This is a genomic window from Streptomyces sp. NPDC042346 (assembly GCF_055581845.1).
Window position 1 is genome coordinate 170146 of record NZ_JBVJEH010000009.1, and the last position, 56643, is coordinate 226788.

48 protein-coding genes, 1 tRNA gene and 1 pseudogene (2 of these 50 cut by a window edge) are annotated in these 56643 nt (G+C 72.6%); 27 read left to right on the top strand and 23 right to left on the bottom strand.

Annotated elements, in window-relative coordinates:
- The 3 genes from pepN to ACZ6K0_RS30670 form a co-directional block, all read left to right on the top strand.
- Positions 1-139, top strand: partial view of an aminopeptidase N gene (gene pepN / locus ACZ6K0_RS30660; protein ID WP_469228236.1) — the 3' portion only. It extends 2348 nt beyond the left edge of the window; the window shows 139 of its 2487 coding nt (coding positions 2349-2487); the start codon falls outside the window, past its left edge; it ends in the stop codon at positions 137-139.
- A 124-nt stretch (positions 140-263) separates the two neighbouring features.
- Positions 264-1640 carry a pyridoxal phosphate-dependent decarboxylase family protein gene (locus ACZ6K0_RS30665; RefSeq protein WP_469228234.1) on the top strand — a complete coding sequence of 459 codons (1377 nt, stop codon included), beginning with the start codon at positions 264-266 and terminating at the stop codon, positions 1638-1640.
- Positions 1637-3052, top strand: coding sequence for a lysine N(6)-hydroxylase/L-ornithine N(5)-oxygenase family protein (locus ACZ6K0_RS30670; protein ID WP_376395181.1), 1416 nt, complete (start codon positions 1637-1639; stop codon positions 3050-3052). Before ACZ6K0_RS30665 ends, ACZ6K0_RS30670 begins: the two co-directional genes overlap by 4 nt.
- 19 nt (positions 3053-3071) lie before the next feature.
- Here the strand turns inward: ACZ6K0_RS30670 and ACZ6K0_RS30675 are convergent, their stop codons facing one another.
- The gene (locus ACZ6K0_RS30675; protein WP_376395178.1) at positions 3072-4868 is read right to left on the bottom strand and encodes a bifunctional metallophosphatase/5'-nucleotidase; all 1797 of its coding nucleotides are present in this window, start codon (positions 4866-4868) and stop codon (positions 3072-3074) included.
- 162 nt (positions 4869-5030) lie between these two features.
- On the opposite strand from ACZ6K0_RS30675, the gene ACZ6K0_RS30680 reads away from it, so the two are divergent.
- Together ACZ6K0_RS30680 and pyk are read left to right on the top strand one after the other, a co-directional pair.
- Positions 5031-5717 carry an SIMPL domain-containing protein gene (locus ACZ6K0_RS30680; RefSeq protein ID WP_376395175.1) on the top strand — a complete coding sequence of 229 codons (687 nt, stop codon included), beginning with the start codon at positions 5031-5033 and terminating at the stop codon, positions 5715-5717.
- Positions 5718-5863: 146 nt separating this feature from the next.
- Entirely contained in the window at positions 5864-7291 is a 1428-nt protein-coding gene (pyk, locus tag ACZ6K0_RS30685; RefSeq protein ID WP_376395172.1) for a pyruvate kinase, read from the top strand.
- A 65-nt stretch (positions 7292-7356) separates the two neighbouring features.
- Here the strand turns inward: pyk and ACZ6K0_RS30690 are convergent.
- Positions 7357-7429: transfer RNA gene (locus ACZ6K0_RS30690), tRNA-Leu, on the bottom strand.
- Between the two features lie 116 nt (positions 7430-7545).
- On the opposite strand from ACZ6K0_RS30690, the gene ACZ6K0_RS30695 reads away from it, so the two are divergent.
- A complete protein-coding gene (locus ACZ6K0_RS30695; RefSeq protein WP_376395169.1) occupies positions 7546-8202 on the top strand; it encodes an ANTAR domain-containing response regulator in 657 nt (218 codons plus the stop codon).
- An 86-nt stretch (positions 8203-8288) separates the two neighbouring features.
- On the opposite strand, the gene ACZ6K0_RS30700 is transcribed toward ACZ6K0_RS30695, so the two are convergent.
- The 7 genes from ACZ6K0_RS30700 to ACZ6K0_RS30730 form a co-directional block, all read right to left on the bottom strand.
- Positions 8289-9005 (bottom strand): ABC transporter ATP-binding protein, encoded by a 717-nt coding sequence (locus ACZ6K0_RS30700; protein WP_024757294.1) that lies wholly within the window; start codon positions 9003-9005, stop codon positions 8289-8291.
- Positions 9002-10051: an ABC transporter ATP-binding protein gene (locus ACZ6K0_RS30705; protein WP_469228231.1), complete on the bottom strand. Its 1050-nt coding sequence runs from the start codon at positions 10049-10051 to the stop codon at positions 9002-9004. The genes ACZ6K0_RS30700 and ACZ6K0_RS30705 overlap by 4 nt, the downstream gene beginning before the upstream one ends.
- 3 nt (positions 10052-10054) lie before the next feature.
- Entirely contained in the window at positions 10055-11887 is a 1833-nt protein-coding gene (locus ACZ6K0_RS30710; RefSeq protein WP_469228229.1) for a branched-chain amino acid ABC transporter permease, read from the bottom strand.
- A gap of 5 nt (positions 11888-11892) precedes the next feature.
- The gene (locus tag ACZ6K0_RS30715) at positions 11893-12822 is read right to left on the bottom strand and encodes a branched-chain amino acid ABC transporter permease (protein WP_376395160.1); all 930 of its coding nucleotides are present in this window, start codon (positions 12820-12822) and stop codon (positions 11893-11895) included.
- A gap of 98 nt (positions 12823-12920) precedes the next feature.
- Positions 12921-14156, bottom strand: coding sequence for a branched-chain amino acid ABC transporter substrate-binding protein (locus tag ACZ6K0_RS30720; protein ID WP_376395157.1), 1236 nt, complete (start codon positions 14154-14156; stop codon positions 12921-12923).
- 535 nt (positions 14157-14691) lie between these two features.
- Positions 14692-15177 (bottom strand): PaaI family thioesterase, encoded by a 486-nt coding sequence (locus ACZ6K0_RS30725; RefSeq protein ID WP_376395154.1) that lies wholly within the window; start codon positions 15175-15177, stop codon positions 14692-14694.
- A gap of 62 nt (positions 15178-15239) precedes the next feature.
- A complete protein-coding gene (locus tag ACZ6K0_RS30730) occupies positions 15240-17522 on the bottom strand; it encodes an FdhF/YdeP family oxidoreductase (protein WP_469228227.1) in 2283 nt (760 codons plus the stop codon).
- Between the two features lie 135 nt (positions 17523-17657).
- Between ACZ6K0_RS30730 and polA the strand changes: the two genes are divergently transcribed.
- Together polA and ACZ6K0_RS30740 are read left to right on the top strand one after the other, a co-directional pair.
- Positions 17658-20378, top strand: coding sequence for a DNA polymerase I (gene polA / locus ACZ6K0_RS30735; protein WP_469228225.1), 2721 nt, complete (start codon positions 17658-17660; stop codon positions 20376-20378).
- A gap of 612 nt (positions 20379-20990) precedes the next feature.
- Positions 20991-21317: pseudogene (locus tag ACZ6K0_RS30740) on the top strand (serine hydrolase); the annotation flags it as partial.
- A 202-nt stretch (positions 21318-21519) separates the two neighbouring features.
- On the opposite strand, the gene ACZ6K0_RS30745 reads toward ACZ6K0_RS30740, so the two are convergent.
- Positions 21520-22458, bottom strand: a complete 939-nt coding sequence (locus ACZ6K0_RS30745) for a DUF4184 family protein (RefSeq protein WP_469228223.1) — start codon at positions 22456-22458, stop codon at positions 21520-21522.
- 267 nt (positions 22459-22725) lie between these two features.
- Between ACZ6K0_RS30745 and ACZ6K0_RS30750 the strand changes: the two genes are divergently transcribed.
- From ACZ6K0_RS30750 to pgfA, 3 genes are all read left to right on the top strand, one after another.
- The gene (locus tag ACZ6K0_RS30750; RefSeq protein ID WP_469228220.1) at positions 22726-24564 is read left to right on the top strand and encodes a lytic transglycosylase domain-containing protein; all 1839 of its coding nucleotides are present in this window, start codon (positions 22726-22728) and stop codon (positions 24562-24564) included.
- A 170-nt stretch (positions 24565-24734) separates the two neighbouring features.
- On the top strand, positions 24735-24875 hold the full coding sequence (locus ACZ6K0_RS30755; RefSeq protein WP_107105423.1) for an SPW_0924 family protein: 141 nt from the start codon (positions 24735-24737) through the stop codon (positions 24873-24875).
- Positions 24876-24884: 9 nt separating this feature from the next.
- Positions 24885-25871 (top strand): cell envelope lipid trafficking protein PgfA, encoded by a 987-nt coding sequence (pgfA, locus tag ACZ6K0_RS30760; RefSeq protein WP_469228218.1) that lies wholly within the window; start codon positions 24885-24887, stop codon positions 25869-25871.
- Here pgfA and hrpB read toward each other — a convergent pair.
- Both hrpB and ACZ6K0_RS30770 read right to left on the bottom strand, forming a co-directional pair.
- Entirely contained in the window at positions 25855-28422 is a 2568-nt protein-coding gene (gene hrpB, locus ACZ6K0_RS30765) for an ATP-dependent helicase HrpB (protein WP_469228216.1), read from the bottom strand. The two genes, pgfA and hrpB, sit on opposite strands and share 17 nt — an antisense overlap.
- An 87-nt stretch (positions 28423-28509) precedes the next feature.
- Positions 28510-29349, bottom strand: a complete 840-nt coding sequence (locus ACZ6K0_RS30770) for a class I SAM-dependent methyltransferase (RefSeq protein WP_469228214.1) — start codon at positions 29347-29349, stop codon at positions 28510-28512.
- Positions 29350-29706: 357 nt separating this feature from the next.
- On the opposite strand from ACZ6K0_RS30770, the gene rpsA reads away from it, so the two are divergent.
- From rpsA to ACZ6K0_RS30790, 4 genes are all read left to right on the top strand, one after another.
- Entirely contained in the window at positions 29707-31215 is a 1509-nt protein-coding gene (rpsA, locus tag ACZ6K0_RS30775; protein WP_024757309.1) for a 30S ribosomal protein S1, read from the top strand.
- Between the two features lie 187 nt (positions 31216-31402).
- Positions 31403-32341 (top strand): PAC2 family protein, encoded by a 939-nt coding sequence (locus tag ACZ6K0_RS30780; protein ID WP_376395132.1) that lies wholly within the window; start codon positions 31403-31405, stop codon positions 32339-32341.
- A gap of 31 nt (positions 32342-32372) precedes the next feature.
- Positions 32373-32978 carry a dephospho-CoA kinase gene (coaE, locus tag ACZ6K0_RS30785; protein ID WP_469228212.1) on the top strand — a complete coding sequence of 202 codons (606 nt, stop codon included), beginning with the start codon at positions 32373-32375 and terminating at the stop codon, positions 32976-32978.
- 77 nt (positions 32979-33055) lie between these two features.
- On the top strand, positions 33056-33424 hold the full coding sequence (locus tag ACZ6K0_RS30790; RefSeq protein WP_376395126.1) for a tetratricopeptide repeat protein: 369 nt from the start codon (positions 33056-33058) through the stop codon (positions 33422-33424).
- 107 nt (positions 33425-33531) lie between these two features.
- On the opposite strand, the gene ACZ6K0_RS30795 is transcribed toward ACZ6K0_RS30790, so the two are convergent.
- Entirely contained in the window at positions 33532-33801 is a 270-nt protein-coding gene (locus ACZ6K0_RS30795; RefSeq protein WP_376395123.1) for a DUF6343 family protein, read from the bottom strand.
- A gap of 97 nt (positions 33802-33898) precedes the next feature.
- Positions 33899-34234, bottom strand: a complete 336-nt coding sequence (locus ACZ6K0_RS30800) for a hypothetical protein (protein WP_376395120.1) — start codon at positions 34232-34234, stop codon at positions 33899-33901.
- 240 nt (positions 34235-34474) lie between these two features.
- On the opposite strand from ACZ6K0_RS30800, the gene ACZ6K0_RS30805 reads away from it, so the two are divergent.
- The 3 genes from ACZ6K0_RS30805 to ACZ6K0_RS30815 all read left to right on the top strand — a co-directional run bounded on the left by ACZ6K0_RS30805 (position 34475) and on the right by ACZ6K0_RS30815 (position 39619).
- Positions 34475-37369, top strand: a complete 2895-nt coding sequence (locus ACZ6K0_RS30805) for a DEAD/DEAH box helicase (protein ID WP_469228210.1) — start codon at positions 34475-34477, stop codon at positions 37367-37369.
- Positions 37366-38667, top strand: coding sequence for an SWIM zinc finger family protein (locus tag ACZ6K0_RS30810; protein ID WP_469228208.1), 1302 nt, complete (start codon positions 37366-37368; stop codon positions 38665-38667). Before ACZ6K0_RS30805 ends, ACZ6K0_RS30810 begins: the two co-directional genes overlap by 4 nt.
- A gap of 139 nt (positions 38668-38806) precedes the next feature.
- Positions 38807-39619, top strand: coding sequence for a chaplin (locus ACZ6K0_RS30815; protein ID WP_469228206.1), 813 nt, complete (start codon positions 38807-38809; stop codon positions 39617-39619).
- A gap of 92 nt (positions 39620-39711) precedes the next feature.
- Here the strand turns inward: ACZ6K0_RS30815 and ACZ6K0_RS30820 are convergent, their stop codons facing one another.
- The 3 genes from ACZ6K0_RS30820 to ACZ6K0_RS30830 all read right to left on the bottom strand — a co-directional run bounded on the left by ACZ6K0_RS30820 (position 39712) and on the right by ACZ6K0_RS30830 (position 42156).
- Entirely contained in the window at positions 39712-40392 is a 681-nt protein-coding gene (locus ACZ6K0_RS30820) for a DUF2293 domain-containing protein (RefSeq protein WP_469228204.1), read from the bottom strand.
- A gap of 25 nt (positions 40393-40417) precedes the next feature.
- On the bottom strand, positions 40418-40876 hold the full coding sequence (locus ACZ6K0_RS30825) for a hypothetical protein (protein ID WP_376395106.1): 459 nt from the start codon (positions 40874-40876) through the stop codon (positions 40418-40420).
- Between the two features lie 68 nt (positions 40877-40944).
- Complete coding sequence (locus ACZ6K0_RS30830) at positions 40945-42156, bottom strand: pyridoxal phosphate-dependent aminotransferase (RefSeq protein WP_376395103.1); 1212 nt, start codon at positions 42154-42156, stop codon at positions 40945-40947.
- 91 nt (positions 42157-42247) lie between these two features.
- Between ACZ6K0_RS30830 and ACZ6K0_RS30835 the strand changes: the two genes are divergently transcribed.
- Together ACZ6K0_RS30835 and ACZ6K0_RS30840 are read left to right on the top strand one after the other, a co-directional pair.
- The gene (locus ACZ6K0_RS30835; protein WP_469228202.1) at positions 42248-42889 is read left to right on the top strand and encodes a winged helix-turn-helix transcriptional regulator; all 642 of its coding nucleotides are present in this window, start codon (positions 42248-42250) and stop codon (positions 42887-42889) included.
- A 99-nt stretch (positions 42890-42988) separates the two neighbouring features.
- Positions 42989-43483: a cupin domain-containing protein gene (locus ACZ6K0_RS30840; RefSeq protein WP_376395097.1), complete on the top strand. Its 495-nt coding sequence runs from the start codon at positions 42989-42991 to the stop codon at positions 43481-43483.
- Here ACZ6K0_RS30840 and ACZ6K0_RS30845 read toward each other — a convergent pair.
- Both ACZ6K0_RS30845 and ACZ6K0_RS30850 read right to left on the bottom strand, forming a co-directional pair.
- Positions 43417-43824 (bottom strand): MerR family transcriptional regulator, encoded by a 408-nt coding sequence (locus ACZ6K0_RS30845; protein WP_469228200.1) that lies wholly within the window; start codon positions 43822-43824, stop codon positions 43417-43419. The genes ACZ6K0_RS30840 and ACZ6K0_RS30845 overlap by 67 nt on opposite strands.
- A 26-nt stretch (positions 43825-43850) precedes the next feature.
- Positions 43851-44603 (bottom strand): SDR family NAD(P)-dependent oxidoreductase, encoded by a 753-nt coding sequence (locus ACZ6K0_RS30850; RefSeq protein WP_469228198.1) that lies wholly within the window; start codon positions 44601-44603, stop codon positions 43851-43853.
- Positions 44604-44698: 95 nt separating this feature from the next.
- Here ACZ6K0_RS30850 and ACZ6K0_RS30855 point away from each other — a divergent pair, with 95 nt between their 5' ends.
- Positions 44699-45343, top strand: coding sequence for a nucleoside/nucleotide kinase family protein (locus tag ACZ6K0_RS30855; protein WP_469228824.1), 645 nt, complete (start codon positions 44699-44701; stop codon positions 45341-45343).
- A gap of 85 nt (positions 45344-45428) precedes the next feature.
- On the opposite strand, the gene ACZ6K0_RS30860 is transcribed toward ACZ6K0_RS30855, so the two are convergent.
- Together ACZ6K0_RS30860 and ACZ6K0_RS30865 are read right to left on the bottom strand one after the other, a co-directional pair.
- Positions 45429-46361, bottom strand: coding sequence for a carbohydrate kinase family protein (locus tag ACZ6K0_RS30860; RefSeq protein ID WP_469228196.1), 933 nt, complete (start codon positions 46359-46361; stop codon positions 45429-45431).
- Positions 46358-47377, bottom strand: a complete 1020-nt coding sequence (locus ACZ6K0_RS30865) for a pseudouridine-5'-phosphate glycosidase (RefSeq protein ID WP_469228194.1) — start codon at positions 47375-47377, stop codon at positions 46358-46360. The genes ACZ6K0_RS30860 and ACZ6K0_RS30865 overlap by 4 nt, the downstream gene beginning before the upstream one ends.
- Positions 47378-47658: 281 nt before the next feature.
- Between ACZ6K0_RS30865 and ACZ6K0_RS30870 the strand changes: the two genes are divergently transcribed.
- The 4 genes from ACZ6K0_RS30870 (at position 47659) to ACZ6K0_RS30885 (ending at position 52028) form a co-directional block, all read left to right on the top strand.
- On the top strand, positions 47659-48015 hold the full coding sequence (locus tag ACZ6K0_RS30870; RefSeq protein ID WP_329624093.1) for a cupin domain-containing protein: 357 nt from the start codon (positions 47659-47661) through the stop codon (positions 48013-48015).
- Between the two features lie 279 nt (positions 48016-48294).
- Complete coding sequence (locus tag ACZ6K0_RS30875; protein WP_469228192.1) at positions 48295-49665, top strand: discoidin domain-containing protein; 1371 nt, start codon at positions 48295-48297, stop codon at positions 49663-49665.
- A complete protein-coding gene (locus ACZ6K0_RS30880) occupies positions 49665-51026 on the top strand; it encodes an MFS transporter (RefSeq protein WP_469228189.1) in 1362 nt (453 codons plus the stop codon). The genes ACZ6K0_RS30875 and ACZ6K0_RS30880 overlap by 1 nt, the downstream gene beginning before the upstream one ends.
- Positions 51027-51029: 3 nt before the next feature.
- Positions 51030-52028, top strand: a complete 999-nt coding sequence (locus ACZ6K0_RS30885; RefSeq protein ID WP_376395076.1) for a TolB-like translocation protein — start codon at positions 51030-51032, stop codon at positions 52026-52028.
- A 35-nt stretch (positions 52029-52063) separates the two neighbouring features.
- Here ACZ6K0_RS30885 and ACZ6K0_RS30890 read toward each other — a convergent pair whose 3' ends face one another.
- Both ACZ6K0_RS30890 and ACZ6K0_RS30895 read right to left on the bottom strand, forming a co-directional pair.
- Positions 52064-53356, bottom strand: a complete 1293-nt coding sequence (locus ACZ6K0_RS30890) for an MFS transporter (RefSeq protein ID WP_469228187.1) — start codon at positions 53354-53356, stop codon at positions 52064-52066.
- 152 nt (positions 53357-53508) lie between these two features.
- On the bottom strand, positions 53509-54075 hold the full coding sequence (locus tag ACZ6K0_RS30895) for a methylated-DNA--[protein]-cysteine S-methyltransferase (protein WP_376395071.1): 567 nt from the start codon (positions 54073-54075) through the stop codon (positions 53509-53511).
- Between the two features lie 241 nt (positions 54076-54316).
- Here ACZ6K0_RS30895 and ACZ6K0_RS30900 point away from each other — a divergent pair, with 241 nt between their 5' ends.
- Positions 54317-55216, top strand: coding sequence for an MHYT domain-containing protein (locus ACZ6K0_RS30900; RefSeq protein ID WP_376395068.1), 900 nt, complete (start codon positions 54317-54319; stop codon positions 55214-55216).
- A gap of 82 nt (positions 55217-55298) precedes the next feature.
- A protein-coding gene (uvrB, locus tag ACZ6K0_RS30905; protein ID WP_376395065.1) for an excinuclease ABC subunit UvrB crosses the window boundary here: on the top strand, positions 55299-56643 show its 5' portion. The gene runs 791 nt beyond the window's last position; only the first 1345 of its 2136 coding nucleotides appear in the window; the start codon lies at positions 55299-55301; the stop codon falls past the right edge of the window.

Consider the following 56643-nt stretch of genomic DNA (forward strand, 5'->3'; position numbering starts at 1 on the left):
GTCGTACGCGATCGACGCCGACTCCCTGGCGTTGGGCGAGACCCACCTGGCCACCGACACGATGATCCCGGCCCTCCGCCGCAAGCTCGTCGACCAGCTCGACGACCTCCGCCGCGCCCTGGCGGTCCGCGAGGCCTGACGGCAGGGGCGGCGCGGGTCGGCGACGACGACCCGCGCCGCCCGTCCAGTCCCGTGTCCCCCGTTCGGGTCACAAGGGACGACTCCCCGGACAAACCCCGACAACCCCCGGCACCCTGTCGTCCATGCGTGCCGCACCCCCACCCCTCGCCGGAGGAACCCCCGGCGCCGAGGCCCTCCGCCCCCTCCTGGACACCGTCCTCGACGCGCTCCGCGCCGGTGCGGAGGAGCGGGGCGGCCCCCTCCCGGCCGGCGGGCCCCAGGCCGTCACGGCCAGGGCGCGAGCCCTCGGAGCCGTACTCCCCGAGACCGGCACCGGCGCCCACGAGGCCCTCCGCGCCCTCGTCACCGCGCTCGCCGCCGGCGCCGCCGACCCCGCGCACCCCCTGTGCGCCGCCCACCTCCACACCCCGCCCCTCGCGCTCGCCGCCGCCGCCGACCTCGCGGCCTCCGCGCTCAACCCGTCCATGGACTCCTGGGACCAGGCGCCCGCCGCCTCCGCCCTGGAGGTCGAGGTCACGGCGGCCCTCGCTGCCGAGGTCTTCCCCGCGGCGGGAGCCCCCGACGCCCTCGTCACCACCGGCGGCACCGAGTCCAACCAGCTCGCCCTGCTCCTCGCGAGGGAGCGCCGCGGTTCCGTACGGACCGTCGTCGGCGCCAACGCCCACCACTCCTTCCACCGCGCCGCCTGGCTCCTCGGCCTCCCCGCCCCGGTCACCGTCCCCACCCCGCACGGCATCCTCGAACCGGCCGCCCTGGCCCAGGCCCTGACCACGACGAACGGCCCCGTCCTCGTCGTCGCCACCGCCGGCACCACCGACGAGGGCCTGATCGACCCCCTGCCGGAGCTCGCCGACGTCGCCGCCGCCCACGGCGCCGAACTCCACGTCGACGCCGCCTACGGAGGCCCCGTCCTCCTCAGCCCCACCCACCGCCGGCTCCTGGACGGCCTCGACCGGGCCCGTACCGTCACCGTCGACCTGCACAAACTCGGCTGGCAGCCCGCCGCCGCCGGGCTCCTCGCCGTACGCGACGCCGCCGACCTCGCCGTCCTCGGCCACACCGCCGACTACCTCAACGCCGACGACGACACCGAGGCCGGCCTCCCCGACCTCCTCGGCCGCTCCCTGCGCACCACCCGCCGCCCCGACGTCCTCAAGACGGCCGTCACCCTCCGCGCCCTCGGCCGCTCCGGCCTCGCCGCCCTCGTCGACGCCTGCATGGAGCTCGCCCAGGACCTCGCCGACCTCGTGGAGAAGACCCCCGGCCTCGACCTGCGCGCCCGGCCCACCCTCACCACCGTCCTCTTCCGGCCCGCCGGGGCCGGCGACGAGACCGTCGCCGCGATCCGCCGCACCCTCCTCGCCGAGGGCCGCGCGGTCCTCGGCCGCGCCGAGGCTGACGGCCGCCTCTGGCTCAAGGCCACCCTGCTCAACCCCCACGCCACCCCCGGCGACCTGGCCCAGCTCATCACCCTCGTGGAAGGCAGCACGCACCGATGACCGGCAGCACCCCCAAGGACGACGACCTCGACCGGCCCCACGACCTGGTGGGTGTCGGCATCGGCCCGTTCAACCTCTCGCTCGCCGCCCTCGCGCACGGCATCCCCGGCGGCCTCGCCGCCACCTTCTACGAGCAGCGGCCCGCCTTCCACTGGCACCCCGGCCTCCTCATCGAGGGCGCCACCCTCCAGGTCCCCTTCCTCGCCGACCTGGTGACCCTCGCGGACCCCGCGAGCCCCTGGACCTTCCTCAACTACCTGAAGAGCCGCGAGCGCCTCTTCCCCTTCTACTTCGCCGAGAAGTTCCACATCCAGCGCGCCGAGTACGACGCGTACTGCCGCTGGGTCAGCGAGCGGCTCCCCGGCCTCCACTTCGGCCACCAGGTCGACTCGGTCCGCTGGAACCCCGAGCGCCGCCTCTTCGAGGTCGACTTCACCCAGATCGACCCGGACGGCGAGGCCGAGGCCCTCGGCCGCGCCTACACCCGGAACGTCGTCCTCGGCGTCGGCACCGAGCCGTACGTCCCCGAGCCGCTCCGGCCGCTCGCCGAGGCCCCCGGCGTCCCCGTGATCCACTCCGCCGACTACCTCGCCCACCGCGAGACGCTCCTCGCCGCCGGCCACGTCACCGTCATCGGCTCCGGCCAGTCCGGCGCCGAGATCTTCCTCGACCTCCTCCGGGCCCGCCCCGCAGGAGCCGAGAGGATCCACTGGCTGGCCCGTACCGAGGCCTTCGCCCCCATGGAGTACTCCAAGCTCGGCCTGGAACACTTCACCCCCGACTACACCCGCTACTTCCACTCCCTGCCCGAGACCGCACGCGGCGAACTCGTGCCCCGCCAGTGGCAGCTGCACAAGGGCATCGACGCCGACACCATCGCCGCCATCCACGACGAGCTCTACCGCCGCACCCTGCACGGCGGCTGGCCCGACGCCGTCCTCACCCCCGGCGTCCGGGTCCGCACCGCCGGCCGCGTCGCCACCACCCAGGTCGAACTGCACCTGGAACACCTCCAGCAGGGCACCCGCTCCCGGCTCACCACCGACGCCGTCGTCCTCGCGACCGGCTACCGAGAGCGCCCCGTCGACCGGATGCTCGCCGGACTCGACCCGTACCTGCGTCACGACGCGGCCGGCCGCGCCCGGATCGACGAGCGGTACCGGCTGGTCCTCGACCCCTCCGTCACCGGCTCCGTCTACGTCCAGAACGCCGAGAAGCACACCCACGGCGTCGGCGCCCCCGACCTCGGCCTCGCCGCCTGGCGCAGCGCGACCATCCTCAACACGGTCACCGGCAAGGACCCCTACCCGCTGCCGCGCCGCACCGCCTTCACCAGCTTCGGCCTGGAGACGCGAGAGGCGCCGAGCATCCCGGCCCAGGACCGGAAGCTGACGCCTCTCGTACAACACTGACGCGGGGAAGACCGCGGTACTAGAAGACCGGCACGCCGTCCCGGGTCAGCTTCCAGTCCACCGAAGCGAACAGACCCGGGTCGACCGTCCCCTTCGCCTTCACCCACTGGATGATGGTGTTGCGGATCTCGTCCGAGTTCGCCCACAGCTGCTGGGCGTTCGCGACGTGCGGGAACGCGCCGCCGCCGCTCGCCCGGTAGTTGTTGACCGCCAGGACGAACTGCGCCGCCGGGTCGAGCGGCTTGCCCTCGAAGGACAGGTTCACGATCCGCGAGCCGGCCGCCTTGGCGATGTCGATCTCGTACGTCAGACCCGACACGGCGTCGTAGTTGTAGTCCGGCGTCCCGCCCGCGTTGGTCAGCAGCGCGGTGTCCACCGGCGCCCCCGCCGCCGTCTGGACGTAGTACTTCGCCGAGTACTCCAGGTACTCCTTCAGCTGGGCGCCCGTCATCAGTCGGGCCTCCAGGGTGTTCTCGAAGGGGTACAGGCCGGCGGCGTCCTTGATGCTGATCTGACCGGCCGGGATCCGGGCCGTACGGGAGAAGCAGGAGGCCTGGGAGAGGACCGGGAGGGCCGCGTGCGCGCCGCCCGCGAGGGCCGCCTTCACCGTCTCGGCCTGGACCACGTTGATCAGGTCGATGATCGGCTCGTCCTTCCACGGCGCGTCGGCCGTGGTCATGGCCGCCGTGGAGGTGCCGATGACCTGGTTGACGTACGCGACGACCTTCTCGTGCTCGTCCGCGAGCAGCCCGGTGATCTGCGGGTCCTCCGCCACCGTGTTGGAGTTGAGGACCTGCGCGCCGACCTTCTCGACGACCCAGCGGCCCTTCTCCCACACCAGGTCGAAGTCGAAGAGGGTGAGGCGCTGGCCCCACTTGAGCGGCTCGGACAGGACGACGTCCTTGCCGGTCTCCTTGTTCTTCACCCGGTACTCGGGGATCTCGGTGTGCGCGTGGCCGACGAGGATCGCGTCGATGCCCGGCACCTGCTCGGCGACGAGCCCGGCCGCGTTCTCGATGTGGGGGAGCTGGTCACCGTACGAGGAGGTGCCGCTGGAGCCGGAGTGCGCCGAGACGACGACGACGTCCGCGCCCATCGAGCGCAGCTTCGGCACCCACTTCGCGGCCTGCTCCTCCAGGCCGGGGAAGACCATCTTGCCCTGGACGTTCGCCTTGTCCCAGATGGCGATGCCCGGGTTGGTCAGGCCGAGTATCGCGACCTTGACGTCCTTGCCGTGCGGGGTGCGCATCCGGTGCATGCTGTACGGCGCGAAGGCCGGGCGCAGGGTCTTCGCGTCGAGGGCGTTGGCGCCGAGGAGCGGGAAGTCGCACTGCTCCTCGAACTTCCGGAGCACCGGGATGCCGTAGTTGAACTCGTGGTTGCCGAGGGCGGCGGCGTCGTAGCCGATGGCGTTCATCGCCTGGGCCATCGGGTGGACGGGGCCGCGGCGGGCGGTGATCGGGTCGACCTTGGCGTAGTAGTAGGACAGCTGGGTGCCCTGGATGGTGTCGCCCGCGTCGATGAGGAGGGTGTTGCGGCGGCCCTTCGCCGCGCGGACCTGGTCGACGAGGGTGGAGATCTTGGCAAGGCCGATGTCGTTGTGCGCCTTGTCGTCGAACTCCTTGTCCGTGAAGTAGTCCCAGTTGAAGACGTTGCCGTGCAGGTCGGTCGTCCCCATCACCGTGAACGAGTACCGCCTGGCCGGCTTGGGGCGGCGGTCGTGGGCCTCGGCGGGAGCGGCGATCCCCGTGGCGAGGGCGGCTCCGGCCCCGACGGCCACGGAGCTCTCCAGGAACGTCCGGCGGTTCAACGGCATGTGCTTCTCCTTGGTTCAGTGGCGTTGGTTCAGGCGCGCGGTCAGGCACGCACAACGCGCGTAGATTCTGGCTCAGGCGGCACGTCGGCAACAGCCCTTTCGGGTTACGGAGTGGGAAAGTGTTCGGTGGACGATCGTTACCGAACATGGAGGAGTCAGGACGTGACGCAGGAACACGCGACCCCGGGAGCCCCGCAGGTGACGGTGCGTGGCGAGGGCCGGCTGGAGGTCGATCCCGAGTTCGCCCGGATCTGGGTGACGGTCTCCGCGCGGGGTACGGACCGGTCGGCGACGCTCGCGGAGCTGACCCGGCGGAACGCGCAGGTGCTCGACCTCGTCAAGGCGCAGGGGGAGACGGTCGAGAAGCTGGAGACGGGCCGGTTCTCGATCTCGCCGGAGCTCGGCAGGCGCGGTCGCGGCGAGCGGGTGCACGCCTTCGTGGGCCGGGTGCGGATGACGGCCGAGCTGACCGACTTCACGGTCCTGGGGGAGCTGGTGACCCGCCTCGCCGATCTGGACATGACGGGCGTCGACGGTCCGTGGTGGGAGCTGCGGCCGGACTCCCCGGCGTACGCGGAGGCGCGGCGGCTCGCGGTGACGGAGGCCGTGCAGCGGGCGCGGGCGTACGCGGAGGCGCTCGGCACCTCGCTCGCCTCACTCCTCGAACTCTCGGACGCCGGTCTCGCGGGGCCGGGGATGTCGCAACTGCCGCCGGTCTTCGCCGCGGCGCCGGCGGGCTTCGCGACGGAGCGGGCCGGCGAGGCGCCTCCGCTGGACCTCGAACCGCAGCGGCAGACGGTCACGGCGGAGGTCGTCGCGCGCTTCACGATGGTGCCGCCCGCACTCTGAGACAGGGGGCGCGGGGGCGCGAAAATCGCTCATCGGAGCACCCCGGTGCACAGATTCAATACTTGTCAACAACCTTTCACGGAAAGGTTGTTGAGTAGTCATGCCCAGCCAATTTCCTACTGATGGGTAAGGCCTAGGCTCGCCTCATGCGCCGAGCGAAAATCGTTTGTACCCTTGGGCCCGCCACCGAAACATACGACCAGATCAAGGCGTTGATCGAGGCCGGAATGGACGTGGCCCGCTTCAACCTCAGTCACGGCTCGTACGTCGAGCACGAGGAGCGCTACCAGCGCGTACGCAAAGCCTCCGACGAGACCGGCCGCAGCGTCGGTGTCCTCGCCGACCTTCAAGGTCCGAAGATCCGTCTCGGCCGCTTCCGCGAAGGTCCCGTACTCCTTGAACGCGGCGACGAGTTCACCATCACCGTCGAGCCGATGGAGGGCGACCGCCACTGCTGCGGGACGACCTACTCCGGTCTCGCCGCGGACGTGACCGCCGGCGAGCGCATCCTCGTCGACGACGGCCGCGTCACCCTGGAGGTCACCTCCGTCGAAGGCCCCCGGGTGAACACCCTGGTCATCGAGGGCGGCATGGTCTCCGACCACAAGGGCCTCAACCTGCCCGGCGTCGCAGTCTCCGTACCCGCCCTGTCCGAGAAGGACATCGAGGACCTCCGCTGGGCCCTGCGCATCGGCGCCGACGTCATCGCGCTCTCCTTCGTCCGCAGCGCCCAGGACATCGTGGACGTCCACCGGATCATGGACGAGGAGGGCCGCCGGCTGCCCGTCATCGCCAAGATCGAGAAGCCGCAGGCCGTCGAGAACATCGAGGAGATCGTCGCCGCCTTCGACGGCATCATGGTCGCCCGCGGCGACCTGGGCGTCGAGATGCCCCTGGAGCAGGTGCCGATCGTCCAGAAGCGGGCGGTCAAGCTGGCCAAGCGGAACGCCAAGCCGGTCATCGTCGCCACCCAGATGCTCGACTCGATGATCGACAACTCCCGCCCCACGCGCGCCGAGGCGAGCGACGTGGCGAACGCGGTCATCGACGGCACCGACGCCGTCATGCTCTCCGGCGAGACCAGCGTCGGCCGCTACCCGATCGAGACGGTCCGCACCATGAGCCGGATCGTCGAGGCCGCGGAGGAGGACGTCCTCGCCAAGGGGCTGCCCCCGCTGACCGAGCGCAACAAGCCCCGCACCCAGGGCGGCGCCGTGGCCCGGGCCGCCGCGGAGATGGGTGACTTCCTCGGGGCCAAGTTCCTCGTCGCGTTCACCCAGTCCGGCGACACGGTCAAGCGGCTCTCCCGCTACCGCTCGCCGATCCCGCTGCTCGCCTTCACGCCGGACCCGGCGACGCGCTCGCAGCTCAACCTCACCTGGGGCGTCGAGACCTTCCTCGGCCCGCACGTCGACTCGACGGACGCGATGGTGGCCCAGGTCGACGAGGAGCTGCTGCGGATCGGGCGCTGCAAGAAGGGCGACACCGTGGTCATCACGGCCGGTTCCCCGCCGGGTGTCGCCGGCTCGACGAACCTGGTCCGGGTGCACCACATCGGCGAGCCCCTGACGTGAACCGTCCGTAGGCCGTCCGGCGGAGCGGGCGGTGCTCGTCTCGATCCTTGGAATCAAAGGTAAAGTGCCCCGGGTGGGATTCGAACCCACGCTGTATGGTGTTTGAGACCACTGCCTCTACCGCTGGGCTACCGGGGCATCCTTCGAAACGAAGGTCGGTGATCACCCGCCGTGCCCCTACCTTACAGGAGGTAGGTAGGCTCATGGGGAGCTGTATCCGCCTCCGAAACGAGGCCATGGAACGAGGAGCCCGCGTGACCGCCCCCGAGTCGCCCCAGCCCGCCGACGACGCCGAGCCGTCGCACGTCCCGCCGCTGACGACCCGCGTCGTCATCGCCGAGGACGAGGCGCTCATCCGCCTCGACCTCAAAGAGATGCTGGAGGAGGAGGGCTACGAGGTCGTCGGTGAGGCCGGAGACGGCGCCACGGCCGTCGAGCTCGCCCGCGAGCACCGCCCCGACCTCGTCATCCTCGACGTCAAGATGCCCGTCCTCGACGGCATCTCGGCCGCCGAGAAGATCGCGGGCGAGTCCATCGCCCCGGTCCTCATGCTGACCGCCTTCTCGCAGCGCGACCTCGTCGAGCGGGCCCGGGACGCCGGCGCCATGGCGTACCTGGTCAAGCCGTTCAGCAAGAGCGACGTGGTGCCGGCCATCGAGATGGCCGTCTCCCGCTTCGCCGAGCTGCGCGCCCTGGAGAAGGAGGTCGCCGACCTCTCCCTCCGCCTGGAGACCCGCAAGCTGGTGGACCGCGCCAAGTCGATCCTCCAGACCCAGTACGGGCTGACGGAGCCGGCCGCGTTCCGCTGGATCCAGAAGACCTCCATGGACCGGCGCATGTCGATGCAGCAGGTCGCCGAGGCGGTCATCGAGGACGCCGAGGAGAAGAAGGCGGCCAAGGGCCAGCAGTAGCCGCCCCGCCGCACTCCGGAACGGAGAAGGCCCGCCCCACGACCTTGTGGGGCGGGCCTTCTGTCCTTGGTGCGGACCGGCGGGGGTCAGTCCTCGCCGAGGTACGCCTTGCGGACGGACTCGTCGTGGAGCAGGTTCTGGCCCGTGCCCGAGAGCACGACCTTGCCGATCTCCATGACGTGACCGTGGTCCGCCAGGGCGAGCGCGGCCTGGGCGTTCTGCTCGACGAGCAGGATGGTGGTGCCCTGGGCCTTCAGCTCGGCGATGGTCGCCATGATCTTCTGCATCATGATCGGGGAGAGACCCATGGAGGGCTCGTCGAGCATGAGCAGCTTCGGCTGGGACATCAGCGCCCGGCCCATGGCGAGCATCTGCTGCTCGCCGCCGGAGAGCGTGCCGGCCGCCTGCTTGCGACGCTCGCCCAGGATCGGGAAGAGGTCGTAGGCGCGCTGGACGTCCTTGGCGATGCCCGCGGTGTCCTTCCGGAGGAAGGCGCCGAGGAGGAGGTTCTCCTCGATCGTCATCCGGGGGAAGATGTGCCGGCCCTCGGGGGAGTGGGCCAGACCCAGCGAGACGATCTTGTGCGCGGGGATCTTGCGGAGGGACTTGCCCTCGAACTTGATCTGGCCGCCGACCGGCTTCAGGAGCCCGGAGAGGGTCCGCAGGGTGGTGGTCTTCCCGGCGCCGTTGGTGCCGATGAGGGTGACGACCTCACCGGCGTCGACGGAGAAGGAGATGCCCTTGACGGCCTCGATCTTTCCGTAGGCGACGCGCAGGTCCTCGACTTCGAGCAGTGCGGTCATGCGTCGTTCTCCTTGCCCGAAGCAGGGTCGTGCGGGGTGTCCTCCGAGGCCTCCGGGGCGTCGGCGGCCTCCGGGGCGTCCTCGGAAGAGGCGTCCTCGGAAGGCGCGTCCTCAGCGGGCGTGTCCTCGGACGGTGCGTCCTCGGCGGGCGCGTCCTCCTCGGTGGGCGCGTCCTCCGACGGAGCCTCCTCGGCGGGCGCGTCCTTCGCGGGGGCCGCCGCGGCCGGCGCGTCCTCCGCGGCCGGCTCGCCCAGGTACGCGGCGATGACCCGCTCGTCGCCCTGGACGGTCGCGCTGTCGCCCTCGATCAGCTTCTGACCCTGGACGAGCACGGCGACCCGGTCGCAGAGGTTGAAGATGAACCGCATGTCGTGCTCGATGACGAGCACGGCGATGCCCATGTCCCGGATGGCGAAGATGAGTTCCTCCGCCGCCCGCGTCTCCTGCGGGTTCATGCCGGCGGTGGGCTCGTCGAGCAGGATCAGGCCGGGGTCGCTCGCGAGGGCGCGGGCGATCTCCAGCTTGCGCTGCTCGCCGTACGGGAGGTTCTTGGCGAGGTGCTGCGCCTTGTCCTGGAGGCCGATGAACTCCAGGAGCTCCATGGCCCGCTGGGTGGCCTCCGCTTCGGCCTTCTTGAAGGAGGGGAGGCGGAGCAGCGCGGACCAGAGGCCCTGCTTCATCCGGGTGTGACGTCCGACGAGGACGTTCTCCAGGACGGTCATGTTGTGGAAGAGGCGGATGTTCTGGAAGGTGCGGGCGATGCCGGCGTCGGTGACCTTGTACGACGTGGGCGGCAGGACCGTGCCCTTGTACCGGACCTCACCCTCGGTGGGGACGTAGAGACCGGTGAGGCAGTTGAAGAAGGTGGTCTTGCCGGCGCCGTTGGGGCCGATGAGACCGACGATCTCGCCGCTGTTGACGGTCAGGTTCACATCGCGGACGGCGGTGAGGCCGCCGAAGCGCATGGTGACCCCGCGCGCGTCGAGAACGGTCTCGCCGGCGGCCGGCGCGGTGGTGGCGTCGGCGGTCTTGGTGGTGGTCGTCATGGTTCACGCACCTGCCTTGGTGAGCGTGGCGGGCGTCTCGTCGTTCTCGTGGAACTCCAGCTGGTTGCGCCGGTTGGCGATCATGCCCTCCGGGCGGAAGCGCATGAGCAGGATCAGCGCGACGCCGAAGGCGAAGAGCTGGTACTCGCCCATGAACTGGAGCTTGTTGGGGATGAGGAAGAGCAGCGAGGCGCCGACCAGGGGACCGCTCATGGTGCCCATGCCGCCGAGGACGACGGCGGCGAGCAGGAAGGCGGAGTTGGGCGGGATGGGCCCGGCGAAGAGGTACTGCTCCGGCGTCACCGTGTAGGTGACGTGAGCCTGCACCGTACCGGCGAGACCGGCGAGCGAGGCACCGAGCGCGAAGGCGATGAGCTTGACCCGGAAGCCGTTGATGCCCATGGCGAGCGCGGCGGTCTCGTCCTCGCGGATGGCGACCCAGGCGCGGCCGATCCGGGAGTCGCCACTGCGGCGGAACACCATCACGACGACCGCCATGATCAGCAGCATCAGGAAGAAGTAGTTCGCGAAGCGGCCGATGGTGAAGCCGGCGATCGAGTGCTCGGCGCCGAAGTCGAACCCGAACATGCTGAGGTTCGGGATGGACGCGATGCCGTTGGAGCCGTTGGTGATGTCGGGACCGGAGGTGCCGTCGGTGTTCATCACCGCGATGCGGAAGATCTCACCGAAGCCGAGCGTGACGATGGCGAGGTAGTCGCCGCGCAGCCGCAGGGTCGGGGCACCGATCAGGACACCGAAGACCAGGGAGGCTCCGGCGCCGACCAGGATGGCGGCCCAGAAGGGGAAGTGCACGCCGAACGGGGAGGTCGGGGCGCCCGAGACGAGGGCGGCCGCGTAGGCGCCGACGCCGAGGAAGGCGACGTACCCGAGGTCGAGGAGACCGGCGAGGCCGACGACGATGTTCAGACCCAGGGCGACCGTGGCGAAGATCAGGATGTAGACGCCGAGCGTCGCGTACTGGTCGTCGGTCTGGGTGAAGGGGAAGAGCGCCGCCGCGGTGAACGCGCCCGCGATGGTGAGGTTCTGGTGCTTCTTGGTGAGCTGCGTGGCCTGCTGCATGAGGCCCGACTTGTTGATGGCGGCGAAGCCGAGGCCCGCCGTGATCAGGAAGCCGAGGAACAGCTCGTCGTACTCGGTGCCGACACCGTAGGTGAAGACGCCGAGCGCCACGGCGAGGATGCCCGTGATGATCAGGATCTCGACGGAGGAGTGCATCGGGGGCAGCTTGCGGGCGGGGCCCGTGGCGGCGAAGGCGCCCTTGAAGGCGGTCCAGCCGTTGCCGGCCCGGTGCTTGAACTGGTCCCAGCCGGTGTCCTCCGGGTCCACGGGCAGCACCTGCGGCCGCTCGAAGGGGAGGGCGAGGGCGCCGAGGAGGGTGATCAGGGTGGCGAGCGCGACGACCGCGCCGCCGGGCTCCAGGTTGACCGGGCCGCCGAGCTGGATGCTGATCGCGCAGACCGTGAACCAGGCGGTGCCGAAGGCGGCGAGCGCGGCGACCTTGACGGCCGCGTCGGCGCCGGCCGGGGTCAGCCAGCGGGTGCCCTTGACGCCGTACGACGAGAGGGCGAAGAGGGTGGTGAGCACGCCCAGGACCAGGACCTGGAGCTGCAGGCCGGCGGGGGAGCCGTAGTACGTGAGGTCACCCGGGAAGGTGGGCGTCCAGGTCCAGGAGAGGAAGCAGGCGGCGACCGTGAGGACGCCACCGCCCAGGACGAGGGCGCGGGCGATCCGGGCCGGCACGAAGCCGATGAGGCCGGTCGGCTCGGTCGACTTGGGGGTCGTGGCCGCCGTCGTGTTCTCGGAGATGGTGGTCATGGTGCTCACGCCCTGTCCGCGACGCGCTCGCCGAGGAGGCCTTGTGGCCGGGCGAGGAGTACGACGATGAGGAGTACGAAGGCCCAGACGTCGGCCCAGGACTGGCCGCCGAGCTGCTCCATACCGGGGATGTGGCTGATGTACGCCGTCGCCATGGTCTCGGCGACACCGAGGACGACTCCGCCGATCATGGCTCCGTAGATGTTGCCGATACCGCCGAGGACGGCGGCCGTGAAGGCCTTGAGTCCGAGGAGGAAGCCCATCTTGTAGTCGACGACGCCGTACTTGAGGCCGTAGGCGACGGCTCCGACCGCGGCCATGGCGGCGCCGAGGGCGAACGCGATCACGATGATCCGGTCGGTGTTGACGCCCATGAGCTTCGCGGTGTCCGGGTCCTGCGCCGTGGCCTGCATGCCGCGGCCGACGCGGGTGCGCATGACGAAGAAGGCGAGGACGGCCATGCAGATCGGGGCGGCGATCAGGAGGAAGACGTCGCCGGTCTGGATGGTGACCGGGCCGAGCTCGATCGGGCCGCCGGGGATCTGCGGGAAGGTCCGGGCGGACTTCGCCTCGGGGTACCACACCCACACCGCGTACTGCAGGGCGAGCGAGAGACCGATGGCCGTGATGAGGGGGGCGAGGCGGGGGCCACCGCGCAGCGGGCGGTAGGCGAACCGTTCCGCCCCCACGGCTATGGTCGTCGCGACGAGTACGGCACCGATGATCATGACGGGCAGCGCGACCCACATGCTGGTGCCGCCGGGCAGGATGAGCCAGACCGTGAGCGCCCCGAAGCCGCCGGTCATGAAGATCTCGCCATGGGCGAAGTTGATGAGCTGGACGATGCCGTAGACCATCGTGTAGCCGACGGCGACGAGCCCGTACATGGATCCCAGTAGCAGGCCGTTGACCAGCTGCTGCGGCAGTTCGTTCACCGCATTGTCCTCCGAGACTTTCGACGGATGTGACACCGCGCGGGGCGCCTTGTGCGGCCCCCCGCGCGGTGAAGGTGGTGCTGGAGTGGTGGGGTTGATCAGCCGCCGAAGGTGCCGGACTCGACCGGCTTGAACGCGCCGCCCTCGACCTTGTAGACCGTCAGCTGCTTGTTGGTGGTGTCACCGAACTCGTCGAAGGAGACCTTGCCGGTCACACCCTCGAAGGAGACGCCCTGCATGGCCTCGACGACCTTGGCGCGCTCGGGGACCTTGCCGCCGTTGCCCTCGGTGGCCTTCTTGACGGCCTCGATGATCGCCCAGGTGGAGTCGTAGGCGTAACCGCCGTAGGCCTCGTAGGCCTCCTTGTAGCCCTTGGCCTTGTAGTTGGTCAGGAACTCCTTGGCGGAGGCGAGCTCCTCGATCGGCGAGCCGACGGAGGTGGCGATGTCGCCGTTGGTCGCGGCCGCGCCGCCGAGCTTCACGTACTCGGGGCTGTAGATCGCGTCGCCGCCGACGACGACGACCTTCGCGCCGGCTTCCTTGATCTGCTTGGCCAGCGGGCCGGCGGCCGGGTACTCGCCACCGTAGTAGACGACGTCCGCGCCGGAGCTCTTCACCTTGGTCGCGACCGCGGAGAAGTCCTTGGTGTCGGGGTTGATGTGCTCGGTGCCGAGGACCTTGCCGCCGAGCTTCTCGAACTCGCCCTTGAAGGTGCCCGCGAGGCCGGCGCCGTAGGTCTTCTTGTCGTCGATGATGAAGGCCTTGGTCTTCTTGGCCTTCTTGAAGACGTACTGGGCGGCGAACGGGCCCTGGATGGCGTCCGTGGTCGCGGTGCGGAAGTACGACTTGTAGCCGCGCTTCTTGTCGCCGGTGCTCCAGTTGACGCCCTGGCTCAGCGACGGGTTGGTGTTGGCCGGGGAGACCTGGACCAGCTTCGCGTCGTCGAAGACCTTCTGCATCGACTCGGAGACCGAGGAGTTCAGCGGGCCGACGACGCCGATGACGGCCTTGTCGGCGACGAACTTGGTCGCGTTCTGCTGGCCGGCGGAGGGCTGGGCCTGGTCGTCCAGGGACTCCAGCTTGAAGGTCACGCCCTTGACGTAGGCCTTCTCGTTGGCCGTCTTGACCGCGAGGTCGGCCGAGTTCTTGATGCCGAGGCCGAGGGCGGACAGCTCACCCGTGAGCGGCGCGTCGAGACCGATGGTCACGGTGACGTTGCCGTCGCCGCCGCCCTTTTCGGCGCCGCCCTTGTCGTCACGCGAACCGCAGGCGGTGAGGGTGAGTGCACCCGCGGTGACCGCGGTGGTGAGTATGAGCAACGAACGGTTTCGCACGAAGGGTCCTTTCCCTGGCGCGGCCCCCTCGGATGAGGCGGTGCCGTGAAGCTGCGGAGCGAGGGGTGCCGTTGTCGAACGCCGGCCGTACTGAGTTGGTACAGGGCCGTGCAGTTAGGACGCGCCCGGCGGCGCGGTGACTGGCGGTGACTCTAAGCGCAGGTGGGGAGGGTCGGGGAGCGCCGAGGGCATGATGTGACTGTCTTGTTATGCCGACGGGGAAAGAGTGTGCGCAGCGGTGGGGAATACCGGGGCATAGGGGTTGGTATTGCGGTGTTCACATAGTGAGAACGTGCAGTTCCGCTAAGGGGCTTGAGCGATTCTTGGTACTGACGGTCCGCTCAGCGGACTCTCCGGATATCGGACAGTGGCAGAAACCTCAGCGGACGAATCGGCCCTTCCGTTCCCTTCGGATTCCTCCCGTTCACCTCCCGAACGAAGATCACGGAGAGTGACAGCCGGCGGAATCGAAGAGGGAACGCCGAAGGGGTGGCACCTTGTCCGGTGCCACCCCTTGATCGTTCGACTCCGCGCGTCAGCCGCCCGCGACGATCCCCGCGTCCTTGGCGTCGACCTCGCGCAGCAGGCAGGTCAGCCGCGCCGAGCAGACCCGCTTGCCCTGCTCGTCGGTGATCACGATCTCGTACGTGGCGGTGGACCGCCCGCGGTGCACGGGCGTCGCGACGCCCGTCACGAGGCCGCTGCGCACCCCGCGGTGGTGGGTGCAGTTGAGGTCGACGCCGACCGCGATCTTGGAGACGCCGCCGTGCAGCATCGAGCCGACGGAGCCCAGCGTCTCGGCGAGCACCGCCGAGGCGCCGCCGTGCAGCAGCCCGTACGGCTGCGTGTTGCCCTCGACGGGCATCGTGCCGACGACCCGCTCGGCCGAGGCCTCCAGGATCTGCACGCCCATCCGGTTGCCGAGGTGCCCGGCGGAGAAGAGCGCGGGGAGGTCGACGCCGAGTGCCGCGTACTCGTCGATGATCTCCTGCGGGAACTTCACGTGCTGCTGTTCACCCATGGCCCGGCTCCGTTCGTCTTTGTACGGCCGCGTGTCGCGTTCCGACCCGCCTGAGCAAACGCTTAGGCGGACTGCGATTGTTCCAGACGGACGATCACGGACTTGCTGGCGGGTGTGTTGCTCACGTCCGCCGTGGACTCCAGCGGGACGAGGACGTTCGTCTCCGGGTAGTAGGCCGCCGCGCAGCCCCGGGACGTCGGGTAGTGCACCACCCGGAAACCGGGCGCCCGTCGCTCGGTCCCGTCCGTCCACTCGCTCACCAGATCCGTGTACGCCCCGTCGGCGAGCCCGAGCGCCGCCGCGTCCTCGGGGTGGACGAGGACGACCCGGCGGCCGCCCTTGATGCCCCGGTAGCGGTCGTCCAGGCCGTAGATCGTGGTGTTGTACTGGTCGTGCGAGCGGAGCGTCTGGAGCAGCAGCCGGCCCTCCGGCACCTTCGGGTACTCGACGGCCGCGGCCGTGAAGTTGGCCTTGCCGGTCTTCGTGGGGAAGCGGCGCTCGTCGCGCGGGCCGTGCGGCAGCGCGAAGCCGCCCGCGTTCGCCGCGAGGCGGGCGTTGAAGTCCTCGAAGCCGGGCACCACGCGCGCGATGCGGTCCCGGATCGTGGCGTAGTCCGCCTCGAACTCCTCCCAGGGAGTGGCCGATTCGCCGCCGAGCGCGGCGCGGGCCATGCGCGCCACGATCGCCGGCTCGGACAGCAGGTGCGGGCTCGCGGGCGGCAGATTGCCGCGCGAGGCGTGCACCAGGCTCATCGAGTCCTCGACGGTCACGATCTGCCGACCGCTCTTCTGCACGTCCTTGTCGGTGCGCCCGAGGGTGGGCAGGATCAGCGCGCGCGTGCCCGTGACCGCGTGCGAGCGGTTCAGCTTCGTCGATACGTGGACGGTCAGGCGCGCGTTCCGCATCGCCGCCTCCGTCACCTCCGTGTCGGGCGTCGCCCCCACGAAGTTGCCGCCCATCGCGAAGAACACCTTCGCGTCGCCGTCGCGCAGCGCCTCGATCGAGCGGACCACGTCGTAGCCGTGGTGGCGCGGCGAGACGATCCCGAACTCCTTGTCCAGGGCGTCGAGGAAGGCCGGCGCGGGGCGCTCGAAGATGCCCATCGTCCGGTCGCCCTGCACGTTCGAATGGCCGCGCACCGGGCACACGCCCGCGCCCGGCCGCCCGATGTTCCCGCGCAGCAGAAGAAAGTTGACCACCTCGCGGATGGTCGGCACGGAGTGCTTGTGCTGCGTGAGCCCCATCGCCCAGCAGACAATCGTCCGCTCCGAGGCGAGCACCATCTCAAGGGCCCGCTCGATCTCGGCGCGGTCGAGGCCGGTCGCGGCGAGCGTCTCGTCCCAGTCGGCCGCCCGCGCCGCCGCGGTGAACTCCTCGTACCCGTGGGTGTGTTCCCGTACGAACTCCTCGTCGACCGCCCCGGGCGTCTCCAGGACCAGCTTGTTGAGGAGCCGGAAGAGGGCCTGGTCGCCGCCTATCCGGATCTGGAGGAAGAGGTCGGTGAGTGCGGCGCCCTTGAGCATGCCCTGCGGGGTCTGCGGGTTCTTGAACTTCTCCAGGCCGGCCTCGGGCAGCGGATTGATCGAGATGATCTTCGCGCCCGCCGCCTTCGCCTTCTCCAGGGCCGAGAGCATCCGGGGGTGGTTCGTGCCGGGGTTCTGCCCCGCCACGACGATCAGGTCCGCCCTGTGCAGGTCCTCGAGGGAGACGCTGCCCTTGCCGATCCCTATGGTCTCCGTCAGCGCCGAACCCGAGGACTCGTGGCACATGTTGGAGCAGTCCGGCAGGTTGTTCGTACCGAACTCGCGGGCGAAGAGCTGAAGCAGGAACGCGGCCTCGTTGCTGGTCCGGCCCGACGTGTAGAACAGCGCCTCGTCGGGCGAGCCCAGGGCCCGGAGCTCCTCGGCGATGATCGCGAAGGCCCGCTCCCAGGTCACCGGCTCGTACCGCTCGCCGCCCTCCGGCAGCAGCATGGGCTGGGTGATCCGGCCCTGCTGGCCCAGCCAGTACCCGCTGCGCGTCGCCAGGTCCGCCACCGGGTGCGCGGCGAAGAACTCCGGGGTCACCCGGCGCAGCGTCGCCTCCTCGGCGACCGCCTTCGCCCCGTTCTCGCAGAACTCGGCGACGTGCCGCTTGTCCTCCTCCGGCCACGCGCAGCCCGGACAGTCGAAGCCGTCCTTCTGGTTGACCTTGAGCAGGGTGCGCGCGGTGCGCCGCAGCCCCATCTGCTCCTGCGCGATCCGCAGGGTGTGCCCGATGGCGGGCAGGCCTGCTGCGGCGTGCTGCGGCGGCGTGACCTGCGGTGCGTCCTGTACCGGGTCACCGGCCGGGGGCTTGCTGACCATCGCGCTCTCCCTTGACGGTAATCCTGCGGCGTACGCCTCCGATCCTGTCACGCGCCACCGACGGATCGCCGGGCCGGGCAGCGCGACGGGGCACGGGCGACCGGGAATGTCAGTGGGGCGTGGGAGGATCGTTCCGTGGCCGAGACAGCATCGAAGAAGACCGAGAAGACCGAAGCGGACCGCCCGCGACTCCTCCTCATGGACGGGCACTCCCTGGCGTACCGCGCGTTCTTCGCGCTGCCCGCGGAGAACTTCACCACCGCGACGGGACAGCCGACGAACGCGATCTACGGGTTCGCCTCGATGCTGGCGAACACCCTCCGCGACGAGGCGCCCACGCACTTCGCCGTCGCGTTCGACGTGTCCCGCAAGACCTGGCGGTCCGACGAGTTCCCGGAGTACAAGGCGAACCGCTCGAAGACCCCCGACGAGTTCAAGGGGCAGGTCGAGCTCATCGGCGAGCTCCTCGACGCGATGCACGCGCCGCGCTTCGCGGTCGACGGCTTCGAGGCCGACGACGTCATCGCGACCCTCGCCACCCAGGCCGAGGCCGAGGGCTTCGAGGTCCTGATCGTCACCGGCGACCGGGACTCGTTCCAGCTCGTCACCGAGCACACCACCGTGCTCTACCCCACCAAGGGCGTCTCCGAGCTGACCCGCTTCACCCCGGAGAAGGTCCAGGAGAAGTACGGCCTGACCCCCTCGCAGTACCCCGACTTCGCCGCCCTGCGCGGCGACCCGTCCGACAACCTCCCGGGCATCCCCGGCGTCGGCGAGAAGACCGCCGCGAAGTGGATCAACCAGTTCGGCTCCTTCGCCGAGCTGGTCGAGCGCGCCGACGAGGTCAAGGGCAAGGCCGGGCAGAACTTCCGCGACCACCTGGAGTCGGTCCAGCTCAACCGCCGCCTCACCGAGATGGTCCGGGACGTCGAGCTGCCGAAGACCGTGGTGGACCTCGCCCGCGAGCCGTACGACCGCGGGGCCGTCGCGCTCGTCCTCGACACCCTGGAGATCCGCAACCCCTCGCTGCGCGAGCGGCTCCTCGCCGTCGACCCCGGCGCCGCCGAGGAGGCCGCCCCGGCCCCCGCCGCGGGTGTCGAGCTCGACACCACCGTCCTCGGCGCCGGCGAGCTCGCCCCCTGGCTCGCCGAGCACGGCACCGAGCCCCTCGGCATCGCCACCGTCGACACCTGGGCCCTCGGCACGGGGAACGTGAGCGAGATCGCCCTCGCCGCCGCCGGCGGCGCCGCCGCCTGGTTCGAGCCCAGCGCGCTCGACGAGACCGACGAGCGGGCCTGGGCCGCGTGGATCGCCGACCCGGACCGCCCCAAGGTCATGCACAACGCCAAGGGCGCCATGCGGGTCTTCCCCGAGCACGGCTGGAGCATCGCGGGCGTCACCATGGACACCGCCCTCGCCGCCTACCTCGTCAAGCCCGGCCGGCGCTCCTTCGCGCTCGACGCGCTCTCCGTCGAGTACCTCGGGCGCGAGCTCGCCCCGGCGGCCGCCGCCGACGGCCAGCTCGCCTTCGGCGCCGACGACACCGCCGAGGCCGAGGCCCTCATGACCCAGGCCCGGGCGGTCCTCGACCTCGCCGACGCCTTCGACGAGCGGCTCGGAGAGGTCGGCGCCCGCGAGCTCCTCCACGACGTCGAGCTGCCCACCTCCGCCCTCCTCGCCCGCCTGGAGCGGCACGGCATCGCCGCCGACCGCGACCACCTGGAGGCCATGGAGCAGCAGTTCGCCGGCGCCGTGCAGCAGGCCGTGAAGGAGGCGCACGCCTCCGTCGGCCACGAGTTCAACCTCGGCTCGCCCAAGCAGCTCCAGGAGGTCTTCTTCGGCGAGCTGAACCTGCCGAAGACCAAGAAGACCAAGACCGGGTACACGACGGACGCCGACGCGCTCGCCTGGCTGGCCGGCCAGACCGAGCACGACCTGCCCGTGATCATGCTCCGCCACCGTGAGCAGGCGCGGCTCCGCTCCACCGTCGAGGGCCTGATCAAGACCGTCGCCGCCGACGGCCGGATCCACACCACGTTCAGCCAGACGGTCGCCGCCACCGGTCGCCTCTCGTCCACCGACCCGAACCTGCAGAACGTGCCGGTGCGCACGGACGAGGGCCGCGCCATCCGGCACGGCTTCGTCGTCGGCGAGGGCTTCGAGGCCCTCATGACCGCCGACTACAGCCAGATCGAGCTGCGGGTCATGGCCCACCTCTCCGAGGACGAGGGCCTCATCGAGGCCTTCGCCTCCGGCGAGGACCTGCACACCACGGTCGCCTCCCAGGTCTTCGGCGTCGAGCGGTCCGCCGTCGACGCCGAGATGCGCCGCAAGATCAAGGCCATGTCGTACGGCCTGGCCTACGGCCTCTCCGCCTTCGGCCTCTCGCAGCAGCTGAACATCGACCCGGGCGAGGCCCGCGGCCTGATGGACACCTACTTCGAGCGCTTCGGCGGGGTCCGCGACTACCTGCGCCGGGTCGTCGACGAGGCCCGCGCCACCGGGTACACGGAGACGATGCTGGGCCGCCGCCGCTATCTGCCCGACCTCAACAGCGACAACCGGCAGCGCCGCGAGTCCGCCGAGCGGATGGCGCTCAACGCCCCCATCCAGGGCACGGCCGCCGACATCGTGAAGGTCGCGATGCTGGGCGTCGACCGGGCGCTGACGGAGGCGGGTCTCGCCTCCCGGATGCTGCTCCAGGTCCACGACGAAATCGTGCTCGAACTCGCCCCGGGCGAGCGCGAGCAGGTCGAGGCCCTGGTCCGCGAGCAGATGTCCGCCGCGGCCGACCTGCGCGCCCCGCTCGACGTCTCCGTCGGCGTAGGCCCGGACTGGGACTCGGCAGCACACTGACACAGGGGCCCACGCCCGCTGGCGTGGGCCCGAGCCTGTCGGTGGGCCCACCCCCCGCCGTGTGGGCAATCGTCCCGCAGGGCGGGACGGGTGGGCACACGGGACGGCGCCCCCTGCCGGGCCCAGGCTTCTGGCGCCTGAACCCGCACCACGGGCGCGGTGCAGCCGTCCGGGGGCCGGCTCCGGCGGGTGTGCGCCAGGTGGACCAGTCAGGGGGCGGGCCGACAGGCCCGCTCCCTGAAACTGGGGAGCGTGATCACGAGCCGCCGCTCCCGCCTCCGCGCCTGGGCCCTCCTCGGCGCGCTCCTCGGAGCGTCGGGCACCGCCTGGCCCGCCGAGGCGCACCGCGCGCCCGCCCTCTGCACCTCGTCCCGCGACCCCGCCGTCGCCGCGCGCGTGTCCGAGGGCATCGCCGCGGCGCTCAAGGGCCGCGACGGCACGGTCTCGGTCGCCGTCCACGACCTCCGGAGCGGACTGCGCTGCCGGCTCGGGGACACCCAGGTCTACGACTCCGCCAGCATCGCCAAGGTCCTGATCCTGCAGGCCGTCCTCGGCCGGGCCGAGGAGTTGGGCCGCGCGCCCACCCGACTCGAGGCCCGGCGGATGAAGGCGATGATCACCCGCTCCGACAACACCGCCGCCACAGACCTGTGGCGGGGGCTCTCGCGGGCCCGGCTGAACAGGGTGCTGCGCGAGGCCGGCGCCCAGGACACCGTCCTCGGCCACGACCGCTACTGGGGCCTCACCCGCACCACCGCCCGCGACCAGCTGGCCCTGCTCGCCGCGGTCTCCCGCCGGACCGAGGCGCTCACCCTGATGGGACAGGTCGTCGGCAGCCAGGCCTGGGGCGTCACCGCGGGCGCGCCCCGCACGGTCAAGGTCCACCTCAAGAACGGCTGGCTGCCCCGCGCCAACCACGCGTGGCGCGTCCACAGCATCGGCATCGTCCGCGGGACCAGCACCGGCACCACCACCGGCAACCCCGGCACTGGCGCCGCCGCCGACTACCGGCTGGCCCTCCTGAGCCACGACAACCCCACCATGCGGTACGGGGTACGCACCCTGGAGAGGATCGCCCTCGCCGTGCACCGCGGACTCGCGGGCAGCCCGGTGGCCCGCGGCTTCACTCCCGGGGACAGGATCAGCGAGACCCCGGACGGGAGCGCTCCGCACGGCCGACCGGGGCCGCCTCGGCCTCCGAGCCCGCCGCTCCCTCCGGCCCCGCCGCTCCCTCCGAGCCCGCCGCACCCTCCGACGCAGGGAGAGACCTGGGCGACGTTCCCAGGAGCCGCGCCCCCGTCCCGTACAGCACGAGCCCGACGGCGAGCCCCGCGCCGGCCCCGAAGCAGGCCGTCGGAATGACGTCCAGGGGCGTCTCGATCCGGTCCCAGCCCCAGTACGCGGCCCAGCGCAGCACCCGGTGGGCGACGCCGGCGAGGACGCAGCCGCCGATGAGCCCGACCGCGAGGAGCCGCCCCCGCCGGCCCGGGACCGGCACCCGTGCGGGCAGCCCCGTGCCCGGAGCGGTGGAGCGCAGCGCCCGGAGCGTGAACCAGGAGAGGAACCCCAGGGCCAGCGCGGAACCGCCGTACTGCGCGTAGAGATAGACGGGGAACCCGGCCACGATCTCGCCGAGGAAGGGGATCGCCCGGGTGCCCCAGCGGTCGATGTGCGTGAACGAGTCCCACACCACGTGGGTCGTGGAGCCGAGGACCGCGGAGAGGAAGAACCACCCGGCGAGCACCGCCGTGTGCCGGTCCCGCCAGGACCGGCCCCGTACGAACCCGTACACCCGTCCGCGCCACCGGGCGGGCAGCAGCGCGACGAGCGGCTCTCGCACGGTCAGCCACAGGGCCACGAGCACCGCGGTGATCAGCACGTCCGCCGTGACGATCCCGACGGGGGAGTGGGTGACATCGCCGAGGGCCATCGCCCCGGGCGCCGCCGTGGCCGCGAAGTAGGTCATGTCGGGTGCGAAGGAACCCGCGACGAGGGCGGAGGCGACCAGCGGTCCGCGCGCGGTCCCGTCCCGGCGCAGCCCGGGCAGGACGGCGGCGGCATGGCTGAGCGTGAACGGCAACGGGAGCTCCCACTCGGTTCCGGGGTGACGGCCGAGACGGGGCACGGCCGCAGTACAAGAGGCGCGGGACCCGCCGGTCGGTTCCCCTTCCCGACCCGTATACGTGAGGAGGCCACCGGTCCGTGTCCGGTCGGCAGGCGACCAAGAGGTGACGAAAGCGTGAAACACGGTCAGGCGCCCGTGCCCGGTGGTCCGGAGTTGGCATAGGGTCGCCGGAGGTCACACGCGGGGAGCGTGGGACGCGTCGACGGGGAGGGGACCACAGGTATGGCAGCGCAATTGGGCCGCCGGCTGCGCAGGGGGGCCACCAGCGGTGCGGTGGTGGCCGCGGCGGTCGCGGCGCTCGCCGCCTCGCAGGCTCCGGAGATGATCCCGCCGGCCGCGGACAACGCGGGCGGTGACCGGGCCATCGGCGCCGGGGACAGCACGACGCCGCCGGCCGACGACTCGGCGACCGGCGATTCCCCGTACTTCACCGAACTGCCGCCCCTGAACACCCCGAACAAGCCGGGGGCGACCACCAACCTGCCGGTGATCACCGGGCCCGCCGAGGCCGGCATACCCGCGTCCGTCCTCTCCGCCTACAAGCGGGCCGAGGCGTCGATCCGCTCGACCGACCCCGCCTGCAACCTGCCGTGGCAGCTGCTCGCCGGCATCGGCAAGGTGGAGTCCGGGCAGGCGCGCGGCGGCGGTGTCGATGCCAACGGCACCACTCTCTCGCCGATCCTCGGCCCCGCCCTCAACGGCGTCGGCTTCGCCAACATCTCGGACACCGACGGCGGCGCCTACGACGGCGACAAGACGCACGACCGCGCCGTCGGCCCGATGCAGTTCATCCCGTCGACCTGGGCGACCTGGGGACAGGACGCCAACGGCGACGGGAAGAAGGACCCGAACAACATCTACGACGCCGCGCAGGCCGCCGGTCTCTACCTCTGCGCCAACGACCGGAACCTGGCGCTCAAGGCCGACCTCGACCGCGCCGTCCTCAGCTACAACCGCTCGACGGAGTACCTGAACACGGTCCTGTCCTGGTTCGAGTTCTACCGGCGCGGCACCCACCAGGTCCCGGACGGCACGGGAGTGCTGCCGGTCGACCGCAGCGACGACCGCGGCCGGGGCAACCGCCCCACGCCCACCCCGCCGGTCTCGCCCCCGCCGACGACGCCCGTGCCGAAGCCCTCCGTGCCGAAGCCGGGCACGACGAAGCCGTCCGAGCCCAGCGCGCCTCCGACGACCACGCCGCCGACGACGGACCCGACCAAGCCGACCACCCCGCCGACGAAGCCCACCACTCCGCCGACGACGACGCCCACCGTCCCGCCGGCCGTCAAGGTCGCGCGGCTCGCGCCCGTGGCTACCGGTCCGCTGACGACCACCACCGGGAACGTCTTCGGGAAGGCCCCCACGGTCGCGGCGCTCGACGCCTCGGGCGCGCCGGTCGCCGGTGTGAGCATCCGCTTCGAGATCAGCGGAACCACCGACGCCCGCTTCGCCGGCGGGACGACCACGGCCACCGTCACCACCGGCTCCAGCGGCATGGCGGCCTCTCCCGCCCTGCGGGCGGGCCAGAAGGTCGGCCCGTTCACCGTCCGGGCCACCGTCGTGGGCCGCACCCTGAGCGCCGCCGAGTTCGCGGCGACGGTCACCGAGCGCCAGGCGGACACCCTCGCGCGGCTCGACGGCGAGGCCGCCCTGACCGCCACCACCGGCACCGGGTTCACCCAGCAGGTGAAGGTGAAGGCCACCGACAAGGGCGCGCTCGCCCCCGGTGTCCTCGTCACCGGCACCGTCGTCACCTCGAAGACCGCGACCGAGGCGAGCGCCGACGGCCCGTACTTCAAGGGCGAGGCGGGAGCGACGGCCAGGACCGAGGTCTTCACGACCGACGCGAACGGTCTGATCACCCTCGACTCCGGGGCTCTCCTCGCAGGCGACAAGGCGGGCACCTACTTCCTCAAGCTGACGGCGCCCGGCGGCGGCAGCAACTTCGTCGAGCTCACGGTCACGGCGCCCACGCCCACCCCCGAGCCGTCGACCCCGGAGCCGACGCCCTCCACGACGGACTCGCCCGAGGCCACCTCCTCTCCCTCGCCCTCGGCCTGACCGAAGGACCGCTCCGCGCGACCCGGCCTCCAGCGCCGCCCCTCCGTCCGCACCGGACGGAGGGGCGGCGTTCCGCGTTACCCGAGTGCAACGTGTTCTCATCTCGCCGTCGCGTTGCTACGGTTCCCCCGCCCTGACGCCCTATCAGATCGAGCAGCGGGAGGCCGACCATGCGCGCCCTTGTCGCCGTCGCCATCGGACTCGCCCCAGTCCTCCTCTTCGTCCTCCTCGTCTCCCTGGTCGATCTGCCGCCCGACGGGCCCACCTCGCCCAAACCGCTGCTGACCGCCGATCCCGGCCCGAAGAAGTAGGGGGCGACCGTGCGCCGCCGAGCCAGCCTCGTCCTCCTCGCCCTCGCCGTCTGCTGCGCCGCTATGGCACCGACCCTGCGGTGGTACGCCTTCCCGCGCCTGGCGAAGATCCCGCCGAACCAGTACCAGGAGACCGTCCTGGAGGCCCGGCCCGCGACCCTCCTCAACTACTCCACGCTCAAGGCCGAGAAGGTCGAGAAGCTCACGATCATCCAGACCCTCAAGGGCAACGTGGAGGAGTCGAAGCGGATCGAACGCGATGCCGGCCGCGACGTCGTCGTCTGGGACGCCCTCGCCTACGTCACCGGCCCCGACGGCAAGATGGTCTCCAAGGTCCCCGAGCGGTACATCTTCGACGCCCACACCCAGGACCCCGTCCACGCCACCGGCGAGACCGTCGACGGCGACCCGGTCCGGCGCGAGGGCATCGAGTTCAAGTGGCCCTTCCTCACCGAGAAGCGCGACTACCAGTACTTCGACGCCCAGACCCGCACCTCGGCCCCCATCCACTACAAGGGCACCCAGACCTTCCGCGGCATGGAGGTCTACTACTTCGAGCAGACGATCCCCTGGACCAAGGTCCCCATGCCCAAGACCATGCCGATCAAGATCCCCCCGCAGGTCATCGCCGACTCGGGCCTCACCCGCTGGTACACCACCAAGCGCATGTTCTGGATCGAGCCCGTCACCGGAGCCCCCGTCAACGGCGAGGAGATCCACCGCGAGGAGCTCCGCAACGCCAAGGCGCTCATGGGCCAGGACACCATCACCGTCTTCGAGGGCCACGTGAAGATGCGCGAGGACTACGTCAAGAGCGTCGGCGAACTGGTCGAGTCCAACCGCCTGATGGTCCTGATGCTCGTCTCCTACATGCCCTGGAGCCTCACCGTCCTCGCCCTCGCCCTCCTCGCCCTCGCCTTCTGGCTGGAAGCCCGCTCCCGCCGACCGGCGACGCCGCCGGCGGCGCCCGCGCGGCCCGTCACCGCTCCCGTCTGAGCCGCGCGCTGGTGTGCCGGGTCGGCTCCGCCGCGGACGGGTCCTCCGGCCACGGATGCTTCGGATACCGGCCCCGGAGCTCCGCCCGCACGGCGCGGTAGCCCTCCCGCCAGAACGACGCCAGGTCGGCGGTGACGGCCGCCGGCCGCCCGGCGGGGGAGAGGAGATGAACCAGGACCGGCACCCCCGCCACCCGGGGCGTCTCCGCCAGACCGAACATCTCCTGGAGCTTCACCGCGAGCACCGGCCGTCCGCCGCCGTACTCGACCCGTATCCGCGAACCGCTCGGCACCTCGATCCGCTCCGGCGCGAGCTCGTCCAGCCGGCCCGCCTCGCCCGTCGCCCAGGGCAGCAGCCGCCGCAGCGCCTGCCCGGCGTCGATCCGCCCCAGATCCGCCCGGCGCGCGGCCCGGGACAGCTCCGGTTCCAGCCATTCCCCGGCCCGGTCGACCAGCGCCCCGTCCGCCACGTCCGGCCACGGCTCGCCCACCTGCGCGTACAGGAACGCGAGCCGCTCGCGGAGCTCCGAGGCCTCCCGGCTCCACCGCAGCAGCCCGAGCCCCTCCCGCCGCAGCCCGTCGAGCAGCGCCTCCCGCACGAGAGCTGGCTCCGCCCCGGACCCGAGGGGCCGCACGGTCAGCTCCACCGCGCCCAGCCGGTCCACCGAGCGCGCGACCACGTCCCCGTCCTCCCAGTGGACCTCCTCGCCCGTGGCCCGCAGGTGACCCGCCGCCCACCGGGCGGTGCCCTCGTCGACCACGGCCGCCAGCCGCACCCGCGCCGTGGCGTCCCGCGCCGTACGGTCCGCCACCGCCACGGCCAGCCACGGCGTGGCACGCAGCGCCGACCCCTCGGCGATCCGGGCCCCGCTGCCCGACACCATCAGATAGCCGCCCTGCTCCCGGGCCCTGGCCACCCGCTCCGGAAAGGCCAGCGCGGTCACCAGACCGGCCACGGCGTCCTCATTCCCCGCCCCCGAGCCCGGCCCCCGACCCGGCCCCGCTCCTCGCCCGGGCTCGGCCGCCTCACCCGCCGAACGCTCCAGACGCCGCGCCTCCGCCTTCCAGCGGGCCGCGTAGCCGTCCCCGCCCCGGCGGGCCGACCGCCAGGCCGCCGCCAGATCGTCCCCGTACTCCCGGGGAGGCTCCTCGCTCAGCAGCGCCACCACCTCCGCCGCCCGCCGGACACCGACCTCGGCGGCGCCGTCGAGCAGCGCCCGGCCCAAACGGGGGTGGAGCCCCAGCCGGGACAGCCGCCCTCCGCGCTCGGTGGCCCGGCCGTCCTCGTCCACGGCGCCGACCGCCGCGAGCACGGAACGGGCCGCCGCCATCGCCCCGGAGGGCGGCGCGTCGAGCAGGGCGAGCCCCTCCGCCGTCGGATCGCCCCAGCAGGCGACCCGCAGGGCGAAGTCCGTGAGATCGGCGATCCTGATCTCGGGCGAGGGGAACCGCGCCCGGCTGCCGTCCTCGGCCTCCGCCCAGCACCGGTAGACCGTCCCGACGGCCTCACGCATCGACCGCCCGGCCCGCTGGGTGGCCGCCGCGACCGACACCGGCACCGTCGCCAGCGACCCCAGCCCCCGCGCGTGGTCCATCCGCGGCTCCCGCGCGAGCCCCGAGTCCACGACGATCCGGACCCCCGGCACCGTCAGGCTCGACTCCGCCACGGAGGTCGAGAGCACCACCCGCCGCCGCCCGCCCGGCTCGGCACCCCGCAGGACCGCGTCCTGCACCGCCGCCGGCGCCCGGCCGTGCAGCTGGAGCACCTCCGCGTCCACACCGGCGAGCAGCCCCGCCGTCCGCGCGATCTCCCCCGTGCCGGGAAGGAAACAGAGGACGTCCCCCGCGTGCCGCTCCAGCGCCAGCCGGACCGTCGCCGCCACATGGCGCAGCAGCGCCATGTCCACCCAGGTGCCGTGCGCGGGCCGGATGCCGGCCGGCGGAGCGGCGAACCGGATCGCGTACCCGTGTCCCTCGCCCTCGCTCCGCACGATCGGCGCGGGCCCGTCGCCGTCGACGGCCGTGAGCAGCCGGGCCCACGCCTCCGCGTCGCTCGTCGCCGAGGCGGCGATGAGCTTCAGCTCCGGCCGCAGGGCCGCGCGGACGTCCACCAGGAAGGCGAGGGCCGTATCGGCGTCCAGATGCCGCTCGTGGCACTCGTCGAGCAGGACCACGTCCACACCCGCCAGCTCGGGATCCCGCTGGAGCCGCTGGAGCAGAAGGCCCGTCGTCACCACCTCGACCCGGGTCGCGGGACCCGCCCGCCGCTCGCCGCGCACCGAGAAGCCGACCGTCCCGCCGACCTCCTCGCCGAGCAGCCAGGCCATCCGCCGGGCCGCCGCGCGCACCGCCATCCGGCGCGGCTCGGCCACCAGCACCCGCCTCTTCGGTCCGTCCCCTATAAGACCCGCGAGCGCGAGCGGCACCAGCGTCGTCTTGCCGGTGCCGGGCGGCGCGTGCAGCACCGCCGTGCCGCGCTCCGCGAGCGCGGTCAGCAGCTCGGGGACGGCATGGCGGACGGGAAGCAGGTCGAGTGCGTCGTTTCGGATCACGCACTCAGTTTCATACGAGAGAAGAAGAGGCGGGCCCGGCTGTCCACAGGCCCCACCCATTCATAGGACTAATCCTGGCGCTCGGGACTAGTCCTGGCGCTCGCAGACGAAGATCGCCGTGCCCGGGATCAGATTCCCCCGGAGCGGGGACCAGCCACCCCACTCCTGGCTGTTCCAGGCCGGCCACTCCGGCTCGACCAGGTCCACGAGCCGGAAACCGCCGGCCACCACGTCCCGCACCCGGTCCCCGAGCGTCCTGTGGTGCTCCACATAGACGGCCCGGCCCTGCTCGTCCTGCTCGACGTAGGGCGTCCGGTCGAAGTAGGAGGCCGCCACCGAGAGGCCCTCCGGCCCCGGCTCGTCCGGGAACGCCCAGCGGATCGGGTGCGTCACCGAGAAGACCCAGCGGCCGCCCGGCCGCAGCACCCGGCGCACCTCACGGAAGACCCGCACCGGATCGGCGACGAACGGCACCGCGCCGTACGCCGAGCACACCAGGTCGAAGGAGCCGTCCCGGAAGGGCAGCGTCCCGGCGTCCGCCTCGACCAGCGGCACACCCCCGCCGATCCGCAGCGCGTGCTGCAACTGCCGGTGCGAGAGGTCGAGGGCCACCGGCCGCGCCCCCTGCGCCGCCAGCCAGCGCGAGCACTGCGCCGCCCCCGCGCCGATCTCCAGGACGTCGCGCCCCTTCAGCGAACCGGCCGGCCCGAGCAGTTCCGCCTCGGCCTCGTCGAGCCCCTCGGGACCCCACACGAACCGGTCGTCGCCGAGGAAGGCCCCGTGCTCGCTCTGGTACTCGTCCGCGTTCCGGTCCCACCAGCCGCGGCTGGCCCGGCTGCTCTCCGCGTCCCCCGCGTCACGCCGGGTGGCCTCGGACTCGTCCTCGGCCGCGTCGTGGCCCTCGTGCTGTTCGTACTCTTGGTTCATCTCGCCCGCCGATGTAGTTTGCGCTCAGTGCCGCTTTGCGGCCGACCCCGCCGCTGAGGCGTGGATCCGGCGCGGCGGACAAGAATTAGTGCCGGGTTTGCGCGGTTCTGCCCGTCGTGCGCGCTTCGCGCATTGACCCTGTCCGGCCGCCCCCGTATGCTAAAGGTTGCGCTGCGGGCCTGCGCGCCTCAGACGGAGCAGGCCGCGCTCGTACCTGTTGTATGTCCCCTCGGTTTTCGAGGCACTTTTCCGTTCGCGGGAAGGGGCCTCATTGGCTGTCCGGCTTCTTGGTGCGATACGGGCTCTCGGCGTAGCAGTACCTACGACTTTCTGTCCGTAACCGGAGCCCTTACCCACATGACGAGCAGCACCGAGACCACCGCCACCACCCCGCAGGTTGCGGTCAACGACATCGGTGACGAGGAAGCATTCCTCGCCGCGATCGACGAGACGATCAAGTACTTCAACGACGGCGACATCGTCGACGGCGTCATCGTGAAGGTCGACCGGGACGAGGTCCTGCTCGACATCGGTTACAAGACCGAAGGCGTGATCCCGAGCCGTGAGCTCTCGATCAAGCACGATGTCGACCCGAACGAGGTCGTCAAGGTCGGCGACGAGATCGAGGCCCTGGTTCTCCAGAAGGAGGACAAGGAAGGCCGCCTGATCCTGTCCAAGAAGCGCGCTCAGTACGAGCGTGCCTGGGGCACGATCGAGAAGATCAAGGAAGAAGACGGCATCGTCACCGGTACCGTCATCGAGGTCGTCAAGGGTGGTCTCATCCTCGACATCGGCCTCCGTGGCTTCCTGCCGGCCTCCCTCGTCGAGATGCGTCGTGTCCGCGACCTCCAGCCCTACGTGGGCAAGGAGCTCGAGGCGAAGATCATCGAGCTGGACAAGAACCGCAACAACGTGGTCCTGTCCCGCCGCGCCTGGCTCGAGCAGACCCAGTCCGAGGTTCGCCAGACGTTCCTCACCACCCTGCAGAAGGGTCAGGTCCGCTCCGGCGTCGTCTCCTCGATCGTCAACTTCGGTGCCTTCGTGGACCTGGGTGGCGTCGACGGTCTCGTGCACGTCTCCGAGCTGTCCTGGAAGCACATCGACCACCCGTCCGAGGTTGTCGAGGTCGGCCAGGAGGTCACCGTCGAGGTTCTCGACGTTGACATGGACCGCGAGCGTGTCTCCCTGTCGCTGAAGGCGACGCAGGAGGACCCGTGGCAGCAGTTCGCCCGTACGCACCAGATCGGTCAGGTCGTCCCGGGTAAGGTCACCAAGCTGGTTCCGTTCGGTGCGTTCGTCCGCGTGGACGAGGGCATCGAGGGTCTGGTCCACATCTCCGAGCTGGCCGAGCGCCACGTGGAGATCCCGGAGCAGGTCGTCCAGGTCAACGACGAGATCTTCGTCAAGGTCATCGACATCGACCTCGAGCGTCGTCGCATCAGCCTCTCGCTGAAGCAGGCCAACGAGTCCTTCGGTGCCGACCCGGCCTCGGTCGAGTTCGACCCGACCCTGTACGGCATGGCCGCGTCGTACGACGACCAGGGCAACTACATCTACCCCGAGGGCTTCGACCCCGAGACCAACGACTGGCTCGAGGGCTTCGAGACCCAGCGCGAGGCCTGGGAGACCCAGTACGCCGAGGCGCAGTCTCGCTTCGAGCAGCACCAGGCTCAGGTCATCAAGTCCCGCGAGGCCGACGAGGCCGCCGCTGCCGAGGGCGCTGCCGCCCCGGCCGCCGGTGGCAACGCCGGTGCGGGCATCTCGGGTGGTTCGTACTCCTCGGAGTCGGACGACAACTCCGGCGCCCTGGCGTCGGACGAGGCGCTCGCCGCCCTGCGCGAGAAGCTGGCCGGCGGCCAGAGCTGAACAGGCTCTCCGCTGAGCGCTAGTCGCTAGCGAATCGAGGCCCGCTCCCCTTCGGGGGAGCGGGCCTCGGTCGTTTCCGCGGCCGTACCGGGGCCCACCGGACTCCTCCACCGGAAGATCGGCCCGCGCGGGAATGGTGGTGCGGCTCACGGCGTTGCCAGAGAGAACACGAGGAGGAGCGGTAATCGTGCTTGATCCCCAGGATTTGTACGAATGGGACCCGAAGGGCCTGGCCGTCGTGGACCTGGCCCTTGCGCAGGAGTCGGCCGGGCTGGTCATGCTGTACCACTTCGACGGCTACATCGACGCGGGCGAGGCCGGTGAGCAGATCGTCGAGCGGCTGCTCGACACCCTTCCCCACCAGCTGGTGGCCCGCTTCGACCACGACCGGCTCGTGGACTACCGCGCCCGCCGCCCCCTGCTGACCTTCCGGCGCGACCGCTGGACCGCGTACGACACGCCGTCCATCGAGGTCCGCCTCGTCCAGGACGCCACCGGAGCGCCCTTCCTGGTCCTCTCGGGCCCCGAGCCCGACGTGGAGTGGGAGCGGTTCGCCGCCGCCGTCCGGCAGATCGTCGAGCGGCTCGGCGTGCGCCTCGCGGTCAACTTCCACGGCATCCCCATGGGCGTGCCGCACACCCGGCCCGTCGGCCTCACCCCGCACGGCACCCGCACGGACCTGATGCCCGGACACAGCAGCCCCTTCGACGAGGCGCAGGTTCCCGGCAGCGCCGAGTCCCTCGTCGAGTACCGGCTCTCGGAGTCCGGTCACGACACCCTCGGTGTGGCCGCCCACGTCCCGCACTACGTGGCCCGCTCGCCGTATCCGGACGCGGCCCTGACCGTCCTGGAGGCCGTCACGGCCGCCACCGGTCTCGTGCTCCCCGGTGTCGCCCACGCCCTGCGGACGGAAGCCCGCCGCACCCAGACCGAGATCGACCGCCAGATCGGCGAGGGCGACGAGGAGCTCGTCGCGCTCGTGCAGGGCCTTGAGCACCAGTACGACGCGGTGGCCGGTGCCGAGACGCGCGGCAGCCTGGTCGCCGAGCCGGTCGACCTGCCGTCGGCCGACGAGCTGGGCCGCGAGTTCGAGCGCTTCCTCGCGGAGCGGGAGGGCGACGCGTAGTGCCCGCCGGGCAGGCCCTAAGCTGCCGCTCATGCTGAAGGTGGGCCTGACCGGCGGGATCGGCGCCGGCAAGAGCGAAGTGTCGCGGCTGCTCGTCTCGTACGGAGCCGTGCTGATCGACGCGGACCGGATCGCGCGCGAGGTCGTCGAACCCGGGACACCGGGGCTCGCCGCCGTCGTGGCGGCCTTCGGGGACGGCGTCCTGACCGAGGGCGGGACGCTCGACCGGCCGAAGCTCGGCTCCATCGTGTTCGCCGACGCCGACCGGCTGGCCACCCTGAACTCCATCGTGCACCCCCTGGTCGGGGCCCGGTCGGCCGAGCTGGAGAGTCTGGCGGGCGCCGGAGACGTCGTCGTCCACGACGTACCCCTGCTCACCGAGAACGGGCTGGCACCGCTGTACGACCTGGTCGTGGTCGTCGACGCGTCCCCCGAGACCCAGCTCGACCGGCTCGTACGCCTCCGGGGCATGGACGAGTCCGAGGCCCGGGCCCGGATGACCGCCCAGGCCGCGCGCGCTCAGCGGCTGGCCATCGCGGACCTCGTGATCGACAACGACGGTCCGCTGGAGGCGCTGGAACCGCAGGTGCGGAAGGTCTGGGACGAGCTGGAGCGCCGGGCCGCCTCCCCGGCCTGAGGCCTCCCCGGGCACCGAGGCGGAATGCCGCCGCCGGGTTCGGTGTTCCTTCACCTCATCGAGGGAAGGATGCCATCGTGGCCGACAGGAACCCGGAAACACACGTCATCGACTTCCGCGCCGCCGAGCACCTGCTGGCCGCGCGGGACCCGCGTGGCGCCGTGAAGCTGCTGGACTCGGTGATCGCCGCCCATCCCGAGAACACGGCGGCGCGCCTGCTGCGGGCCCGGGCGTTCTTCGCCGCCGCGCAGCTCCGCCCGGCGCAGCTGGAATTCGAGCTGGTCCTGGAGCGGGAGCCGGACAACGCGTTCGCCCACTTCGCGCTGGCCCGCACCTTCGAGCGCTCCGGGCAGACCGCCCAGGCCACCCGGCACTTCCGGCTCGCCGCCGCACTCGACCCGAAGCCGGAGTACCTCCAGGCGGCGGGATTCGACACGCGGCACTGAAGGCACGGCGGCACTGACGGCACGCGGTGCTGAAGGCCCGCGGCACTGAAGGCCCGCCGCACTGACGACTCCCGGAACCGGCGGCGGGCGCGACCGACGGCCGTCGTTCAGCGGCCCGTGCCGCCGTGGTCGGGCTCGTAGGGCGGGACGTCCCGGCCGGGCTGCCAGTGCGGGCCCTGATGGAGGTGGCGCACCACCATCGTCAGGTCGACCATGACCACCAGGAGCAGCACTCCGCAGGCCGCGGCCCAGCCCGGGCGGCCCACCAGCGAGAACACGGTCGTGCCGAAGACGGCCCAGAGCAGCCCCCACACACTGAGCCAGAAGCGCAGTCGCAGGGCACTGCGCGCGGTGGCCGGCTCGTTCCCGGAACGCATGGCGACCCCTCCCTTCGGGGCACCTGTCCTTCTTCCAGCATGGACCTGCGGCGGGGGAGGGGGAAGGGGCCGGGGGCCGGGGAGCGCTGCCGGGTGTCTAGTGGACGACGCTGTAGCTGCGCCAGGGCAGGTGGCCGGGCACGATGCCGTCGCTGGTGTTGATGGGGAGGTAGATGGAGTCCTTCCCCTTACAGTCCCGGGTCCGGTACAGCACGATGTCGGTCAGGCTCTCGTTCGCGACGTGGGTGGCACCGGACGGCGCCAGGCGGTGGCAGCCGTTCACCGAGGGGCTGGTCACGCTCACCGCCACATCGCGTTCCGTGACGTAGGCGATCGGGCCCACGGTGGTGCGGCCGAGGCCGGAGCAGCCGGCGACCGCGAGAGTGAGCAGGACGGCTCCGGAGGCCGTCGTGAGACGCCGTCGAACGGACATGGCGCATCCTCTTCTGTCGTGCGAGGGCGGCGGCCGGCAGCACCCCGCTTCCACCCCTGGTCCAGGCCACCATGCCGCCTGCCGGACCGCGTGGCATCCGCTGATGGGCCGCCCGGGGGAACGGCCCTGGGGGCCGTTGTCAGACCCCACCCGTAAGGTCGGAGTTCCAGGAGGAGAGCCGGGCGGAGAACCCGTCGGAATCCGTCGGAATCTGTCGCACCGCGGGAGGAGAGCAGAGCCGTGACGCACAGCTGGACCACCGGCGCCGCCGTCTTCCTGCCTGCCGCCCTGCCGCGCGAGGGCCGCGTCGCCTTCTGGGCCCCCGACGGGAGCGCCCTGCCGGACCTCGCCGCGCCCGGCGGCGGCCCCGCGCCCACCGAGGGCGGTCCGGCCGCGCCCGACGGCCCGGAGCGCGTCGAGCTGACCGTCGTCCGGCGGCACGGAAGCGGGGCCCGCACCCGGGTGGTGCCCGCCGTCACCCTCCCCGTCGCCGCCGCCCTGCCCCTTCTCGTCGCGGCCCGCCACCACCCGGCCGCGCACCCCGCCACCGCCTGCTGGGGAGCCGCCGCCCTGCACGCCCTGCAGCTGGTCGCCAGGGGTCGGCTGCTGCCCGGGCTCACCGCCGACGACCTGGACGCCTGGCGGGCCGGCCCGCTGGACGCCGACGACATCGCCCACCTGCGGGCCGTCGCCGCGGCCATGCCGTACGAGGCGCACGCCGTGCCCGTCCCCGGACCCGGCCCCCTGCGGCTGCCCGAGCCCGAGGCGCTCGTGCGCGCCTTCCTCGACGCGGTCGCCGACACCCTGCCGCGCACCCCGGCCGCCGCCCACGCGGTCGGGGCGCCGTTCGCGGCCCGCGAGCCGCAGCACCTGCCCCGCGCGCGTGCCTGGGCCGCGGAGGCCGCCGCCGGGATGGACGCGGGCGTACGGGTCTCGCTCCGCCTCGACCTGTCGGGATACGAACTCTTCGACATCGCCGACACCGCCCACGGGGAGGAGGGCGGTGCCGACCGCCAGGCCGCCGCCGCGATCCTCCAGATCCACAGCCTCGCCGACCCGACCCTCGTCATCGACGCCCTGGCCCTGTGGGCGGGGGACGGCGAGCAGTTCGGGCCGCGCGCCCGGATCGACGCGGTCCTCGCCCTGCGCCGGGCCGCCCGCGTCTGGCCCCCGCTGGCCCGGCTCCTGGAGCGGGACGTGCCCGACGTCCTCGCCGTCACCGAGGACGAGCTGTACGAGCTCCTCGGCCCCGCGGCGGCCCGCCTCGCCGACGCCGGGGTCGCCGTGCACTGGCCGCGCGAGCTCGCCCGCTCGCTGAGCGCCTCCGCCGTCGTCCGCCCCGCGCTCTCCGCGCCCGGCTCCGCGACCGACGGCACCGCCTTCTTCGACAGCGAGGAGCTCCTGCGGTTCAACTGGCAGCTGGCCCTCGACGGCGATCCCCTCACCGAGCGCGAGATGGACCTCCTCGCCGAGGCCCACCGGCCCGTCGTACGCCTCCGCGACCAGTGGGTCGTCATCGACCCCGACCTCGTCCGCAAGGCCCGCAAGCGCGAACTGGGCCTGCTGGAACCGGTCGACGCCCTCGCCGTCGCCCTCACCGGCACCGCGGAGGTCGACGGCGAGACCGTCCCCGCCGTCCCCGTCGGGGCGCTCGCCGCCCTCCGGGACCGGCTCATGGCCGGCCCCGAGGCCGTACAGGCCCCGGCCGGCCTGACCGCCACCCTCCGCGACTACCAGCTCCGCGGCCTCGCCTGGCTGGACCTGATGACCTCGCTCGGCCTCGGCGGCTGCCTCGCCGACGACATGGGCCTCGGCAAGACCGTCACGCTCATCGCCCTCCACCTGCGCCGCGCCCGCCGCGCCCCCACCCTCGTCGTCTGCCCGGCGTCCCTCCTCGGCAACTGGCAGCGGGAGATCGAGAAGTTCGCGCCCGGCACGCCGGTGTGCCGCTTCCACGGCACCGACCGGGACCTCGACGGAATGGACGGCGGCTTCGTCCTCACCACCTACGGCACCCTGCGCACCAGCGCCGCCCGGCTCGCCGCGCGGGACTGGGGCATGGTCGTCGCCGACGAGGCGCAGCACGTCAAGAACCCGTTCTCCGCGACCGCGAAGGCGCTGCGCGAGATCCCCGCACCCGCCAGGGTCGCCCTCACCGGCACCCCCGTGGAGAACAACCTCTCCGAGCTGTGGGCGCTCCTCGACTGGACGACCCCCGGTCTCCTCGGACCGCTCAAGGCCTTCCGCGCCCGCCACGCCCGGGCCGTGGAGAACAACGAGGAGATCGAGCACGCGGAGGCCGTCGAGCGCCTCGCCCGGCTCGTACGGCCCTTCCTGCTGCGCCGCCGCAAGTCCGACCCCGGGATCGTCCCCGAGCTGCCGCCCAAGACCGAGTCCGACCATCCCGTGGCCCTCACCCGGGAACAGGCCTCGCTCTACGAGGCCGTCGTCCGCGAGACCATGGCGCAGATCGAGGCAGCCGAGGGCATGGCCCGCCGAGGGCTCGTCATGAAGCTGCTGACCTCCCTCAAGCAGATCTGCAACCACCCCGCGCAGTACCTCAAGGAGGAAGCGCCGCGCGGCAGCGGCACCGCCCGGCTCGCGGGCCGCTCCGGCAAGCTCGCCCTGCTCGACGAGCTCCTCGACACGATCCTCGCCGAGGACGGGTCCGTGCTCGTCTTCACCCAGTACGTGTCGATGGCCAGGCTCCTCGCCGACCACCTGGCCGCGCGCGGCATCCAGGCCCAACTGCTTCACGGCGGCACGCCGGTGGCCGAGCGCGAGCGGATGGTCGACCGCTTCCAGGCCGGTGAGATCCCCGTCTTCCTGCTCTCCCTCAAGGCCGCGGGCACCGGCCTCAACCTGACCCGGGCCGGCCACGTCGTGCACTACGACCGCTGGTGGAACCCGGCGGTCGAGGAGCAGGCCACCGACCGGGCGTACCGGATCGGCCAGACCCAGCCGGTGCAGGTCCACCGCCTCGTGGCCGAGGGCACGGTCGAGGACCGCATCGCCGAGATGCTGCGCGCCAAGCGGGCCCTGGCCGACGCCGTCCTCGGCTCCGGCGAGGCCGCCCTGACCGAACTGACCGACCGCGAGCTGGCCGACCTGGTGTCCCTGAGGAGGTCCTCGTGAACCACCCGCGCTCCGCCCGCGGGGCCCTGCCCCGCCACGACGACCGCCGCCGCAGCTTCCCGCAGGTCGCGCCCCGCGAGGCGCCCGACGGGCGGTTCGCCGCGACCTGGTGGGGCAACGCCTGGGTCGAGGCGCTGGAGGACACCGCCCTCGACCCGGCGCGCCTCGCGCGCGGGAAGGCGTACGCCGGGCGCGGCCACGTCGACGCGATCACCGTCACCCCCGGCCGGGTCGTCGCCTACGTCCACGGCAGCCGGCCCCGCCCGTACCGCACCGAGATCCGGATGCGGACCCTCGGCGACGACGGCTGGGAGCGGTTCCTCGACGAGGCCACCGCCCGCCCCGATCACATCGCCGCCCTCCTCGACAAGGACGTGCCGCACGCCCTGGAGGCCGTCACCGGCCTGCTGCCCGCACCGGGGGACCTCGTCCCCGACTGCTCCTGCCCGGACGACGGTTACCCCTGCAAGCACGCCGCCGCCCTCTGCTACCAGGCGGCGAGGCTCCTCGACGAGGACCCGTTCGTCCTCTTCCTGATGCGCGGCCGCGGCGAGCAGGAGCTGCTCGCGGACCTCACCCGGCGCAACGCGGCCCGGTCGGCCGCCGAGACGACGGCCGCCGCGCCGCCGATGCCCACGGTCCCCGCCCGCGCCGCGCTCGCCGCGACGGCGCCCGGCGCGTCCGGTGTGCCGGGGGCCCCCGGTGCGGGGCTTCCGCCGCTGCCCCGGCCGCTGTCGCTCCCCGACCGGCCGGGCCGTCCGGCCGTCTTCCCGCCCGATCCCGAAGCCCCCGATCCACTCGCCCTCGACCTCCTGGCGAGCGAGGCCGCGGTCCGCGCCCACACCTTCCTCGCCACCGGACACGACCCGGTCGCCGCGCTCACCCCCTGGCAGGACGCGGTCCGGCTGGCCGCCGCGCACCCCGGTTCGGGACTCACCGCCTCGACCCGCGCGCTCTACCGCGACCTGGCCTACGCGCTGGACCGCACGCCCACGGACCTCGCCCGGGCCGTCGCCGCCTGGCGGCAGGGCGGCGCCGCCGGACTCGCCGTCCTGGAGGAGCCCTGGGACCCGCCGGCGGGTCCGTTCGACCGGGCCAGGCCCGCGCTGCTCGCCGCCGGCTTCCCGGCCTTCCGGCCCTGGCGCAACCGGCTCTCGACGGAGTCCCTCCAGCTCCGGCTGGGCCGGGACGGCCTCTGGTACGGCTACGAGTCGGACGGGGGACGCGAGGACTGGTGGCCGCGCGGCGAACCCGATCAGGACCCGGTCGGTGCCCTCACCGATCTGCTGGGCGGGTGAGGGGACGGCGGACCGACACTCGAACGGCACCCCACTCGAAGGAGTGAATCACGCCAACGGCCGGATCCGGCACGCACGTTTGTCGCGTTGATTCCGGTACGGGCACTTGCCCGTGTACACCTCCGGAAGGCAGGAAGCCATGAGGCAGATTCGCCGAAGTGGTCTGGCCACACTGATGGTCACGGGTGGGGCGCTCGCGCTCTCGGCGGGCGCCGCGCACGCCGACGCCGATGCCCAGGGCGCCGCGGTCGGTTCGCCGGGAGTGATCTCCGGCAATACGGTCCAGCTGCCCGTCCACGTGCCGGTCAACGTCTGTGGCAACACGGTCAACGTCATCGGGCTGCTCAACCCGGCGGCCGGCAACAGCTGTGCCAACAAGTCGGCCGCGCCCGAGCCCGGCGGCTACGGCGAGGAGGACGGCGGCGGCCGGTCGCACAAGGACCTGCCCGGCACTCCGCGCGGCGGCGAGCAGGGCGGCTCCCACGGGGGCGGCTCCTCCGACGGCGGTTCCTCCAACGGCGGTGGCGCCTCGGCCGAGACGCACACCCAGGGTTCCCCCGGCATCCTCTCCGGCAACGGCATCCAGCTGCCGATCGACCTCCCCGTGAACGTCGTCGGGAACTCGGTCAACGTCGTCGGCATCGGCAACCCGGCCGTCGGCAACACCGGGGTCAACGGCCCCGCCAAGCCCGCGCAGCCGATCGAGAAGCCGACGCCGCGTCCGCAGACGCCCGTCAAGAACGTGCCGGGTCCGCGTGCCGAGGAGACCGTGAAGCCCGCCCCCGCGCCCGTACCCGCCCCGGCCCACGCGCCGCAGGGCGAGTCCGAGTCGGTCGCGCTGGCCTCCACGGGTTCGGACACCGTCGGCTACGCCGCCGCGGGGAGCGCCGCGCTGCTGCTCGGCGGCGCCCTGATGTACCGCCGCGCCCGCCGTGCCGGAGACCAGGCCTGACGGTCTCCTCCCTCCCGTCGGGGACCGGACCCGAGGGCCGTCGGCCTTCGCGCCCCGACCGACGCGGCTGACCCCCGAGCCGTCAGCCGCGTCTACCGGACGCGCCGTTCCTCGGCGCCGTCCCGCCAGGCCCGGAGCACCGTCTCGATGGCGGGGGCGACCCTCGTCCGGGCCTGGTGCCGGGGGACCCCCTGCATCAGCAGGGTGTCGTACGGGGTGTCGACATGCCGTACGGAGGCGCGTACGGCGGCGGTGACGGCGCCCCGGTCGAGCGACCGGCCCGCGGCCGTGCGCCCCACGCGCCCGCTGCCCTTCGCCGACGCGTGCTCGGAGATCTCCGTGGCCCGGTCGTCCGGACAGGACGGGAAGAGGCGGAGGATCTCGGCCCGCAGCGTCGCCGTGACCTCGGCGTCGAGCGTCGCGCGCCGCGCCGCGTCCCGGGCCCGCCGCCTGGCCCGCGCCTCCGCGTCCGCCAGGCAGGCCGCCTCCGCCCGTGCCAGGGCGGCCTCTTCGACGAGCAGGCCCTGACGCTCGTACCGCGTACGGCGCCGGTTGTGCCGGACGACCACGGCCCAGAGCGTGCTGCTCTCCCGGGCGCGCCGGGTGAGCGCCGTGTCGCCCCGGCGCAGGAACACCAGGTGTCCGAGATCGGCGCAGTCCAGACAGACCGGCGAGTTGAACTCGACGATCATCCGCTCCAGCGGCCCCTGGCGGCACTCCGAGCAGCGGCGACGCTTGAGCGGTTCGACGACGACGGGTGCGACGAGGTCCATGGCCGGTCCTCCCTCGGGTCGTTCCTCAGCGGACGCCGGGCGCGGCTGCGGCGATGAACGTGGCGAGCGCTTCCTTCGCCTGCTCCGAGCGGCGGGCCCGGTCCGCCTCGTCGACCGCCTCGTGCATGCAATGGGAGTCCACGAAGGCCGCCTCGGCCAACTGGCGGACCTCCGGGTCGTCGCACACCAACTGGACGCGGAAGAGGGCCTGTCGGGCGGCGGTGCGCTGCCGGTAGGAGGCGTGGCGGGACTCCTCTGCCGCCTCCGAGCCGGGGTGCTGGAGAGCCCGGAACCAGCGGTCGTTCTGGCTGTGCCGGTAGTCGACGACCGCGCCGGCGAAGGCGCTGTAGGTGGCGATCCGTTCCTGGCGGAGCTGTTCGGTGCGGGCGAGCGCGGCCGTGCGCTCGGTGGCCCGCCCCTGGAACCAGTGTGTGAAGACGGCACCCAACAGGGTTCCCGCCACGGCTATCAGCGCCGCATCCATGACCCGCCGCCCTCCCCATCCCCTCGGCGTTCGGACCCGTAGATCATGACAGCCGAGGGGGCGGGACGTCACTGCCGGTAGCTGCTCAGGAAGCGGCCGATGCGGCTGATGGCGGCGTCGAGGTCGTCGGCGTACGGCAGGGTCAGGATGCGGAAGTGGTCCGGGCGCGGCCAGTTGAAGCCCGTGCCCTGGACGACCTGGATCTTCTCCCGCAGGAGCAGGTCGAGGACGAACTTCTCGTCGTCGTGGATCTTGTGCACGGCGGGGTCGAGGCGCGGGAAGGCGTACAGCGCACCCTTGGGCTTCACGCAGGAGACGCCGGGGATCTCGTTGAGCTTCTCCCAGGCCCGGTCGCGCTGTTCGAGGAGCCGCCCGCCGGGGGCGGTGAGCTCGTGGATCGACTGCCGGCCGCCGAGCGCGGCCTGGATGGCGTACTGGGCGGGGGCGTTGGGGCAGAGCCGCATGGAGGCCAGCATGGTGAGGCCCTCCAGGTAGTTCCTGGCCTGCTGCTTCGGCCCGCTGACGACCAGCCAGCCGGAGCGGAAGCCCGCCACCCGGTACGTCTTGGAGAGTCCGCCGAAGGTGAGGACGACCAGGTCCTGGGCGAGGGAGGCGGCGGGGTAGTGGACGGCCTCGTCGTAGACGATCTGGTCGTAGATCTCGTCGGCGAAGACCATCAGGCCGTGGCGGCGGGCGAGATCGAGGATGCCCTCGACGATCTCCTTCGGGTAGACCGCCCCGGTGGGGTTGTTGGGGTTGATGATGACGACGGCCCGGGTCCGGTCGGTGATCTTCGACGCCATGTCGTCGAGGTCCGGGTACCAGTCGGCCGACTCGTCGCAGAGGTAGTGCACCGCCTTGCCGCCCGCGAGGGTGGTGACCGCCGTCCAGAGGGGGAAGTCGGGGGCGGGGATCAGGACTTGGTCGCCGTCCTCCAGGAGCGCCTGGACGGCCATGGAGACCAGCTCCGACACGCCGTTGCCCAGGAAGACGTCGTCGACGTCGACCTCGGGCAGGCCCATGGCCTGGTAGCGCTGGGCGACGGCGCGGCGGGCCGAGAGGATGCCGCGCGAGTCCGTGTAGCCATGGGCCTTCGGGAGCATCCGGATCATGTCCTGGACGATCTCCTCGGGTGCCTCGAACCCGAAGAGCGCCGGGTTTCCGGTGTTGAGGCGCAGGACGCTGTGGCCCGCCTCCTCCAGCGCGTTGGCGTGCTCGATCACCGGGCCGCGGATCTCGTAGCAGACCTCGCTCAGCTTGCTCGACTGCCGGAACTCCATGTCCGACCTCCCCAGGTCCCCGGAATCAGTGATGCTTGGTTTTACCAAGTTCGAGCTTGGAAAGTCCAACAACATGTCTAGACTGCGTCGCATGCCACGTCAGCCACGCCGCCGCAGCTACGACCAGCACTGCGCCGCAGCGCGCGCCCTCGACCTCGTCGGCGACCGCTGGACCCTGCTCGTCGTCCGCGAACTCCTCGCCGGGCCGCGCCGCTACACCGACCTCCACGCCGACCTGCCCGGCGTCAGCACGGACATGCTCGCCGGCCGCCTCAAGGACATGGAGAGCACCGGACTCGTCACCCGCCGCCGACTGCCCCCGCCCGCCTCGGCCTCCGTCTACGAACTCACCCCGCGCGGCCGGGACCTGCTGCCCGTCCTGCGCTCGCTCGCCGCGTGGGGAGCGCCCGACCTGGGCGAACCGCGGCCGACCGACGCCGTCCGCGCGCACTGGTACGCGATCCCGCTCCTCGGCCCGCTCGCGGAGCTGGGTGGGGGAGTCGTCCAGGTGACCCTGGACGAGGGGGAGTTCCACGTACGGATCGACGGCGACGGCGGTGTGCAGTACGGGGACGGGGTGTACGAAGGCGGCGGTGCGGCGGGTGGTGGTCCCGACGCCTGGCTGCGGACCGACGCGGCGACCTGCCGGGCCCTCGCGGAAGGGGAGTTGACGCTCGCCGGGGCGATCGAGTCGGGGCGCGCCGCCCTCGAACGGCCCACCCGCGTTCCTTGATCAAATCCCTGTCCGAGACCCAGCGCTTCCGGATAGCGTGTGGCCGTTTCGGCGGCCGTCGAACGGACGGCCGCTCCACGGACTCGGAGAGGAATCGTCATGGGGCTGGGGCAAGAGATACGTGAGGCGGGGCGCGGCGCGCGCCTGCGCAGAACCCTCCTCGTCGCGGGCGCGGTCGCCGCGGTGGCGGTCGTACCGTCCGCCGCGCTGGCCACGCCCGGCAGCGGCGTCACCGGAACCGTGCTCGCCAAGGGCACCTCGGACGGCAAGCTGAAGATCACGCCCCCCAAGGGCGACACCGACGTGGTCGTCCGCACCATCACCCTCGCCCCCGGCGGCTCCACGGGCTGGCACCACCACCCCGGACAGCTCGTCGCCGTCGTCCAGGCCGGCACGCTCACCCGCACCCTCGACGACTGCTCGGTCGAAGTGACCCCGACGGGCCGGGCGTTCATCGAGCCCTCGGGCGGGAAGCACGTCCACATCGGCCGCAACCTCGGCACCGAGCCGGTCGTCCTGTACGTGACCTACCTGCTGCCGAAGGGGGCGCCGCTCTCGGTCGACGAACCGGCTCCCGCCTGCGCCCAGGGCTGAGCGCCCGCCAGGGACGCCGCGAGCCGGTCCCGGGCCGCCGTCTGCGCAGCGATCCGCGCGTCGATGACGGCCAGCCGCTCGCGGGCGATCTCCAGCCCGCGGGCGGACGGCGGGGCCGACGCGACGTCCCCGTCGAGGCACGAGCGGAACGCCGACACGTCGTCCAGCGTGAGCCCGGCGTCCAGCAGGTACCGGATGTTCGACACGCGCGCGACGGCCCCTTCCCCGTACACCCGGTACCCGTTGTCCGCACGGGCCGAGGTGATCAGCCCCGCCTGCTCGTAGTGGCGCAGCGCGCGGGGCGACACCCCTGTCCGCCGGGCCAGTTCACCGATGCGCAAGGACGCCACCTCCTCGCGCAGTCGTATCACGTGACCAGCGCGCCCCCGTCGACGGGCAGGACCGTGCCGGTCAGGAAGCCGGCGTCGGGCGCGGCGAGCAGGGTGATCGCCCGGGCGACCTCCTCGGGCCTGCCGATGCGGCCGAGCGGGGTGTGGGCGAGCTGCCACGCCCGCAGTGACGCCAACCGCTCGGGGGAGAGCCCCATGTGCTCGGCGATCGGGGTCTCGATCGCGCCCGGCGCGACGGCCACCACGCGGACGCCGGCGGGCGCGAGCTCCAGCGCCCAGCAGCGGGTCAGGGTCTCCAGGGCGCTCTTCGTCGCCGGATACACGGAGTTGGCCGGCCAGCCGCGCTGCCCGATCGCCGTCGACACGTTCACGACCACGCCCCGGGAGTCCTTGAGCGCGGGGACGGCGGCCTGGGTGAGGAGGACCGGGGCGACGAGGTTGGTCTCCAGGAGCGGGGTGATCACCGAGCGGTCGAGGGTGCCGAGCGGGCCGCCGAGGGAGATCCCGGCGTTGTTGACGAGGACGTCGAGTCGGCCGTGCGCGGTCACCGCCGCTTCGACGATCTCCTCGGCGGCCCCCTCCGCCGTCACGTCCGCGACGAACGGGCGGATCCCGGGGTGCCCCTCGGCGGCCTCGCACAGCGGCTCCTCCCTGCGGCCGACGGCGACGACCGTCGCCCCCTGCCCGGCGAAGGCGCGCGCGGTGGCCCGGCCGATGCCGGTGCCCGCGCCGGTGACGACGACGACCCTGGTGGGTGTGATGGTGTCCATGAATCCGATGGTCGAACAGTGACGCCAGTGACAAGGTCAAGCCGGGGCGGGGGCAACGCGCCGGGACGAGGGAAGCGGCGGGCAGGATGAGTGGGATGCGATACGAGGCGATCACCTGGGAACGGCTGGCCGGCACGCTCGCCGGGCACCTTGACGCGGCCACGCCCGGCGACGGCGGGCCATGGCTCAAGGTCGGCATCGACGGGCCGCCCGCCGCACCCGGCGACGAGCTCGCCGGGCTCCTCGCCGAGGCGCTCCGGGCGCGCGGGCGAGCCGTCCACGTGGCCGGGACCGGCGGCTTCCTGCGCCCGGCTTCGCTCCGGTACGAGTACGGGAAGCGGGACCCCGACGCGTACTACGACGGGTGGACCGACATCGGGGCCCTGTGGCGCGAGGTCTTCGCCCCGCTGGAACCCGGCGGCACCGGACGCGTGCTGCCCGACCTGTGGGACCCGGCCACGGACCGGGCGACCCGCAGCCCGTACGTGACACTGCCGCCCGGCGGGGTGCTGCTGCTCCACGGGCCGTTCCTCCTCGGCCACTGGTTCCCCTTCGACCTCACCGTGCACCTGCGGCTCTCGGCCGCCGCCCTCGCCCGGCGCACCGAGGAATCCTGGACGCTGCCCGCCTTCGCCCGGTACGAGAGGGAGGTCGGCCCCGCCGCGACCGCCGACGCCGTCGTCCGCGCCGACGACCCGCGGCACCCGGCCTGGACAGGGCTGGGCGGCGTGGAGAGTTAGGGGCTGCCCGGCGGATCATGGCCGGGGTTGCGGGGCCCCGGCGGATCATGGCCGGGGGCGCGGGGCCTGATCCGCCGGACAGGCCCTAGGGAGCCGTTTCGGGGGCGGGACCCGGGGGTCTGCCTCCCACGACGGTGACCGCCTCCGCGCCCGCGCGGCACCCCGCCTCCGCGGCCTTCACCGCGTCCGCGCCCGCGAGCCGGGCCGCCAGGAACGCCCCGGTGAACGCGTCGCCCGCGCCCGTCGAGTCCACCCGTCGCTCCGGCGGCACCGGGGGCGCGGCCATTCGCGCCGTGACCGCGCCGTCCTCGGCGACCAGCGCGCCCGCCGCTCCGAGGGTGACCACGACCAGCGGATGGCGCCGGCTCAGCGCCGCGGCCGCCGCCTCCGGTTCACGGCCCCCGGCCAGGAGCCGGGCCTCGTCGGCGTTGGGCAGCAGCACGTCGGCGCCCGCCGTCGCCGCCAGGAACCGGTCCACCCCCAGCTCCGCGAGGAAGCCCGCGGAGGCCGGGTCCACACTCACCGGAACGCCCGCCTCCCGCGCGTCCCGCAGTGCCCGCCGGGCCGTCTCGCGGCTCGTCGGGGCGAAGAACAGATAGCCGGACAGGTGCAGCGCGGCCACGCCGTCGAGCAGGCCGGCGGTCCAGTCGGCGGGGGAGAGGCGCAGCGCGGCGCCGCTGTCCGTGAGGAAGGTCCGCTCGGCCGAGGCGTCGACGAGCGCGATCACGGTGGCCGTCGCCGCCTCCGCGTCCGCGACGAGGAGCGGGTGCACCCCCGCCCGTCGCAGCGCGCGCTCGTGCCAGTCCGCCGCGTCCGTCCCGACCCGGCCGAGCAGCCGTACCTCCCCGCATCCGGAGCGGACCGCCCAGCAGGCCGCGTTGGCCCCGGCGCCGCCCGGGAGGGTGCGGATCTCCGCCGCCGTGTCCGTCGCGGGCGCGAGGGGCGTCCGGTGCCGGGCGACGACGTCCGTCACCACGTCCCCGACGACCAGCAGCGCGCCGCGCCCCCGCCGCCTCACCGGCCGCCCGCGCCGGCCGCTTCCGTGCCGCCCGGCCCCGTGTCGGCCGCGTCGAGGTCGCCCGCCCCCGTGCCGCTCGCCCCTGTGCCGCCCGCCCCCTTGTCCGGCGCCCCCGCGCCGTACGCCGTCGCGATCCGGGCCGCGAGCCGCACGTTGCCCCGTACCGCCGCGAGGTTCGCCTCCAGGGACGCCCCTTCCGTGTGCACCGTCAGGTAGTCGAGCAGGAACGGCGTCACCGCCTGCCCCGTGATCGCCTTCTCCTTCGCCGCCGCCAGGCCCTGCGCGAGGACCCGGTCGTGGAGGGCGGGGTCCAACTGCTCCGTCTCCGGCACCGGGTTGGCCACGACGAGCGCCGCACGCGGCCCGCCGAGCGCGTCCTGGGCCCGTATGACCACCGCCACCTCCTCCGGGGTCCGCAGGGTCCAGTCGACGGGCTCGCCCGAGGAGGACAGGTAGAACCCGGGGAAGTGCTCCGTGCCGTACCCGACGACCGTCACCCCCAGGGTCTCCAGACGCTGCAACGTCGCCGGCACGTCGAGGATCGACTTCACCCCCGCGCACACCACCGTGATCCCGACTCCGGCGAGCAGCCGCAGGTCGGCCGATTCGTCCTGGGTCTCGCTCCAGCCGCGGTGCACACCGCCGAGGCCGCCGGTCGCGAACACCCGCAGGCCCGCCGCGTCCGCGAGCCACGCCGTCGCCGAGACCGTCGTCGCGCCCGTCACCCCGGCCGCCAGGGCCGGGGCCAGATCGCGGTGGCCCAGCTTCCGCACCGACGGGTCCTCGGCGATCCGGGTCAGGGCCGTCCGGTCCAGGCCCACCCGGGCGGTGCCGTCGATCACGGCGACGGTGGCGGGGACGGCGCCCCCGGCCCGTACGAGCTCCTCCAGCTCCAGGGCCACGGCGAGGTTGCGCGGGCGGGGCAGACCGTGGGCGATGATCGTCGATTCCAGCGCGACGACGGGACGGCCCTCGTGGAGCGCCTCCCGTACCTCTTCGGACACCTGTGTGGACATGTCCCATTCCTGGCGCGACCACGGGCCCCGCAAACCTCGGTGGCGAGCTCCTGCCACACGGTGTGCGGCCCCGGGTGCGGCTGCGGAATCCGTGACGGCGGATCCGCTCCTGCGGCGGAGCGCCGTCGCGGGCCCCGGCGCGCCTTGCCGGGAGCGTGGTGCGGAATCCGTCGCCGTCGCCGTATTCGGGTAAGTCGCCTGGTAGGGGCCGAAGCGGAGTAATCTATTCCACCCGATCCCGGTCCTCGGGCCGCTCCGGACCCCCGCTACAGTCACCGCCCATGACGACACATGACGTGCCTTCCTTCGCCGTGCACATCCCCGACGCGGAGCTTGAGGCCGACCCCCTCGACCCCGCCCAGATCGTCTCCGGCACGCCCGAGGTGACGGGCAAGGTGCTGTGGGAGTCCGCCGACGGCAAGCAGGTGCGCGGCATCTGGCAGATCACCCCCGGCGTCGTCACCGACACCGAGGCCAACGAGCTCTTCGTGGTGGTCAGCGGACGCGCGACCGTCGCCGTCGAGGGCGGGGAGACGCTGGAGATCGGCCCCGGCGACGCCTGCGTGCTGCGCGAGGGCGACCGGACGACCTGGACCGTGCACGAGACCCTGCGCAAGGCGTACCACATCAGTCTCTGAAGCCTCTGAGGTCTCTGAGGCTCGCTCTCACCGGCTCCGAAATCGGCGGGAGCCGTGGGGAGTTGAAGGTCTGGTAGGAAACCTTCCTATCGGCTAGCATCCCGGCCAGCGGCTTGGCGCGGCGCCCGTCCCCCCGGGCGTGACGCGCTCAGCGAGAGCTCTGACCCGGCCGCCGAGCACCGCCCCGCCGCGTGGCGCCCGAATCGCCACGCGGCCGGGCCGGCGTGCTCCGCACCGGTGTCCAGCTCTCGCCGACCCCTCAGGCCAGGGAGCCCAGGTATGCGCCTGTACGCCTCCACACCACCGCGCAGCACCCCCATCACCAGCCCCACCACCCCCCTCACCACCACCCGTCTGACCCTCGTCCTCACCGCCGTCCTGCTGCTCGTCGGCGGACTCCTCCTCGCCCACCCGGACCGGGCCGGCGCCGCCGCCGACTCCCTGATCTCCCAGGGCCGGCCGGCCACCGCCTCCTCCGTCGAGGACGGCACGTTCGGCCCGGAGAAGGCCTTCGACGGCGTCTCCACCACCCGCTGGGCCAGCGCCGAGGGCTCCGACCCCCAGTGGATCCGGGTCGACCTCGGCTCCTCGGCCACCGTCTCCCGCGTCCGCCTCGTCTGGGAGGCCGCCTACGCCAAGGCCTACCGCGTCGAGATCTCCGAGGACGGCACCACCTGGACCCGCCTCGCCACCGAGACCGCCGGGAACGGCGCCACGGACGACTGGACCGGACTCACCGGCAAGGGCCGTCACCTGCGTGTCTACGGGACCGCGCGCGGCACCTCGTACGGCTACTCCCTCTTCGCCGTGGAGGTGTACGGCACGACCGGCACCACGCCCCCGCCCACCGGCGCCTTCACCGTCGTCGCGGCCGGGGACATCGCCGCCCAGTGCACGGCCTCCAGCAGCTCCTGCGCCCACCCCAAGACGGCGGCCCTGGCGCAGCGGATCGCCCCGTCCTTCTACCTGACGATGGGTGACAACCAGTACGACGACGCCCTGATCTCCGACTTCCGGGCCTACTACGACAAGACGTGGGGCGTCTTCAAGGCGAAGACCCGGCCGGTGCCCGGCAACCACGAGACCTACGACCCGGCCGGCTCCCTCGCCGGCTACAAGGCGTACTTCGGCGCCATCGCCTACCCCCAGGGCAAGCCCTACTACAGCTACGACCAGGGCAACTGGCACTTCGTCGCCCTCGACTCCAACTCCTTCGACGACCCCGCGCAGATCCAGTGGCTCAAGGACGACCTCGCGCGGAACACCAAGGGCTGCCTCGCCGCCTACTTCCACCACCCCCTGTACTCCTCCGGCGGCCACGGCAACGACCCCGTCTCCCGGCCGGTCTGGCAGATCCTGTACGGCGCCAAGGCCGACCTCGTGCTCAACGGACACGACCACCACTACGAGCGGTTCGCCCCGCAGGACCCGAACGGGCGCGCCACCGCCGACGGCATCGTCGAGATCGTCGGCGGCATGGGCGGCGCCGAGCCCTACGCCATCGAGACGGTCCAGCCGAACAGCCAGAAGCGGATCAGCGGCCCGTACGGGGTGCTGAAACTGGACCTCACCGACACCACCTACACCTGGCAGTACGTCGGCACCGACGACCAGGTCAAGGACTCCGGCCCGACCTACACCTGCCACTGATGTACCTCGCGACCACCGGTCGCCGCGGCGCGCCGCCCGCCCCCTCGCGGGGCAGGCGGCGCGTCCCCGGCACCGTCCTCGCGCTCGGCGCGGTCAGCCTGGTCACCGACGTCTCCTCGGAGATGGTGACCGCCGTGCTGCCGCTCTACCTCGTCGTCGGACTCGGCCTCTCCCCGCTCCAGTTCGGACTGCTCGACGGGGTCTCCACCGGCGCCACCGCGCTCGTCCGGATCATCGGCGGCGCCACCGCCGACCGCGGAGGCCGCCACAAGCAGGTCGCGGGGCTCGGCTACGCCCTCTCGGCCTGCTCCCGGCTCGGCCTCCTCCTCGCGGGCGGCTCGGCCGGCGGGATCGCCGCCGCGCTCGCCGCCGACCGGCTCGGCAAGGGCGTCCGCACGGCTCCGCGCGACGCGCTCATCACCCTGCACAGCCCGCCCGAGGAGCTGGGCCGCGCCTTCGGCACCCACCGGGCCATGGACACCACCGGGGCCCTCCTCGGTCCGCTGGCCGCCTTCGCCCTGCTGTGGGCCACGGCCGAGGCGTACGAGGCGGTCTTCGCCGTCAGCTTCTGCGTCGGGGTCTTCGGCGTCCTGCTGTGGGTGCTGCTGGTCCCGGGGAGGCGACGTGCGGAGGGGCGGCGACGTGTGGCGGGGCCGGGGCCGTCGTCGAAGGCGCCGGGCCTCCGGGCCGCCGCCGAGGTCGATGCCGCCGATGCCGCGCCACGCGCGCGTGGCGGGGTCTTTTCCGTGCTGCGCTCGCCCGCGTACCGGCGGATCCTCCTCTGCGCCGCCGTGCTCGGTGCCGCCACCGTCGGCGACGCCTTCCTGTACCTGCTGCTCCAGCGACGGCTCGAACTCGACGCCACCTGGTTCCCGTTCCTGCCGCTGGGCGCCGCCGGCGTCTATCTGCTGCTCGCCGTCCCGGCGGGCCGCCTCGCCGACCGCGTCGGGCGCCGCCGGCCGCTCCTGTACGGGCACGGGGCGCTGCTCCTCGCGTACGGCCTGCTCCTCGCCCCCGTACCGGACGCCCTCCTCCTCGGGGGCGTCCTCGTGCTGATCGGCACCTTTTACGCGGCCACCGACGGCGTCCTGATGGCCCTGACCGGGCCCTTCCTCGCCGAGGGGCGCCAGGCGGGCGGCCTCGCGCTCGTCCAGACCGCGCAGGCGCTGGCCCGGCTCGGCGCCGCCGTCGCGTTCGGTGCCGTCTGGACGGCGAGCGGTCCGCAGGCGGCACTCGTGGCCGCGCTTCTGGCCCTCGCCGCTGCCCTGTGCTGCGCCACCCGCGTCCTGCCCGCCGAGAGCCCCCTGCCCGCCGACCGGCTCCTGCTCCCTGCCTCGTCCACGACCCTCCGAGAGGACTGACCCATGCCCGCCGTGACCGATGTCCGCCTGTCCCGCCCCGCGCGCGTGTGGATCCTCGTCCTCGCCCTCCTCCTGCTCGGCGGCGGCGCCACCGCCTACACCCTCCGGGCGGCCTCGGGGCGGCAGACCGGGGCCGTCGGGTCCTCGGTGGCCGGCTTCACCCTCGACGGGGGCCGCCCCGGCACGCTCCACGTCCGGGACACCGCGACCGGGCGCGTCGCGCGCGTGGACCCGTCCGCGCCCGGCGGCCGGGTGGCGGGCGGACCCGCCTGCGACCGGTTCCACGCGGCCGGCCCCACCGTCCTCTGCCTCGTGCGCCGGCCGGGCGTCCCGGCCCGCTCGTACGTCCTGGTGCTCGACCGCCGGCTGCGCGAGGTGCGCCGCATCGCGCTGCCGGGCATCCCCAGCCGCGCCCGGGTCTCCGCCTCCGGGCAGATGCTCGCCTGGACGATGTTCGCGACGGGCGACTCCTACGCGCGCTCGTCCTTCTCCACCCGCACGTCCATCCTCGATCTGCGCACCGGCTACCTGGTGAAGAACATCGAGCAGATCCCGCTCACCCTCGGCGGACGCCGGTACCACGCCCCCGACGTCAACTACTGGGGCGTCTCCTTCGCCGCCGACGACAACCGCTTCTACGCCACCGTCTCGACGGACGGGCGCACCCACCTCGTCGAGGGCGACATGAGGAACTGGTCCGCCCGGGCGCTGCGGGAGAACGTCGAATGCCCGTCGCTCTCCCCGGACGGGACCCGCGTCGCCTTCAAGAAGCGCGTCTCCGAAGGCCCGCGCGAGCCGTGGCGGCTGTACGTGTACGACCTGCGCTCCGGGCGCGAGCACGCCGTCGCCGAGCGGCGCGGCATCGACGACCAGGCCCTGTGGACGGACCCGGAGACCCTCGCGTACGGATACGGGGGAGCGGTCTGGTCCGTACCGGCCGACGGGACGGGGGCACCGCGTCGGCTGGCGCCCGGGGCGACCTCCCCGGCGGTGCCGCGCTGAGGGCGACGCCCGCCCGGTCCGCCGGGCCCGCCGGGTCAGGCCTTCCGGAGGGCGCCGCGGACCGCGAGCGCCGCCATCGGCAGCAGCAGGCAGGCGGCGATCGCGTTGAGCGGCCCGTAACCCGCCTGCGAGACGATCAGGCCCGCCGCGAGTCCGCCGACTCCGGCGGCCGTGTTCATGACGAAGTCGGAGAGGCCCTGGACGGCGGCACGCGCGGCCTGCGGCACCGAGTCGGTGAGCAGCGCGGAACCGGACACCAGCCCGGCGGACCAGCCGAGGCCGAGGACGAAGAGGCCCAGGGCCGTCTGGCCGTGGCTCGGTCCGGCCGTGCCCGCGATGAGCGCCGCCACGGCGATGAGCCCGACGGCGAGCCCGATCACCGCAAGGCGGCCCAGCCGGTCGGACAGCCAGCCCATCAGGGGCGAGAAGGCGTACATGCCCGCGATGTGGCCGCTGATGACGAGACCGATCAGCCGGATGCCCGCGCCGTGGTGGGTCAGCGCCACCGGGGTCATCGACATGATCGAGACCATCGCGGTGTGCGAGGCGGCGACGGTGACGAGGGCGAGCCGGGCCCGCGACGACTCCCGTACGGCCCGCATCCCGGCGCGCAGGGAGCGGCCCTCCGGCTGCTCGCCCGTCCCGGAGTCGGCGAGCGCGCGGGCGGTGAGGAGGGGGTCCGGGCGCAGGAGGAGGGCGACCACGGCCGCCGAGACGACGAAGACGCCCGCGGCCCAGACGAAGGGGCCCGCCGTCGCCGGGATGCCCAGGCCGGACACGCTCTCACCGGCGGGAGCGGCGATGTTCGGTCCGAGCACCGCGCCGATCGTGGTCGCCCACACCACGGTGGAGATGGCCCGGGCCCTGCGGTCGGGCTCGGCGAGGTCGGCGGCGGCGAAGCGGGCCGCCAGGTTGGCCGAGGAGCCGGCGCCGAAGCCGACGAGTCCGACGAGGAGCAGCGGGAAGCTCTCGACGGCCGCGCCGATCACCACCACGACGGCACCCAGCGCCCCGAGCAGATACGCCAGGACCAGCCCCGCCCGGCGGCCTCGCGAGGCCATCAGGGCGGCCAGCGGCATGGCGAGCAGCGCGGGACCGGCCACCGTCGCCGTGGAGGCGAGGCCGGACAGCGCCTCCGTGCCGCTGACGTCCTTGGCCAGGACGGCGGCGAGCGCGACGCCGATGGCGATGCCGAGTCCGCCGAGGATCTGGGTGGCGATGAGGACGGCCTGAATCCGCCGCCGCAGCGCGGGCAGCTCGGCGGCGGTGACGGGAGCGGATATCTCGTCGGGCAGGGTGACGTCAGGGGCGTCGGGGGTGTTGGTCACTTACGTGAGTGTGCCAGCCGTCCCACCCGATGGGAACGCCCCCCAGAGCCTGCCCATGGGACAGGCCACCTGGCCCGCTCCCCTCGGGCTCCGGAGCCTCTCCACGACACAGGCCCCGGCCCGCTCCCCTCGGGCTCCGTCCGGAGCACGCGTCAGAACAGCGGCGCGGGCAGCACACCCTCAAGCGCCAGCAGCTGCCGCTTGGTCTCCAGCCCGCCCCCGAACCCCCCGAGCCCGCCGTCGCTCTCCACCACCCGATGGCACGGCACCACCACCGGCAGCGGATTGGCGCCCATCGCCGCTCCGACCGCCTGCGCCGCGCCGGGCTGCCCCACGCGCCGCGCCAGCTCCCCGTACCCCACGACCGTGCCGTACGGGACGCCGGTCGCCAGCTCGCGCAGCACCTGCCGGTTGAAGCCGGTCGTCAGGCTCCAGTCCAGCGGCAGGTCGAACGCGCGCGGGTCGCCCGCGAAGTACGCGTCGAGCCGGCGTATCGGCTCGGCGAGCAGCCCCGAGGCGCACTCCACCGGCTCCGCCCCGAACCGGCCGGCCAAGCGCTCCAGCATCTGCACCCGCCGCGCCGCGTCGGCGTGGAACTCGACCCGCACCAGACCCCGCCCGGTCGCGGCGAGGAAGAGCGGACCGATGTCGCTCTCCACGACCGACCACTCCACCGCGACGGCCGGCTCTCCGCCCGTCGGCTCCGCTTCGATGTCCATGCCGCCCACGGTACGACCCGCCACTGACAGCCCGACCGGAACAGGCTCCGCCCGGTCACGAGAAGGGCGCCGAGCCGCCGCGCAGATCACGGACCGGTCTCGCTCCGGTCTCACGAGCAGAAATTCCCCGGTCACGTGGTCGTGAGGCTTCCGGCGCGCCATAATCTCGCCCCGGTAGTACTACCCAGCGGTACCGACTGTTTTCGGACGACGTGGCACCAGGGGTGGAGGACACACGCTCATGCAGGGCACGGTCGACGGATTCAGCTACGGCCTCGTCACTCCGGTGGCGGCCTTCATCATGGCCTGCCTCGGCGGCGCCCTCGGTCTGAGGTGCACCACCAGGTCGCTCCGCCACCGTGACAGCTTCAAGGCCGGATGGCTCGCCCTCGGCGCCACCTCCATAGGCACCGGCATCTGGACGATGCACTTCATCGCCATGATGGGCTTCTCGGTCCAGCAGGCGCCCATCAACTACGACCGCCCCATCACCTTCGCCAGCCTGGGCGTCGCCGTCCTCATGGTCGGCATCGGGATCTTCATCGTCGGGTACCGCGGGGCGACCGCCCTCACCCTGGTCACCGGCGGCACGATCACCGGTCTCGGCGTCGCCACGATGCACTACCTCGGCATGGCCGGCATGCGCCTCCACGGCCGCATCGAGTACGACACGCTCACCGTCGCCCTGTCCGTGGTCATCGCCGTCGTGGCCGCCACGGCGGCCCTCTGGGCGGCCGTTTCCGTGCATGGATTTCTGGCCAGTCTCGGTGCGAGCCTGGTGATGGGCGGAGCCGTCAGTGGTATGCACTACACCGCCATGGCGGCCGTCAGCGTCCACCTCCAGGGCGCCCAGGCGCCCGCCGGCACCGGGGACACCGCGACCTCGCTCCTCCTGCCGATGCTGATCGGCCCCGCGGTCTTCCTCATCCTCGCCGCCGTGGTCGTCATGTTCGACCCGCTGCTCGTGATGGGCGACCCGGACTGGCAGCGGCCCGCCGCCCGGAGCGTGCACCGCCCCGGCGTCCCCGCACCGCGCCACGTGCCGTCCTACGGCGAGCCCGCCAACTGGACGGCCCGCCCCGCCGGCCGCGCCGCCCGCAGGAGCGTCCCCCGCGGCGGCCACCGCTCCCAGGACTGGTGACGGGACGCCTTCGGGACACCTCGGGAGGGGGCGGTGAGCCGATCACCGCCCGAGTGTCAGTGCCGGGTCGTACGGTGGTTGCATGCGGCCCGTTTCCAAGATCGAACGTTCGGTGGCGCCTTTCGAGGTCGTCAGCTCCTACCAGCCCAGCGGCGACCAGCCGACGGCCATCGCCGAGCTCGAGCGGCGCATCCGCGCGGGCGAGAAGGACGTCGTGCTCCTCGGCGCCACCGGCACCGGCAAGTCGGCCACCACCGCGTGGATGATCGAGAAGCTCCAGCGCCCCACCCTGGTGATGGCGCCGAACAAGACCCTGGCCGCCCAGCTGGCGAACGAGTTCCGCGAACTCCTGCCGAACAACGCGGTCGAGTACTTCGTCTCGTACTACGACTACTACCAGCCCGAGGCGTACGTCCCCCAGTCGGACACGTACATCGAGAAGGACTCCTCCATCAACGAGGAGGTGGAGCGGCTCCGCCACTCCGCGACGAACTCCCTGCTCACCCGCAGGGACGTCATCGTGGTCGCCTCCGTCTCCTGCATCTACGGCCTCGGCACGCCCCAGGAGTACGTGGACCGGATGGTCCCGCTCAAGGTCGGCGAGGAGATGGACCGCGACCAGCTGCTCCGCCGCTTCGTCGACATCCAGTACACCCGCAACGACCTGGCGTTCACCCGCGGCACCTTCCGGGTCCGCGGCGACACCATCGAGATCTTCCCGGTGTACGAGGAGCTGGCCGTCCGCATCGAGATGTTCGGCGACGAGATCGAGGCCCTCTCCACCCTCCACCCGCTCACCGGCGAGGTCATCAGCGAGGACCGAGAGCTGTACGTCTTCCCCGCCAGCCACTACGTCGCGGGCCCCGAGCGCATGGAGCGCGCGGTCAACGACATCGAGCGCGAGCTGGAGACCCGCCTCGCCGAGCTCGACAAGCAGGGCAAGCACCTGGAGTCCCAGCGCCTGCGCATGCGCACCACGTACGACATCGAGATGATGCGCCAGATCGGCTCCTGCTCCGGCATCGAGAACTACTCGATGCACTTCGACGGCCGCGAGCCCGGCTCCGCGCCGAACACCCTCCTCGACTACTTCCCCGAGGACTTCCTGCTCGTCATCGACGAGTCGCACGTCACCGTGCCGCAGATCGGCGCCATGTACGAGGGCGACGCCTCCCGCAAGCGGACCCTCGTCGACCACGGCTTCCGGCTCCCGTCCGCCCTCGACAACCGCCCGCTGAAGTGGGAGGAGTTCCAGAAGCGGATCGGCCAGACCGTCTACCTCTCGGCGACCCCGGGCACGTACGAACTCTCCCGCGGCGACGGCTTCGTCGAGCAGATCATCCGCCCCACCGGCCTCGTCGACCCCGAGGTCGTCGTCAAGCCGACCGAGGGCCAGATCGACGACCTCGTCCACGAGATCCGGCTGC

Excerpts from the sequence above, each read along its gene's own strand:
- ACZ6K0_RS30800 (WP_376395120.1), bottom strand. The coding sequence starts at position 34,234 with ATGTCCGTTCGACGGCGTCTCACGACGGCCTCCGGAGCCGTCCTGCTC.
- rpsA (WP_024757309.1), top strand. The coding sequence starts at position 29,707 with ATGACGAGCAGCACCGAGACCACCGCCACCACCCCGCAGGTTGCGGTC.
- ACZ6K0_RS30705 (WP_469228231.1), bottom strand. The coding sequence starts at position 10,051 with ATGACGACCACCACCAAGACCGCCGACGCCACCACCGCGCCGGCCGCC.
- ACZ6K0_RS30900 (WP_376395068.1), top strand. The coding sequence starts at position 54,317 with ATGCAGGGCACGGTCGACGGATTCAGCTACGGCCTCGTCACTCCGGTG.
- ACZ6K0_RS30825 (WP_376395106.1), bottom strand. The coding sequence starts at position 40,876 with ATGGATGCGGCGCTGATAGCCGTGGCGGGAACCCTGTTGGGTGCCGTC.
- ACZ6K0_RS30895 (WP_376395071.1), bottom strand. The coding sequence starts at position 54,075 with ATGGACATCGAAGCGGAGCCGACGGGCGGAGAGCCGGCCGTCGCGGTG.
- ACZ6K0_RS30880 (WP_469228189.1), top strand. The coding sequence starts at position 49,665 with ATGTACCTCGCGACCACCGGTCGCCGCGGCGCGCCGCCCGCCCCCTCG.
- ACZ6K0_RS30855 (WP_469228824.1), top strand. The coding sequence starts at position 44,699 with ATGCGATACGAGGCGATCACCTGGGAACGGCTGGCCGGCACGCTCGCC.
- ACZ6K0_RS30875 (WP_469228192.1), top strand. The coding sequence starts at position 48,295 with ATGCGCCTGTACGCCTCCACACCACCGCGCAGCACCCCCATCACCAGC.
- ACZ6K0_RS30755 (WP_107105423.1), top strand. The coding sequence starts at position 24,735 with ATGCGCGCCCTTGTCGCCGTCGCCATCGGACTCGCCCCAGTCCTCCTC.
- pyk (WP_376395172.1), top strand. The coding sequence starts at position 5,864 with ATGCGCCGAGCGAAAATCGTTTGTACCCTTGGGCCCGCCACCGAAACA.
- ACZ6K0_RS30830 (WP_376395103.1), bottom strand. The coding sequence starts at position 42,156 with ATGGAGTTCCGGCAGTCGAGCAAGCTGAGCGAGGTCTGCTACGAGATC.
- ACZ6K0_RS30795 (WP_376395123.1), bottom strand. The coding sequence starts at position 33,801 with ATGCGTTCCGGGAACGAGCCGGCCACCGCGCGCAGTGCCCTGCGACTG.
- ACZ6K0_RS30865 (WP_469228194.1), bottom strand. The coding sequence starts at position 47,377 with ATGTCCACACAGGTGTCCGAAGAGGTACGGGAGGCGCTCCACGAGGGC.
- ACZ6K0_RS30870 (WP_329624093.1), top strand. The coding sequence starts at position 47,659 with ATGACGACACATGACGTGCCTTCCTTCGCCGTGCACATCCCCGACGCG.
- ACZ6K0_RS30725 (WP_376395154.1), bottom strand. The coding sequence starts at position 15,177 with ATGGGTGAACAGCAGCACGTGAAGTTCCCGCAGGAGATCATCGACGAG.
- ACZ6K0_RS30835 (WP_469228202.1), top strand. The coding sequence starts at position 42,248 with ATGCCACGTCAGCCACGCCGCCGCAGCTACGACCAGCACTGCGCCGCA.
- ACZ6K0_RS30850 (WP_469228198.1), bottom strand. The coding sequence starts at position 44,603 with ATGGACACCATCACACCCACCAGGGTCGTCGTCGTCACCGGCGCGGGC.
- coaE (WP_469228212.1), top strand. The coding sequence starts at position 32,373 with ATGCTGAAGGTGGGCCTGACCGGCGGGATCGGCGCCGGCAAGAGCGAA.
- ACZ6K0_RS30700 (WP_024757294.1), bottom strand. The coding sequence starts at position 9,005 with ATGACCGCACTGCTCGAAGTCGAGGACCTGCGCGTCGCCTACGGAAAG.
- ACZ6K0_RS30820 (WP_469228204.1), bottom strand. The coding sequence starts at position 40,392 with ATGGACCTCGTCGCACCCGTCGTCGTCGAACCGCTCAAGCGTCGCCGC.
- ACZ6K0_RS30710 (WP_469228229.1), bottom strand. The coding sequence starts at position 11,887 with ATGACCACCATCTCCGAGAACACGACGGCGGCCACGACCCCCAAGTCG.
- ACZ6K0_RS30670 (WP_376395181.1), top strand. The coding sequence starts at position 1,637 with ATGACCGGCAGCACCCCCAAGGACGACGACCTCGACCGGCCCCACGAC.
- ACZ6K0_RS30815 (WP_469228206.1), top strand. The coding sequence starts at position 38,807 with ATGAGGCAGATTCGCCGAAGTGGTCTGGCCACACTGATGGTCACGGGT.
- ACZ6K0_RS30665 (WP_469228234.1), top strand. The coding sequence starts at position 264 with ATGCGTGCCGCACCCCCACCCCTCGCCGGAGGAACCCCCGGCGCCGAG.
- ACZ6K0_RS30885 (WP_376395076.1), top strand. The coding sequence starts at position 51,030 with ATGCCCGCCGTGACCGATGTCCGCCTGTCCCGCCCCGCGCGCGTGTGG.
- ACZ6K0_RS30750 (WP_469228220.1), top strand. The coding sequence starts at position 22,726 with ATGGCAGCGCAATTGGGCCGCCGGCTGCGCAGGGGGGCCACCAGCGGT.
- ACZ6K0_RS30840 (WP_376395097.1), top strand. The coding sequence starts at position 42,989 with ATGGGGCTGGGGCAAGAGATACGTGAGGCGGGGCGCGGCGCGCGCCTG.
- ACZ6K0_RS30730 (WP_469228227.1), bottom strand. The coding sequence starts at position 17,522 with ATGGTCAGCAAGCCCCCGGCCGGTGACCCGGTACAGGACGCACCGCAG.
- ACZ6K0_RS30770 (WP_469228214.1), bottom strand. The coding sequence starts at position 29,349 with ATGAACCAAGAGTACGAACAGCACGAGGGCCACGACGCGGCCGAGGAC.
- ACZ6K0_RS30675 (WP_376395178.1), bottom strand. The coding sequence starts at position 4,868 with ATGCCGTTGAACCGCCGGACGTTCCTGGAGAGCTCCGTGGCCGTCGGG.